At 67.5% G+C, this 53,517-nt stretch carries 61 protein-coding genes (2 of these 61 cut by a window edge); 36 read left to right on the top strand and 25 right to left on the bottom strand.

Annotation, left to right across the window (positions count from 1 at the left end; translation table 11 throughout):
* Together panC and panB are read right to left on the bottom strand one after the other, a co-directional pair.
* Positions 1-514: the 5' portion of a pantoate--beta-alanine ligase gene (gene panC / locus AC0GNO_RS09445; protein WP_472889208.1), read on the bottom strand. 353 nt of this gene lie to the left of the window's left edge; only the first 514 of its 867 coding nucleotides appear in the window; it begins with the start codon at positions 512-514; its stop codon lies off the left edge, out of view.
* Positions 515-624: 110 nt separating this feature from the next.
* Complete coding sequence (panB, locus tag AC0GNO_RS09440) at positions 625-1,515, bottom strand: 3-methyl-2-oxobutanoate hydroxymethyltransferase (RefSeq protein ID WP_472889209.1); 891 nt, start codon at positions 1,513-1,515, stop codon at positions 625-627.
* 66 nt (positions 1,516-1,581) lie between these two features.
* Here panB and nadC point away from each other — a divergent pair, with 66 nt between their 5' ends.
* Complete coding sequence (gene nadC, locus AC0GNO_RS09435; RefSeq protein ID WP_472903834.1) at positions 1,582-2,448, top strand: carboxylating nicotinate-nucleotide diphosphorylase; 867 nt, start codon at positions 1,582-1,584, stop codon at positions 2,446-2,448.
* Positions 2,445-3,548, top strand: coding sequence for a quinolinate synthase NadA (gene nadA, locus AC0GNO_RS09430; protein ID WP_472889211.1), 1,104 nt, complete (start codon positions 2,445-2,447; stop codon positions 3,546-3,548). The genes nadC and nadA overlap by 4 nt, the downstream gene beginning before the upstream one ends.
* A gap of 78 nt (positions 3,549-3,626) precedes the next feature.
* Here nadA and rpoZ read toward each other — a convergent pair whose 3' ends face one another.
* The 3 genes from rpoZ to AC0GNO_RS09415 are packed head-to-tail and all read right to left on the bottom strand — an operon-like array spanning position 3,627 to position 5,418.
* Positions 3,627-3,830, bottom strand: a complete 204-nt coding sequence (gene rpoZ, locus AC0GNO_RS09425; protein ID WP_177138906.1) for a DNA-directed RNA polymerase subunit omega — start codon at positions 3,828-3,830, stop codon at positions 3,627-3,629.
* Between the two features lie 27 nt (positions 3,831-3,857).
* A complete protein-coding gene (gmk, locus tag AC0GNO_RS09420; protein WP_177138905.1) occupies positions 3,858-4,478 on the bottom strand; it encodes a guanylate kinase in 621 nt (206 codons plus the stop codon).
* Between the two features lie 4 nt (positions 4,479-4,482).
* Positions 4,483-5,418 (bottom strand): YicC/YloC family endoribonuclease, encoded by a 936-nt coding sequence (locus AC0GNO_RS09415; RefSeq protein WP_472903833.1) that lies wholly within the window; start codon positions 5,416-5,418, stop codon positions 4,483-4,485.
* 61 nt (positions 5,419-5,479) lie between these two features.
* Between AC0GNO_RS09415 and AC0GNO_RS09410 the strand changes: the two genes are divergently transcribed.
* The 6 genes from AC0GNO_RS09410 (at position 5,480) to AC0GNO_RS09385 (ending at position 11,158) form a co-directional block, all read left to right on the top strand.
* On the top strand, positions 5,480-6,487 hold the full coding sequence (locus AC0GNO_RS09410; RefSeq protein WP_472887405.1) for a serine/threonine protein kinase: 1,008 nt from the start codon (positions 5,480-5,482) through the stop codon (positions 6,485-6,487).
* Positions 6,484-7,383, top strand: coding sequence for a PP2C family protein-serine/threonine phosphatase (locus tag AC0GNO_RS09405; RefSeq protein WP_472887406.1), 900 nt, complete (start codon positions 6,484-6,486; stop codon positions 7,381-7,383). The genes AC0GNO_RS09410 and AC0GNO_RS09405 overlap by 4 nt, the downstream gene beginning before the upstream one ends.
* Before the next feature lie 144 nt (positions 7,384-7,527).
* On the top strand, positions 7,528-8,259 hold the full coding sequence (gene rph / locus AC0GNO_RS09400; RefSeq protein WP_472887407.1) for a ribonuclease PH: 732 nt from the start codon (positions 7,528-7,530) through the stop codon (positions 8,257-8,259).
* Between the two features lie 9 nt (positions 8,260-8,268).
* On the top strand, positions 8,269-8,886 hold the full coding sequence (gene rdgB, locus AC0GNO_RS09395) for an RdgB/HAM1 family non-canonical purine NTP pyrophosphatase (RefSeq protein WP_472903832.1): 618 nt from the start codon (positions 8,269-8,271) through the stop codon (positions 8,884-8,886).
* Between the two features lie 89 nt (positions 8,887-8,975).
* Entirely contained in the window at positions 8,976-10,157 is a 1,182-nt protein-coding gene (gene hemW / locus AC0GNO_RS09390) for a radical SAM family heme chaperone HemW (RefSeq protein ID WP_472903928.1), read from the top strand.
* Positions 10,158-10,258: 101 nt separating this feature from the next.
* Positions 10,259-11,158 carry an NUDIX hydrolase gene (locus AC0GNO_RS09385; RefSeq protein ID WP_472903831.1) on the top strand — a complete coding sequence of 300 codons (900 nt, stop codon included), beginning with the start codon at positions 10,259-10,261 and terminating at the stop codon, positions 11,156-11,158.
* Between the two features lie 3 nt (positions 11,159-11,161).
* Here the strand turns inward: AC0GNO_RS09385 and AC0GNO_RS09380 are convergent, their stop codons facing one another.
* Entirely contained in the window at positions 11,162-11,401 is a 240-nt protein-coding gene (locus AC0GNO_RS09380; protein ID WP_472903927.1) for an aldose epimerase family protein, read from the bottom strand.
* Between AC0GNO_RS09380 and AC0GNO_RS09375 the strand changes: the two genes are divergently transcribed.
* From AC0GNO_RS09375 to AC0GNO_RS09335, 9 genes are all read left to right on the top strand, one after another.
* The gene (locus tag AC0GNO_RS09375; protein WP_472903933.1) at positions 11,303-11,545 is read left to right on the top strand and encodes a hypothetical protein; all 243 of its coding nucleotides are present in this window, start codon (positions 11,303-11,305) and stop codon (positions 11,543-11,545) included. The genes AC0GNO_RS09380 and AC0GNO_RS09375 overlap by 99 nt on opposite strands.
* 137 nt (positions 11,546-11,682) lie before the next feature.
* Positions 11,683-12,432: an SDR family NAD(P)-dependent oxidoreductase gene (locus tag AC0GNO_RS09370; RefSeq protein WP_472903830.1), complete on the top strand. Its 750-nt coding sequence runs from the start codon at positions 11,683-11,685 to the stop codon at positions 12,430-12,432.
* A 42-nt stretch (positions 12,433-12,474) separates the two neighbouring features.
* Positions 12,475-13,053 carry a BON domain-containing protein gene (locus tag AC0GNO_RS09365; protein ID WP_472903829.1) on the top strand — a complete coding sequence of 193 codons (579 nt, stop codon included), beginning with the start codon at positions 12,475-12,477 and terminating at the stop codon, positions 13,051-13,053.
* Entirely contained in the window at positions 13,050-13,589 is a 540-nt protein-coding gene (locus AC0GNO_RS09360) for a ferritin-like domain-containing protein (RefSeq protein WP_472903828.1), read from the top strand. The genes AC0GNO_RS09365 and AC0GNO_RS09360 overlap by 4 nt, the downstream gene beginning before the upstream one ends.
* A 249-nt stretch (positions 13,590-13,838) precedes the next feature.
* Complete coding sequence (locus tag AC0GNO_RS09355) at positions 13,839-14,435, top strand: NnrU family protein (RefSeq protein WP_472903827.1); 597 nt, start codon at positions 13,839-13,841, stop codon at positions 14,433-14,435.
* Between the two features lie 103 nt (positions 14,436-14,538).
* The gene (locus tag AC0GNO_RS09350) at positions 14,539-15,624 is read left to right on the top strand and encodes a PQQ-dependent sugar dehydrogenase (RefSeq protein WP_472887526.1); all 1,086 of its coding nucleotides are present in this window, start codon (positions 14,539-14,541) and stop codon (positions 15,622-15,624) included.
* Positions 15,625-15,733: 109 nt separating this feature from the next.
* Positions 15,734-17,143 (top strand): ATP-grasp domain-containing protein, encoded by a 1,410-nt coding sequence (locus AC0GNO_RS09345; protein WP_472903826.1) that lies wholly within the window; start codon positions 15,734-15,736, stop codon positions 17,141-17,143.
* A gap of 58 nt (positions 17,144-17,201) precedes the next feature.
* Positions 17,202-18,110 carry a patatin-like phospholipase family protein gene (locus AC0GNO_RS09340; protein ID WP_472903825.1) on the top strand — a complete coding sequence of 303 codons (909 nt, stop codon included), beginning with the start codon at positions 17,202-17,204 and terminating at the stop codon, positions 18,108-18,110.
* 166 nt (positions 18,111-18,276) lie between these two features.
* Positions 18,277-19,284 (top strand): DUF3616 domain-containing protein, encoded by a 1,008-nt coding sequence (locus tag AC0GNO_RS09335; protein ID WP_472903824.1) that lies wholly within the window; start codon positions 18,277-18,279, stop codon positions 19,282-19,284.
* Positions 19,285-19,302: 18 nt separating this feature from the next.
* On the opposite strand, the gene AC0GNO_RS09330 is transcribed toward AC0GNO_RS09335, so the two are convergent.
* From AC0GNO_RS09330 to AC0GNO_RS09300, 7 genes are read right to left on the bottom strand one after another with little or no spacing between them, the layout of a single operon-like run.
* The gene (locus tag AC0GNO_RS09330) at positions 19,303-19,953 is read right to left on the bottom strand and encodes a YHS domain-containing (seleno)protein (RefSeq protein WP_472903823.1); all 651 of its coding nucleotides are present in this window, start codon (positions 19,951-19,953) and stop codon (positions 19,303-19,305) included.
* Between the two features lie 29 nt (positions 19,954-19,982).
* Complete coding sequence (egtB, locus tag AC0GNO_RS09325) at positions 19,983-21,278, bottom strand: ergothioneine biosynthesis protein EgtB (protein WP_472903822.1); 1,296 nt, start codon at positions 21,276-21,278, stop codon at positions 19,983-19,985.
* Positions 21,275-21,907 carry a class I SAM-dependent methyltransferase gene (locus AC0GNO_RS09320; RefSeq protein WP_472903821.1) on the bottom strand — a complete coding sequence of 211 codons (633 nt, stop codon included), beginning with the start codon at positions 21,905-21,907 and terminating at the stop codon, positions 21,275-21,277. The genes egtB and AC0GNO_RS09320 overlap by 4 nt, the downstream gene beginning before the upstream one ends.
* A gap of 20 nt (positions 21,908-21,927) precedes the next feature.
* On the bottom strand, positions 21,928-22,755 hold the full coding sequence (phnE, locus tag AC0GNO_RS09315; protein ID WP_472903820.1) for a phosphonate ABC transporter, permease protein PhnE: 828 nt from the start codon (positions 22,753-22,755) through the stop codon (positions 21,928-21,930).
* Positions 22,752-23,585, bottom strand: a complete 834-nt coding sequence (locus tag AC0GNO_RS09310) for a PhnE/PtxC family ABC transporter permease (RefSeq protein WP_472903819.1) — start codon at positions 23,583-23,585, stop codon at positions 22,752-22,754. Before AC0GNO_RS09310 ends, phnE begins: the two co-directional genes overlap by 4 nt.
* A 10-nt stretch (positions 23,586-23,595) precedes the next feature.
* Complete coding sequence (locus AC0GNO_RS09305; protein WP_472887435.1) at positions 23,596-24,426, bottom strand: phosphonate ABC transporter ATP-binding protein; 831 nt, start codon at positions 24,424-24,426, stop codon at positions 23,596-23,598.
* A 15-nt stretch (positions 24,427-24,441) separates the two neighbouring features.
* Positions 24,442-25,305, bottom strand: coding sequence for a putative selenate ABC transporter substrate-binding protein (locus AC0GNO_RS09300; protein WP_472887436.1), 864 nt, complete (start codon positions 25,303-25,305; stop codon positions 24,442-24,444).
* Positions 25,306-25,470: 165 nt separating this feature from the next.
* Between AC0GNO_RS09300 and egtD the strand changes: the two genes are divergently transcribed.
* Positions 25,471-26,472, top strand: coding sequence for an L-histidine N(alpha)-methyltransferase (gene egtD / locus AC0GNO_RS09295; protein WP_472903818.1), 1,002 nt, complete (start codon positions 25,471-25,473; stop codon positions 26,470-26,472).
* Positions 26,473-26,542: 70 nt separating this feature from the next.
* Here egtD and senA read toward each other — a convergent pair whose 3' ends face one another.
* On the bottom strand, positions 26,543-27,781 hold the full coding sequence (gene senA, locus AC0GNO_RS09290; RefSeq protein ID WP_472903817.1) for a selenoneine synthase SenA: 1,239 nt from the start codon (positions 27,779-27,781) through the stop codon (positions 26,543-26,545).
* Between senA and senB the strand changes: the two genes are divergently transcribed.
* From senB to AC0GNO_RS09230, 12 genes are all read left to right on the top strand, one after another.
* Positions 27,780-28,775 (top strand): selenoneine biosynthesis selenosugar synthase SenB, encoded by a 996-nt coding sequence (senB, locus tag AC0GNO_RS09285; protein ID WP_472903816.1) that lies wholly within the window; start codon positions 27,780-27,782, stop codon positions 28,773-28,775. The two genes, senA and senB, sit on opposite strands and share 2 nt — an antisense overlap.
* Positions 28,776-28,840: 65 nt before the next feature.
* Positions 28,841-29,914 carry a selenide, water dikinase SelD gene (gene selD, locus AC0GNO_RS09280; RefSeq protein ID WP_472903815.1) on the top strand — a complete coding sequence of 358 codons (1,074 nt, stop codon included), beginning with the start codon at positions 28,841-28,843 and terminating at the stop codon, positions 29,912-29,914.
* A gap of 169 nt (positions 29,915-30,083) precedes the next feature.
* Positions 30,084-30,389 (top strand): hypothetical protein, encoded by a 306-nt coding sequence (locus AC0GNO_RS09275; protein WP_472903814.1) that lies wholly within the window; start codon positions 30,084-30,086, stop codon positions 30,387-30,389.
* A 10-nt stretch (positions 30,390-30,399) separates the two neighbouring features.
* Positions 30,400-30,861 (top strand): methyltransferase family protein, encoded by a 462-nt coding sequence (locus AC0GNO_RS09270; protein WP_472903813.1) that lies wholly within the window; start codon positions 30,400-30,402, stop codon positions 30,859-30,861.
* Positions 30,862-30,882: 21 nt separating this feature from the next.
* Positions 30,883-31,581: a haloacid dehalogenase type II gene (locus AC0GNO_RS09265; protein ID WP_472903812.1), complete on the top strand. Its 699-nt coding sequence runs from the start codon at positions 30,883-30,885 to the stop codon at positions 31,579-31,581.
* A gap of 122 nt (positions 31,582-31,703) precedes the next feature.
* Positions 31,704-32,372 (top strand): ArsR/SmtB family transcription factor, encoded by a 669-nt coding sequence (locus AC0GNO_RS09260; RefSeq protein WP_472903811.1) that lies wholly within the window; start codon positions 31,704-31,706, stop codon positions 32,370-32,372.
* Positions 32,373-32,394: 22 nt separating this feature from the next.
* A complete protein-coding gene (locus AC0GNO_RS09255; RefSeq protein ID WP_472887445.1) occupies positions 32,395-32,745 on the top strand; it encodes a DsrE/DsrF/TusD sulfur relay family protein in 351 nt (116 codons plus the stop codon).
* A 16-nt stretch (positions 32,746-32,761) separates the two neighbouring features.
* Positions 32,762-33,634, top strand: a complete 873-nt coding sequence (locus AC0GNO_RS09250) for a sterol desaturase family protein (protein ID WP_472903810.1) — start codon at positions 32,762-32,764, stop codon at positions 33,632-33,634.
* Positions 33,635-33,636: 2 nt separating this feature from the next.
* Positions 33,637-34,395: a DUF1499 domain-containing protein gene (locus AC0GNO_RS09245; RefSeq protein ID WP_472903809.1), complete on the top strand. Its 759-nt coding sequence runs from the start codon at positions 33,637-33,639 to the stop codon at positions 34,393-34,395.
* A gap of 99 nt (positions 34,396-34,494) precedes the next feature.
* Positions 34,495-34,959: a rhodanese-like domain-containing protein gene (locus AC0GNO_RS09240; RefSeq protein ID WP_472887448.1), complete on the top strand. Its 465-nt coding sequence runs from the start codon at positions 34,495-34,497 to the stop codon at positions 34,957-34,959.
* A 31-nt stretch (positions 34,960-34,990) separates the two neighbouring features.
* Entirely contained in the window at positions 34,991-35,977 is a 987-nt protein-coding gene (locus AC0GNO_RS09235) for an MBL fold metallo-hydrolase (protein ID WP_472903808.1), read from the top strand.
* 174 nt (positions 35,978-36,151) lie between these two features.
* Positions 36,152-36,532 carry a VOC family protein gene (locus AC0GNO_RS09230; protein WP_472887450.1) on the top strand — a complete coding sequence of 127 codons (381 nt, stop codon included), beginning with the start codon at positions 36,152-36,154 and terminating at the stop codon, positions 36,530-36,532.
* Positions 36,533-36,572: 40 nt separating this feature from the next.
* Here the strand turns inward: AC0GNO_RS09230 and AC0GNO_RS09225 are convergent, their stop codons facing one another.
* Together AC0GNO_RS09225 and AC0GNO_RS09220 are read right to left on the bottom strand one after the other, a co-directional pair.
* The gene (locus AC0GNO_RS09225) at positions 36,573-36,890 is read right to left on the bottom strand and encodes a hypothetical protein (RefSeq protein ID WP_472887451.1); all 318 of its coding nucleotides are present in this window, start codon (positions 36,888-36,890) and stop codon (positions 36,573-36,575) included.
* 79 nt (positions 36,891-36,969) lie between these two features.
* Positions 36,970-37,683 (bottom strand): hypothetical protein, encoded by a 714-nt coding sequence (locus AC0GNO_RS09220; protein ID WP_472903807.1) that lies wholly within the window; start codon positions 37,681-37,683, stop codon positions 36,970-36,972.
* A gap of 184 nt (positions 37,684-37,867) precedes the next feature.
* On the opposite strand from AC0GNO_RS09220, the gene AC0GNO_RS09215 reads away from it, so the two are divergent.
* The gene (locus AC0GNO_RS09215) at positions 37,868-38,248 is read left to right on the top strand and encodes a COG4315 family predicted lipoprotein (protein ID WP_472903806.1); all 381 of its coding nucleotides are present in this window, start codon (positions 37,868-37,870) and stop codon (positions 38,246-38,248) included.
* A gap of 139 nt (positions 38,249-38,387) precedes the next feature.
* Here the strand turns inward: AC0GNO_RS09215 and AC0GNO_RS09210 are convergent, their stop codons facing one another.
* From AC0GNO_RS09210 to AC0GNO_RS09185, 6 genes are all read right to left on the bottom strand, one after another.
* Positions 38,388-38,780: a VOC family protein gene (locus AC0GNO_RS09210; RefSeq protein WP_472903805.1), complete on the bottom strand. Its 393-nt coding sequence runs from the start codon at positions 38,778-38,780 to the stop codon at positions 38,388-38,390.
* A gap of 72 nt (positions 38,781-38,852) precedes the next feature.
* On the bottom strand, positions 38,853-39,077 hold the full coding sequence (locus AC0GNO_RS09205) for an addiction module protein (protein WP_472903804.1): 225 nt from the start codon (positions 39,075-39,077) through the stop codon (positions 38,853-38,855).
* A 204-nt stretch (positions 39,078-39,281) separates the two neighbouring features.
* Positions 39,282-40,052, bottom strand: coding sequence for a hypothetical protein (locus tag AC0GNO_RS09200; RefSeq protein WP_472903803.1), 771 nt, complete (start codon positions 40,050-40,052; stop codon positions 39,282-39,284).
* 234 nt (positions 40,053-40,286) lie between these two features.
* Positions 40,287-41,522, bottom strand: a complete 1,236-nt coding sequence (gene chrA / locus AC0GNO_RS09195; RefSeq protein WP_472903802.1) for a chromate efflux transporter — start codon at positions 41,520-41,522, stop codon at positions 40,287-40,289.
* Complete coding sequence (locus AC0GNO_RS09190) at positions 41,500-42,693, bottom strand: FAD-dependent oxidoreductase (protein WP_472903801.1); 1,194 nt, start codon at positions 42,691-42,693, stop codon at positions 41,500-41,502. Before AC0GNO_RS09190 ends, chrA begins: the two co-directional genes overlap by 23 nt.
* Positions 42,694-42,716: 23 nt before the next feature.
* Complete coding sequence (locus AC0GNO_RS09185; RefSeq protein WP_472903800.1) at positions 42,717-43,511, bottom strand: DUF3047 domain-containing protein; 795 nt, start codon at positions 43,509-43,511, stop codon at positions 42,717-42,719.
* A 46-nt stretch (positions 43,512-43,557) separates the two neighbouring features.
* On the opposite strand from AC0GNO_RS09185, the gene AC0GNO_RS09180 reads away from it, so the two are divergent.
* Positions 43,558-44,454, top strand: a complete 897-nt coding sequence (locus AC0GNO_RS09180) for a hypothetical protein (protein ID WP_472903799.1) — start codon at positions 43,558-43,560, stop codon at positions 44,452-44,454.
* 33 nt (positions 44,455-44,487) lie between these two features.
* On the opposite strand, the gene AC0GNO_RS09175 is transcribed toward AC0GNO_RS09180, so the two are convergent.
* Positions 44,488-45,300: a DUF547 domain-containing protein gene (locus AC0GNO_RS09175; RefSeq protein WP_472903798.1), complete on the bottom strand. Its 813-nt coding sequence runs from the start codon at positions 45,298-45,300 to the stop codon at positions 44,488-44,490.
* Positions 45,301-45,331: 31 nt separating this feature from the next.
* Entirely contained in the window at positions 45,332-47,500 is a 2,169-nt protein-coding gene (locus AC0GNO_RS09170; RefSeq protein WP_472903797.1) for an FAD-dependent oxidoreductase, read from the bottom strand.
* Positions 47,501-47,564: 64 nt separating this feature from the next.
* On the opposite strand from AC0GNO_RS09170, the gene AC0GNO_RS09165 reads away from it, so the two are divergent.
* Both AC0GNO_RS09165 and AC0GNO_RS09160 read left to right on the top strand, forming a co-directional pair.
* Positions 47,565-48,326, top strand: a complete 762-nt coding sequence (locus tag AC0GNO_RS09165) for a YiiX/YebB-like N1pC/P60 family cysteine hydrolase (RefSeq protein WP_472903796.1) — start codon at positions 47,565-47,567, stop codon at positions 48,324-48,326.
* A gap of 45 nt (positions 48,327-48,371) precedes the next feature.
* Entirely contained in the window at positions 48,372-51,092 is a 2,721-nt protein-coding gene (locus tag AC0GNO_RS09160) for a cation-translocating P-type ATPase (protein WP_472903795.1), read from the top strand.
* A 10-nt stretch (positions 51,093-51,102) separates the two neighbouring features.
* Here AC0GNO_RS09160 and AC0GNO_RS09155 read toward each other — a convergent pair whose 3' ends face one another.
* Entirely contained in the window at positions 51,103-52,023 is a 921-nt protein-coding gene (locus AC0GNO_RS09155; RefSeq protein WP_472903794.1) for a LysR family transcriptional regulator, read from the bottom strand.
* Between the two features lie 93 nt (positions 52,024-52,116).
* Here AC0GNO_RS09155 and AC0GNO_RS09150 point away from each other — a divergent pair, with 93 nt between their 5' ends.
* The gene (locus AC0GNO_RS09150) at positions 52,117-53,073 is read left to right on the top strand and encodes a hydroxymethylglutaryl-CoA lyase (RefSeq protein ID WP_472903793.1); all 957 of its coding nucleotides are present in this window, start codon (positions 52,117-52,119) and stop codon (positions 53,071-53,073) included.
* Between the two features lie 34 nt (positions 53,074-53,107).
* Positions 53,108-53,517, top strand: partial view of a CaiB/BaiF CoA transferase family protein gene (locus AC0GNO_RS09145; RefSeq protein ID WP_472903792.1) — the 5' portion only. It continues 754 nt past the right edge of the window; only the first 410 of its 1,164 coding nucleotides appear in the window; it begins with the start codon at positions 53,108-53,110; its stop codon lies beyond the right edge, outside the window.

Genomic DNA, 53,517 nt, shown 5'->3' with positions numbered 1-53,517 from the left:
TCTGAACCGGCAGGGCAAACTGCTGCACCATGCGACGGATCACCATCTGCTGCTGATAGTCCTTCTTGCCAAAGAGGGCATAACGAGGGCCCTTGGCTTCCGAGAACACGCACTGGAACAGCTTCATCACCACGGTGCAGACCCCGATGAAGAAGCCGGGTCGGAAATGCCCTTCCAGCATGTCGGCCAGCTCCGATGGCGGCTGGATCTTGAACCCCTGGGGGGCGGGATACAGCTCCTTTTCCGACGGCGCGAACACGATGTCGCAACCCGCCTGCTCGAGCCGGGCGCAATCGGCCTGCAGGGTGCGCGGGTAGGTGTCAAAGTCTTCGTGGGGGGCGAACTGCAGCCGGTTGACGAAGATGCTGGACACCGTGACATCACCCAGCGGTTGGGCCGTGCGCACCAGATCCAGATGCCCATCGTGCAGGTTGCCCATGGTGGGCACAAAAGCCGGGGAGTTGAAAGGCCGCAGCGCAGTGCGCAGGTCTTCGATGGTGTGAACGAGTTTCATGAGGAGCGCAATGTCTGTTCAAGGGGCGCCGCGGAACCGGCTTTGCCGGGCCGCCAGCGCCGCCCCCTGGAGGGGGGTAGCGCCGCAGGCGCTGCGGGGGTGGGACTAGTTCACCAGGCGTGCAGGCTGTCCTCCGGGAAACTGCCGTCCTTCACGGCCGCCACATAGGCGGCCATGGCATCGCGCACGCTGCTGGCGCCTTCCATGAAGTTGCGCACGAACTTGGGATTCTTGCCGAGGTTGATGCCCAGCATGTCGTGCATCACCAGCACTTGGCCTGCCGTGCCCTTGCCGGCGCCTATGCCGATGGTGTGGCAGGTCTTGAGTTCGGTGGTGATGTCGGTCGACAGGACCGCGGGCACCATCTCCAGCACCAGCATGGCGGCGCCGGCGTCCTGCAGTTCGATGGCGTGGCGGCGCAGTTGCAACGCAGCGGCGTCGCCACGGCCCTGCACGCGGTAGCCACCGAGCGCGTGCACGGTCTGCGGTGTCAGGCCCAGGTGGGCGCAGACCGGGATGCCGCGCTCCACCAGAAAGCGCACGGTGTCGGCGGTCCAGCCGCCGCCTTCGAGCTTGACCATGTGGGCCCCGGCGTGCATCAACACCGCGGCGCTGCGCAGGGCCTGCTCTTTGCTCTCGTGGTAGCTGCCAAAGGGCAGGTCGCCGATCACCCAGGCGGTGGCCTGCACGCGCTGCAGGCCACGCACCACGCTTTCGGTGTGGTAGCGCATGGTGTCCAGCGTCACGCCGGTGGTGCTGGACAGGCCCTGGCAGACCATGCCCAGCGAGTCGCCCACCAGGATGCACTCCACACCCGCGGCGTCGGCCACGGCGGCGAAGGTCGCGTCGTAGGCCGTGAGCATGGTGATCTTTTCACCGCGCTCACGCATCTCCTGCAACCGAGGCAGGCTGACCGGCTTGCGCTGCGGCATGGGCGATGCCGACGGCAGGGTGCCGTAGGGCGTTCCGCTGGTCGGAGCGGCAGATTTCTGTGGACTCATGGGGTTCCCCTTTGCGTGGGCTTTGGATGGGGGGCACTATATGCGATCCCGTTATGCTTGCAACCCATGAAACACCTCTCTGAATTCACGGACGCCGATCTGGCCGAACTGGCGGGCGCCGATGTGTCCCGCGCACTGGCCGAGGACGTGGCCGGCGGCGACCTCACCGGGGCCCTGGTAGACCCCTCGCGCAGCGCCCATGCACGCATCCTCGCGCGCGAACCGGCCGTGATCTGCGGCGTGCCGTGGGTGGAGGCGGCCGTGCTGGCCTGCGACCCCAAGGCCCGCCTGACCTGGCATGTGTCAGAGGGCCAGCGCTGTGTCGCCGATCAGGTGGTGCTGGAAATCGCGGGCAACGCCCAGGCCCTGCTGACCGCCGAACGCACCGCGCTCAACTTCCTGCAACTGCTCTCGGCCGTGGCAACCAAGACCGCGGTGTTCGTTGACGCTGTCAAAGGCACGCGCGCGGCCATCGTGGACACGCGCAAGACCATCCCGGGGCTGAGGCTGGCACAGAAATACGCGGTGAAAACCGGCGGTGGCGTGAACCATCGCATCGGTCTGTACGACGCGGTGCTGATCAAGGAAAACCACATCGCCGCCGCGGGTGGCGTGGCGGCCGTGTTGAAGCGCGTTCAGGAAACCGCGCCCCAGGCGCGTTTTGTCGAGATCGAGGTCGAGACCCTGGCGCAGCTCGACGAAGCGCTGGCCTGTGGCGCCAGGATGATCCTGCTCGACAACATGGACATTCCGACGCTGCAGGAGGCCGTGCGCCGCAATGCGGGCCGTGCCATCCTGGAAATTTCGGGTGGCGTGAACCTGCAGACGGTGCGGACCCTTGCAGAAACCGGGGTGGACCGCATTTCCATCGGAGCCTTGACCAAAGACGTGAAAGCCATCGATTTCTCGATGCGGATGGAGCAACTGACATGAGCAACACAGACATCATCGACGTCGAATACGAACAGCCGGCCTGTCCGACGAAGCACGCCTGGGCGCGTGTGCCGGTCGAGCCCGGCCCGAAGCAGCGCGCCGAGTTGAAGGAGCGCATCCGCAGCCTGCTCAAGGAACGCAACGCGGTCATGGTGTCGCACTACTACGTGCACCCCGATCTGCAGGACCTGGCGATCGAGACCGGCGGCATCGTGAGCGATTCTCTGGAAATGGCGCGATTTGGCCGCGACCACGCCGCGCAGACGCTGGTGGTCTCGGGCGTGCGTTTCATGGGCGAGACGGCCAAGATCCTGAGCCCGGAGAAAACGGTGCTCATGCCCGATCTGGACGCCAACTGCTCGCTCGACCTGGGCTGCCCGATCGACGACTTCAGCGCCTTCTGCGACGCCCACCCGGACCGCACCGTGGTGGTCTACGCCAACACCAGTGCCGCGGTGAAGGCGCGCTCCGACTGGCTGGTCACGTCCAGTTGCGCACTCGATATCGTGAAGGCGCTCAAGGACAAGGGTCACAAGATCCTGTGGGCACCCGACAAGCACCTGGGTGGCTACATCCAGCGCGAAACCGGCGCCGACATGCTGATGTGGAACGGCGCTTGCATCGTGCACGACGAGTTCAAGGCCTTTGAGCTGGAAGCCTTGAAAAAGGAGCACCCGGGTGCCAAGGTGCTGGTGCACCCGGAAAGCCCGGCCGATGTGGTGGCACTGGCCGACGCCGTGGGTTCCACCTCGGCGATCCTCAAGGCGGCGCGGGAGCTGGACGCGAACGAGTTCATCATCGCCACCGACAACGGCATGATGCACATGCTGCGCCAGCAGAATCCGGGCAAGGTGTTCATCGAGGCGCCGACCGCGGGCAACAGCGCCACCTGCAAGAGCTGCGCGCACTGCCCCTGGATGGCGATGAACGGCCTGGCCGGCGTGGCGCAGGTGCTGGAAAAGGGCCTGAACCAGATCCACGTGGATCCGGCGCTGATCCCGCGCGCCCGGTTGCCGATCGACCGCATGCTGGCGTTCACCGCCGCACTGCGCAGTGGTCAGAATGCCGGAGCGCTGGTGCCGAACATTGGCGCGGCCTGAAGGACCGATCCGGCCTCAAGAGCGACAGGCGAAAAAAAGCCCGCTTGCGAGCGGGCTCTTCATGGGCACCCTGAAGAATCAGAGTGGCACCTTCTTGAGCATTTCGATGCCGATCTTGCCTTCGGCAATTTCACGCAGCGCGGTCACGCCGGGCTTGTTCTTGCTCTCGATCTTGGGGGCATGGCCCTGGCTGAGCATGCGTGCACGGTAGGTAGCGGCCAGCACGAGCTGAAAGCGGTTGGGGATCTTTTCCAGACAGTCTTCGACGGTGATGCGTGCCATGTGCGGGCCTCGGTAGTGTGCGGTGAGTCAGTGGATGTTGAGCGCTTTGAAGGTATCGCTGCGGGCGATACGCTGGGCGGCGAACTTGAGCCGCTGGGCATGGACGATGGCCTTGAGGTCAAACAGGGCCCGCTCGAACAACTCGTTGATTATAACGAAGTCGAATTCCCGCGCGTGCATCATCTCCGACGCGGCATTCTGCAGCCGCAGCTCGATGACTTCGGCGCTGTCCTCGGCGCGCCGCTCCAGCCGAGATCGCAGTTCTTCCCAGCTCGGCGGCAGGATGAAGATCAGCACCGCGTTGGGAAAGATGCGTTTGACCTGGATCGCGCCCTGGAAATCGATCTCCAGCACCACGTCGGCCCCCTGGGCCATGCGCTGCTCGATCGCCTGTTTGGACGTGCCGTAGCGGTTGCCATGCACCATGGCCCATTCCAGGAAAGCCCCCTGGATGACCATCTGGTCAAAGGTTTCCCTGGCTACAAAGTAGTACTCGCGCCCATGCAGCTCCTGGCCACGCGGGGGGCGGGTGGTGTGCGAGACCGAGGGCACGACGCGGGAGTCCAGCTCCATCAGCGCCTTGACCAGACTGGATTTGCCAGCCCCGCTGGGGGCTGCGACGACGAACAGGTTGCCTGGGTATTCCATAGGGTCATTCAATGTTCTGGACCTGCTCGCGCATCTGTTCGATGAGCACCTTCATGTCCACGGAAATGCGGGTGAGTTCCAGGCTCGACGATTTGGAGCCCATGGTGTTGGCTTCGCGGTGCAGTTCCTGGATCAGGAAGTCCAGGCGTTTGCCCACATCGCTGCCTTTCTTGATCAGGCGCTCGATTTCCACCAGGTGCGAGTCCAGGCGGGTCAGTTCTTCGGCCACATCGATGCGGATCGCGAAGGCGGTGGCTTCGGTCAGCGCACGATCCTGGGCGGCCTCGCCGGTGAGGGTGTTGCTGGTGCCACCGGCAGCCGCGCTGGCACCGAGCGCTTCGTTCCAGCGGTCGATGAAGCGCTGCCGCTGTTGCGCGACCAGTTGGGGAATCAGGGGCTGGGCGTCTTTGGCGAGCTGGCGCAGCTGCTTGAGCCGGTCCAGCAGCATGGCTGCCAGGCGCTGGCCTTCGCGTTCGCGCGCGGTGAGCAGTTTGTCCAGGCCCGTCTGGGCCAGCGCGAGCAGGGTTTCGTGCAGTTCGCCTGGGTTGCCGGTCTGGCGCGTGGTCAGTTGCAGCACCTCGGCCACCGACAGGGGGGCGGCGGTGGGCAGCCAGGCGCGGACGTTGTCCTGCAGGCTCACCAACTTCTGCAGCTCCGGTGCGCTGGGTGCGCGTGGTCCGGCGTCGGTGCGGCCCTCGACCCAGGCCCGCACCTCCACCTTGCCACGCTTGAGCGAAGCGCCCAGCAGTTCGCGCAGGGCGGGTTCGGTGCCGCGCAGGTCGTCCGCGAGTTTGAAAGTCAGGTCGAGAAAGCGGCTGTTGACCGAGCGGATTTCGATGCCCAGGCCCGGTTTGGCTTCGCGCGGGGACTCGCTGGCAGGTGTGGCTGCGGCCCCGCCGGTCTGGGCCGTGGCGTAGCCGGTCATGCTGTAAACTGCCATTGAACTGTGTCCCATCAGGTTGAGTGGTCCAAAACGAGGCGTTCCGGAACCCATCCGAATTATGTCAAAGGTCAAACCCGCACCGCTGCCACCGGACACCGTGATCGGCGGCTATCGCATTGTGCGCAAGCTCGCAGCCGGTGGTTTTGGCGTGGTCTACCTGGCTGTGGATACCGAAGGGCAGCAGGTCGCGGTCAAGGAATACCTGCCGTCGTCGCTGGCCACACGCGGTCCGGGCGAATTGCTGCCGCAGGTGCAGCCCGAAAAACTCTCGTTGTACCGGCTGGGGCTCAAGAGCTTTTTCGAAGAGGGCCGCGCCCTGGCACAGATCTCTCACCAGTCGGTGGTGAGCGTGCTCAACTTCTTCCGCGAAAACGAGACCGTCTACATGGTCATGAACTATCTGGAGGGCGCGTCCCTGCAGGAGTTCATCATCACGGCACGCGAACTGAAGAAGCAGAAGGTGTTCCGCGAGTCCACCATCCGTTCGCTGTACGACGAGGTACTGCGCGGCCTGCGCATCGTGCACCAGCACAAGATGCTGCACCTCGACATCAAGCCGGCCAACATCTTCGTCACCGACGACAACCGTTCGGTGCTGATCGACTTCGGTGCGGCACGCGAGGTGCTGAGCAAAGAAGGCAACTTCATTCGCCCGATGTACACGCCCGGGTTCGCTGCGCCCGAGATGTACCGGCGCGATTCGAGCATGGGCCCGTGGACCGACATCTACGCCATCGGCGCCTGCATCTACGCCAGCATGCAGGGTTACCCGCCCAATGACGCCCCGCAGCGGCTGGAAAAAGACCGGCTGTCGCTGGCACTCTCTCGCCTGCGCGGCGTCTACTCCGACAACCTGATCGAGGTGGTGGAGTGGTGCATGTCGCTCGATCCGCTGTCGCGCCCGCAATCGGTGTTTGCGCTGCAGAAAGAGCTGAGCCGCGAGACCGAACGCAGCTACACCAAACTGACCGTGGCTGAAAAGATGCGTCTGCAGTTTGACAACATCGTTTCCGACAACAAGAAGTCGCCGCGCAAATCGACCGCCGCCGGGACCAAGTTCCGATGAAGTTTTCGGTTTACCAGATCAGCCGTCAGGGTGGCCGCGAGCGCAACGAAGACCGCATGGGCTACGCATACACGCGCGAGTCAGGCCTGTTCGTGCTGGCCGATGGCATGGGGGGGCACCCTGAAGGGGCGATGGCGGCCCAGCTCGCCCTGCAGACCTTCTCAGCCTACTTCCAGAAGGCCGCCAACCCCACCTTGCGTGAAGTGCCGGAGTTTCTCTCCAGCGCCCTGATGGCGGCGCACCACCAGATCATTCGCTACGCCGCCGAAAAAGGCATGCTCGACACGCCGCGCACCACGCTGGTGGCGGCCGTGATGGAGCGCGGCAACATGCACTGGGTGCACTGTGGCGACTCCCGCCTGTATCTCGTGCGCGATGGCGAGTTGCTGACGCGAACGCGGGACCATTCCTACATGGAGCAGCAGGCCCACCTGGGCAAGGCCACCCAGCACATCAACCGCAACATCCTCTTCACCTGTCTGGGTTCGCCCGCCAAGCCGGTGTTTGACCTGTCGGGACCGGTGCAGTTGTTGCAGGGCGACCGTGTGCTGCTGTGCTCGGATGGCCTCTGGGGCACGGTGAAGGACTTCGAGATCGCCGCCGAACTGGCCCGCAATCCGCTGGAGCAGGCGGTTCCCGAGCTGGTGGAGATGGCCCTCAAGCGTGGTGGACAGCGCTGCGACAACGTCACCGTGCTGGCCATGGAGTGGGAAACGGCCGACGAATTCCAGACCACGCGGGTGTCGACCGAAGACATCGAAGAAGGCGTGTTCGCCTCCACCATCCAGTCGGGCGTGGCCGACCCGACCATCGAAGACCTGGACGACGCGGCGATCGAAAAGTCGATTGCAGAAATCAACGAAGCGATCCGGCGCACCGCCGAAAAAAATTCCTGACACCCCCGCGCCGCCTTCGGCGTCACCCCCCAGGGGGCAACGCGTGCGGCCCGGCAAAGCCGGTTCCGCCGCGTTCCGGGCCTTGTTACCTGGCGAGCTGGGCGTTCCTCCCTTTGACTGATTCACGACTTGATTGAGGTATTCATGACTGTTTCCACACGACCTGGCCAACGGGCCACCGATGCCCTGCGCCCGGTGCGCATCACCCGGGGTTTCACCATCCACGCCGAGGGCTCGGTGCTGATCGAGTTCGGTGACACCAAGGTGCTGTGCACCGCGTCGGTGGAAGAGAAGGTGCCGCCGCACAAGCGTGGCAGCGGCGAAGGCTGGGTGACGGCCGAATACGGCATGTTGCCGCGTGCCACCCACACCCGCAGCGACCGCGAAGCGGCCAAGGGCAAACAGAGCGGGCGCACGCAGGAAATCCAGCGCCTGATCGGCCGTTCGCTGCGCGCCGTGTTCGATCTGAAGGCGCTGGGTGAACGTACCATTTCGCTGGACTGCGACGTGCTGCAGGCCGATGGCGGCACACGCACCGCGAGCATCACCGGCGCCTTCGTCGCGGCGCACGACGCGGTGAGCAAGCTGCTCGCCGAAGGCAAGGTCACCACCTCGCCGATCAAGGGCCATGTGGCCGCGATTTCGGTCGGCCTTCTGAAGGGCCTGCCGCTGCTCGATCTGGAGTACGTGGAAGACGCGGCCTGCGACACCGACATGAATGTCGTGATGACCGGTGCCGGCCATTTTGTGGAAGTGCAGGGCACGGCCGAAGGCGTGGCGTTCACGCGCCAGGAAATGGACGCGTTGCTGGTGCTGGCCGAAAAGGGCGTGGCCGAACTGGTGGCCTTGCAGAAGCAGAGCCTTGGCCTGGTCTGAGAGGCCCGGATGAGACTGGTCCTCGCGTCCAACAACAAAGGCAAGCTCGCCGAGCTGCAGGCCTTGTTTGCGCCGCTCGGCGTGGAACTGGTGCGCCAGTCCGAACTGGGCATTCCGGAAGCGCCCGAGCCGCACCGCACCTTCATCGAGAACGCGCTGGCGAAGGCGCGCCACGCGGCGCAGGTCAGTGGCCTGCCCGCGCTGGCCGACGACGCCGGCCTGTGCGTGGAGGCCTTCGGCGGTTTGCCGGGCGTGGACACCGCCTACTACGCGACGCAGTTCGGCTATGAAAAGGGCGACGCCAACAACGTGCGCGCCTTGCTGGAGCAGATGGCGCACGTGGATGACCGCCGCGCCGCGCTGGTCAGCACCCTGGTCGCGGTGCGCAGCGCCGATGATCCCGAGCCGCTGGTGGCCAGCGGGCGCGCACCGGGGCTGATCACGCGCGAGCCCGTCGGCGACAACGGTTTCGGTTTTGACCCGGTGATGTTCCTGCCGCAGTTCGGCTGCACCTTTGCCCAGCTGAGCGACGAAATGAAGAACGCCAACAGCCACCGCGGAAAAGCGGCGCAACAGATGCTGAACCTGATGCGTGAACGGTGGTTCGCGCCCCAGGCCGACGCATGAACACGCCCAGAGAGGTCCGGGTGGCGCTGCCCGGCGCGGCCGGCAGCCCACCGCCAGAAGGGCCACACTGGAGCGACATCCGCCACTGGATGAGACCCGGCACGCTGCAATTGCAGGGCCTGCCGCCGCTCGCGCTCTACATCCACCTGCCCTGGTGTCTGAAGAAGTGCCCTTATTGCGACTTCAACTCGCACGAGTGGAGCGCCACCAGCGCGCCCGGTCAGGCGCTGCCCGAACAGGTTTACCTGGACGCCTTGCGTGCCGATCTGGAAGCCGCCTTGCCGCTGATCTGGGGCCGCTCGGTGCACAGCATCTTCATCGGTGGCGGCACGCCCAGCCTGTTTTCGCCCGAGGCCATTGATCGCCTGCTGGGCGACGTGCGCGCGCTGGTGCGGCTGGACGCCGACACCGAGATCACGCTGGAAGCCAACCCGGGCACCTTTGAAAAGGACCGCTTCAGGGCTTTCCGCCAGGCCGGCGTCACGCGCCTGTCCATCGGGGTGCAGAGCTTCAACGATGACCATCTGAAGGCGCTGGGCCGGGTGCACGACCGGGCGCAGGCGATCGCCGCGGTGGAAGAGGCGGCGATGGCCTTCGACACCTTCAACCTGGACATCATGTACGCGCTGCCGGGGCAGACGCTGGCCGATTGCGAAACGGACATGCGCACCGCGCTGGCGTTCGCGCCACCGCACATCTCGATCTACCACCTGACCATCGAGCCCAACACGGTCTTTGCCAAGTTCCCGCCGCGGGTGCCCGAAGACGACGACGCCTACGCCATGCTCGACCGCATCACCGAGCTGACGGGCGAGCAGGGGCTGGCGCGCTACGAGGTCTCGGCCTACGCGCGCGAAGGCCACCGTTGCTGGCACAACCTGAACTACTGGCAGTTCGGCGACTACCTCGGCATCGGCGCCGGTGCCCACAGCAAGCTCAGTTTTGCCCACCGGGTGGTGCGCCAGGTGCGTGCGCGCGAACCGCGTCTCTACATGGACAAGGCGCGCGCGGGCGATGCGGTGGTGAGTGTGGAAGAGGTGGCGCGGCGCGATCTGCCTTTCGAGTACATGCTCAACGCGCTGCGCCTGCGCAACGGCTTCGAGCTGCAGGACTTTTCGGCCCGCACCGGGCTGCCGCTCTCCAGCGTGGCCACGGCGCTGGACGAAGGCGTGCGCCGCGGCTGGCTGGTGATGGCCGATGGCTGGGTCCGACCAACCGAACGCGGGTTCGATCTCCTCAGCGATCTGCAGTCACTGTTCCTGCCCGCCTGAGCGACACGCCATTTTTTCGGACCGCTGCGGGTGTCTGCTCGGACGCCGGACGGGGCGGCGTGAAGGGACGGGCATGGGCAAGTCTCGTGGACAATGCCCGCATGGCCATACCGATCAACTCCGATGTGATTCACACCCCGCCCCTGGCGTCCGCCACCGTGATGGTGGTGCGCGACGGTCCTGCCGGGCTGGAGGTGCTGCTGGTGCGCCGCCATGGCAACTCCGGCGTGCTGGGTGGCGTGCACGTGTTCCCGGGTGGCAAGCTCGATGCGGCCGACCGGCAGGTGGACCCCGCTGCGCTGGACCGCACGGCAGCCGAGCTGTTGAGCGCCCTGGCCGAACCCGGACTGGATCCGGACACCGCGGTGGGGCTGCACCTGGCCGCGCTGCGCGAGACCTTTGAAGAGTGCCGCCTGTTGCTGGGCCTGAACGGGTCACTCGCAGCCAGTTGCGATGGGGCGCGGTTGGCCGCCCAGGTGCGTGAGCACACGCTCACCGGTCTGGGCTTTGCCGCTGCCGTGCAGCGCCTGGGCCAGCCGCTGGCGGTGTCGAGCCTGTTGCCGTGGTCGCGCTGGGTCACGCCGCGCCAGCCTTCGGTGACCAACAAGCGCTTCGACACGCGTTTTTTCGTCGCCGCTGCCCCGGCGGGCCAGGACGCCCGCCATTGCACGTTCGAAGCCACCGAAGCGGTCTGGCTGTCACCGCGCGCCGGGCTGGAGCGTTACTGGGCGGGAGAGATCGATCTGGCGCCGCCGCAGATCATGAGCCTCTGTCAGCTCAGCCGGCTGGCCGATGTGGCCCAGGTGCAGGCCGCTGCGCGCAGCCGGCCGCCCGCGCTGATCGAGCCCGAACCCTTCGATCAAGACGGCTGCCGCGTGATCTGCTACCCCGGCGATCCGCGGCACAGCCGCCGGGAGCCGGTGTGGGACGGGCCGACCCGCCTGACCTACCGCAACCAGCGCTTCGAGGCCGAAGGCGGGTTGGCGGCATTGTTGGGCTGAGGGCTATCCGTTCAGCACACCGAACCGGTAACGCGTCTGCGCGCGGTAAGGCCGCTCGGCCGTGACGCGGTTGAACGGGAAACCCGGGCAGTTGGGGGCGTTGGGGAACTGCTGGGGTTCCAGGCAGAGCCCGCTGCGCGGCCCGTGGACCACACCCCGTTTGCCGATGTCGGCCGACCCACCTGTGCCGAGCTGGCCCGCGGTGTACACCTGCAGCACCGGTTCGGTGGTCCAGACCTCCAGCGTGCACTGGCTTCGCTGGCGCTGTTCCTGGGCGAGACGGTGCTCGAATGGCGCAACCTGATCGCGCTCGCGCTGGTGTGTCTGGGCATCTGGCTCGTCACCACCGAAACCGCTGCGGCGCCGGCGCCCGCGCGAGCGGGCTGACCCAGCGCTTGGTCTGGCAGCGCACAGACGCCCGGCGTTCCGACACCTAAGGTCCATCCACATCCCCGCTGTTGGCTCGCACCAGCGGCGGGGTCTGCAGCGTGCAGCCCCAGGCCGCACCCCTTTGGATGGAACCCATGCTGAAAAACAAAGTGGTGCTCGTCACCGGTGCCGCCTCGGGCATCGGCCGGGCCATTGCGCTCACGGCCGCGCGCGAAGGCGCGCTGCTGGTGCTGTCGGACATCGATGCCGACGCCGGCGTCGAAACCGGCGCGCTGGTGCGGTCCCAGGGCGGCGAGTCGCTGTTTGTCGCGGCCGACGTGGGCAGCGCCGACGAGTGCCAGGCCCTGGTGTCCCAGGCCATGGCACATTTCGGCCGTCTTGACGTGGCCTGCAACAACGCCGGCATCGGCGGTGCCGCCGCGCCACTGGCCGACTACCCGCTCGACGCCTGGGCGCAGGTGATCAACATCAACCTCAATGGCGTGTTCTACGGCATGCGGGCGCAGATAGCGGCCATGTTGCTCAACGGCGGCGGCGCCATCGTCAACGTGGCGTCGATTCTGGGCGCGGTCGGCTTCGCCACCGCGTCGGCCTACACCGCAGCCAAACACGGCGTGGTGGGCCTCACGCAGGCCGCCGCCCTCGAATACGGCGCCCAGGGCGTGCGCATCAACGCGGTCGGCCCCGGCTTCATCCACACGCCCATGATCAGCGGCCTCGAAGAGGACCCGGCGGCCAACGCCCTGCTGGTCGCCGCCCATCCGATCGGGCGCCTGGGTCGCGCTGAAGAAGTGGCCGAGCTGGTGGTCTGGCTCGCCTCGGAGCGGGCGTCGTTCGTGACCGGGTCGTACTACCCGGTGGACGGCGGCTACCTCGCCCGCTGAACCCGCTTCCCCCCTCCCATTTTCTTTTTTCTGGAGTACCCCATGACCCAACGCAAACCGACATCCCTGCTGGCCGGCAGCCTCATCGGCCTGGCCGCCCTGACGCTGGTGGCCTGCAACAAGCCGCCCGAGATGGTGCAGGAACCCGCGCCGAGCATCACGCTGGGCACCCAGGTGGACGATGCCGTCATCACCTCCGGCGTCAAGTCCGCCCTGCTGGCCGACGATCTTGTCAAGAGCTTTGACCTGCAGGTTGAAACCCGCAAAGGCACCGTGCAGCTCAGCGGCTTTGTCGACAGCCAGGCCCAGATCGACCAGGCGCTCGCGATCACGCGCAGCGTGGCCGGTGTGACCGAGGTTGAAAACGCCGTCACCCTCAAGGGCACGCCCAGCACCGTGGGCACCAAGATCGATGACGCGACCGTGACCGGCCGCGTCAAGACCGCCCTGCTGGCCGATCCCGACATCAAGAGCTTCGACATCAGCGTGGTCACGTTCAAGGGCGAGGTGCAGCTCACCGGCTTTGTGAACAGCCAGGCCCAGATCGACCTGGCGAGCCAGCTGGCGAGCGCCGCCGAAGGCGCCACCAGCGTCAAGAACGAACTGATGGTCAAACAATGAACGCCGTCCACCTGCTCACCGACATCGCCACCCTGCGCAGCCAGGCACGCCAGCACATCGAGGCGGGTGCCGTGACCGCCGGCTACGGCGCCGACCGCGACCAGGTGGTCAAGTTGCTCAACGAGGCGCTGGCCACCGAGATCGTCTGTGTGCTGCGCTACCGGCGTCACCACTTCATGGCGCGTGGCATCCACGGCCAGAGCGTGGGGGCCGAGTTCCTGATCCACTCCAACGAAGAGCAGGGCCACGCCGACCTGCTGGCCGCGCGCATCGTGCAGCTGGGCGGTGAGCCCGACTTTTCGCCCGACAGCCTGAGCCAGCGCAGCCACGCCGAATACGTGGCCGGCGACACGCTGACGCAGATGATCCAGGAGAACCTGGTGGCCGAGCGCATCGCCATCGACAGCTACCGCGACATGATCCTGTACCTCGGCGACCAGGACCCGACCACCTGCGGCCTGCTTAAGCAGATCCTGGCGGTGGAAGAGGAACACGCCGACGAACTGGCGGATCTGCTCGAAGGCATGAACGGCTGAAGTACCCCCCGCGCCGCCTGCGGCGTCACCCCCCCAAGGGGGCGGCACTGGCCGTCCGGCAAAGCCGGCCCGGCGGTGCCCTGGGCTTGGACCTTTGCATGCCCCCGGGTCCGCGCTCCGGAGCCATGCTTGCAGGCGGCACATCGATCAGCAAGACCCGGCACGCTGCGGACTTGAGCCCAAGCCGCTACAGTGGCCCCCAGCGGGACACGGTGCCCTGCGGCCCGGGTCAGGGCACAGGAGTTCAACATGGTGTGGCTGGTTCTGGGTCTGGTGCTGTTTCTGGGCGTGCACAGCATCGCCATCATCTCGCCCGACGGCCGCAACCGCCTGGCGGCCCAGCTGGGCGAGAACGCTTTCAAGGGCCTGTATTCGCTGGCCTCGTTCGCGGGGCTGGCGCTCATCGGCTGGGGCTACGGCCTCTCGCGCGAGACGCCGGTGCTGCTTTACGCCTTGCCGGGCGGCTTTCGCCACCTGGCCGCGCTGCTGATGCTGCCGGTGTTCGTGCTGCTGCTCGCGGCCTACCTGCCGGGTCGCATCAAGACCGCGGCGAAACACCCCATGCTGCTGGCCGTCAAGCTCTGGGCGCTGGCGCACCTGCTGGCCCAGTCGGTCACCGGGGGCACGCTGGCCGATGTGCTGCTGTTCGGCGGTTTCCTGGCCTGGGCCGTGGCCGACCGCATCTCCCTCAAGCGCCGCGCGTTGGCCGGTGCCTTGCGCCCGGTGCCCGCTTTGCCGGCCGGTGGCGCCAACGACGCCATCGCGCTGGTGGGCGGGCTGGCGTTGTACGCGCTGTTCGTGTTCTGGGGCCATGCCTGGCTGTTTGGCGTGCGCCCGTTCGGCTGAAGCGGGAACCTGAGCTCCCTGATCGGGCACCAACCGTTTCCATCTGGAGGGCCTTGTCATGCACCTGCCGATTCTGATCCCGATCCAGCGCCTCGCGCTGCTGATGTTCGCCCTGCTGGGCACCCTGGCCCACGGCCAGACACCTGCGCCGCGTGTTGAAGTGGTCGCCAGCGGTCTGCAGAACCCCTGGGGCGTCGCTTTCATCGATGGCGGGCGTTTTCTGGTGACCGAGCGCCCTGGGCGCCTGCGCGTGGTGGCGCCCGACGGCCGTCTGAGCGAGCCGCTGGCCGGCCTGCCGCCGGTGGACGCGGGCGGGCAGGGCGGTCTGCTGGACGTGATCACCGATCGCGACTTTGCACGCAACCGCACCGTGTACTTCTGTTACGCCGAGCCCGCAGCCCGCGGCAGCGGCAACTCCACCGCGCTGGCGTCGGCCCGGCTGTCTGCCGACGCCACGCGGCTGGAGGCCGTGAAGGTGGTCTTCAGCCAGCAACCCAAGTTCAGCAGCCGTGCGCACTTTGGCTGCCGCATCGTTGAAGCGGCCGACGGCACGCTGTTTCTCACTCTGGGCGACCGTTTCAGCCGCAAGGAAGACGCGCAGACGCTGGACAACCACCACGGCAAGGTGGTGCGCATCAACAAGGACGGCAGCGTGCCGCCCGACAACCCGTTCGTGGGCCGCAGCGGGGCACTGCCCGAGATCTGGAGCCTGGGCCACCGCAACCTGCAGGGCGCCGTGCTCGGGCCCGACGGGCGGCTCTGGACCAGCGAACACGGCCCCCAGGGCGGCGACGAGATCAACCGCCCCGAGGCCGGCAAGAACTACGGCTGGCCCGTCATCACCTACGGCGAAAACTACGGCGGCGGCGCCATCGGCGAGGGCATCACCGCCAAGGCCGGGCTGGAACAGCCGGTGTTCCAGTGGACACCCTCGATAGCGCCATCGGGCCTCGCCTTCGTGAAGGGCGAACGCTACGGCAAGGCCTGGCAGGGCAACCTGCTCGCGGGCTCGCTCAAGTTCCGCTACCTGGCGCGGCTGGACATCAGCGGTGGCCGTGTGGTGAAAGAAGAGCGCCTGTTGCCCGACCTCAACGCGCGCGTGCGCGATGTGCGCGAAGGACCCGATGGTTTCATCTACCTGCTGACCGACGAACGCAACGGGCGCCTGTTGCGACTGCATCCGGGCTGAACCTGTAAGAATTCCGGCTCCGGCGCGACGGTTGTTCCAGGCGCCGTCTCTTGGGCGATGTCCTGGAATTCGTTACTCTCCGGTGTATTTCAACAAGAACTGCTCTCCCATGCTGTTCGCCGACCGCACCCTGCTGCTCTTCAACCACGACTGGGACGCCGTGGCGCATCTGCGCCTGGCCCGCACGATGGGCCTTCGCTTCGACGAAGACGGCTTTGACCTGTTTTCCTTCCCCAGCAACGCGCGCCTGGCCTGGTTCGACATGGCCCGCTTCGTCGATGGCCTGGCCCGCCGTGCCCCGGCGCGGGGCTGGTCCGCCGTGGTGTCCAGCAACGAGCAGTTCGGCGCGCTGGCCGCGGCCCTGCTGGCCGAGCGCATGGACTGGCCCGGCACACCGGTGGCCGCCATCCTGGCCTGCCAGCACAAGTTCTACGCGCGCCAGGTGCTGCAGCGCGTGGCGCCCGAGGCCAACGTGCCTTTCCAGCTGCTCGACGCCGAATACGGAGCGCCCATTCCCGAGGGCCTGCCCTATCCCCTGTTCGTGAAGCCTGTCAAGGCTGCGTTTTCGGTGCTCGCGCGCCGCGTCGACAGCCACGCCGAGCTGTACCGCCACTCCCGCTTCGGCGCCTGGGAACTCTGGGTGATCCGCCGCCTGGTGGAACCCTTCGAGCGCATGGTGCGCGAGCGCCTCGGGCCCGGGGTGCCCAGCGCCCACCGCATGCTGCTGGAGGCACCGGTGAGGGCCGACCAGTTCAACCTCGACGGCGTGGTGTTCAACGGCGACGTGCGCGCCATCGGCGTGGTCGACGCCATCATGTTCCCCGGCACCCAGTCCTTCATGCGCCACCAGATCCCGACCTCGCTGCCGCCCTCCGTGCAGGCGCGCGCGCTCGACGTGGCGCGGCGCTTCCTGCTCGCAGTGGGCTTCACGCACGGCCTGTTCAACATGGAGTTCTTCTACGACGCGGCGAGCGACCGGCTCACCGTGATCGAGTTCAACCCGCGCATGGCCTCGCAGTATTCAGACCTCTACCAGCGCGTGCTCGGTGTGGATCTGCACGCCATCGAGATCGCCATCGCCCACGGGCTGGACCCCGACACCGTGCCGCGCAGCGCACCCACCGCCGGCGCCGCGGCCAGCTTCGTCTACCGCGCCTTCGATCCGGCCGACCGGGTCAAGCTGCCCGACACCGCCTTGCGCCAGGCCTTCGCCAGCGCCTTCCCCGACGGCCTGCTGTTCCAGTACCCCAAATCGCAGGGCTCCATCGAGCGCGATTTCAAATGGCTGGGCAGCTACCGCTACGGCATCACGCACCTGGGCGGCCGCGATGCCCACGAGCTGCGCCAGCGCTGCGAAGCCGCGAGCGCCCTGCTGGGCTGGCCCGCGCCCTACGCCGAACTTGCCGCGGCGCCGGTAGCTCACGGCGCCGGCGCCCCGGGGCACAGCGCCACACTGCCCGCTGCGCCGACCCCGGCGTCACCATCGGACCGGAACCATCCACTGGAGATGCCCTCATGACCGTTCCCGTTCGTCCGCCGGGTCATGGGCTGGCCGCGACCCTGCCCGGCGGCGGCGCGTGGGCCTGACGCGGCACAGCACCGTGATCCCCTCGGGCCTGACGCGTCGCCACCTGCTGCTTGCCGGCGCGGCCACGCTGGGCGGCTGCACCCTCCAGCCCGACCGCGACCACGATGGCCCCGACGCACCCCGCGCCGAACCGCTGCGCCGCCCGGTGCACACCGCCTGGGTGCTGAGTTCGGGTGGCCCGCGCGGCTTTGTGCACGTGGGCGTGGTCAAGGCGCTGGAAGAGCTCGGCCTGCGGCCCGACCTGATCGTCGGTGCCTCGGCCGGTGCGCTGGTGGGCAGCCTCTGCGCGGCCGGACTCGGTGCCCGCGCCATCGAAACCCTGGCGCTGGAGATGCAACCCTGGAGCCTGGCCCGGCTGGCGCTCGGGGCCGAAGAACGCCTGAGCGGCACCGCCATCGCCGAACTCGTGCGCAGCGCTTCACCCGTCCCGCTGCTGGAGCACATGCCCATCGCCATGGCCTGTGTGGCCGCGCGGCGCCGCGACGGCGTGGCCATGGCCTTCACCGCGGGTGACGTGGGCCTGGCGGTGCAGGCCTCGGCCGCCATCGAAGGGCGCTTTGCGCCGGTGCGCATCCGTGGTGAGCAATATGTGGATGCCGACTGGTCCACCCCGCTGCCGGTGCGCATGGCGCGCGCGCTGGGCGCGCAACGGGTGCTCGCGGTGGACGCCACCGCCCACCTGGACCGCGCGCCGCCCGGCGCACAGCGCTACCGCGAGGGTGATCTGCGCAAGCTGGCGCTGGTGGACGCCGACGCCAGGATGGCCGATCAGGTGCTCAAGCCCGACTTCGGCTACTGGGTCAGCCTCTCGCGCGAGTTCCGCGAGCGCGCCATGGACGCCGGTTACCGCGAGACGCTGGCGCAGGCCGATGCCTTGCGCGCGCTGCACGCGGTTTGAGATGCCTGGGCGAGGGCCTGAGCCGCGGCAACACCACGGCTGGAGGTCTGGTGCCCAGTGGCCGGATGACGCCGCCATGTTGCGGTCCGACCCTGCGCCGCCATACGGCCATGCGAACGAGCGACCAGAAACCCGACGGTCAGCAGCGCACCGACGGACCCGTTGAATGCAGAACGCGAGCCTGTTCGACATGCGCATCGGAACAGCACAAGGTCACAATGCCCGCATGACCAACAAACAGGCAACAGCCTTCCAGCCCTTGACCGGCATCTACGAGCCGTCGGCGATCGTTCAACTGCCGGACGGGCGTTTTCTCGTGGTGGAGGACGAGAGGAGCCACCCTTTGAGTCTGGTCACCCTGGATGCGGGTGGCGGTGTCGACAGCACGGCGCTCACAGCCGGGCTGTTTCAGATGTTCAGCGAATTCTGGAAACTCGACGACCTCGAAGGACTGGCCATCGACCGGGCAGGGTTTGTCTACGCCATCACCTCGCACTCGCGCGATGACGATGGTGGCAAGAAGAAGTCCCGTGAAAGGCTCGTCCGGTTCCGGGTTGAAGGTGCGCGGGTGGTCGACGCCAAGGTCGTCGACGGCTTGAAACAGGCCCTTGTGAAGCAACATGCTGTGCTCGCGGCAGCGGCCGAGGTGCGGGACGTCAAAGGCGGTGGTGGACTCAACATCGAAGCCCTTGAAATGAGCCCGGACCAGAAGCGACTGCTGATCGGATTCCGCAGCCCGTTGCGCGACGGCCGGGCGCTCATAGCCAGTGTCGTCAACCCCACCGCCATCTTTGAATCGGATGAAGCACCCCACATCGCGCCTGTGCTCGAAGAACTGGATCTTGGCGGCCAGGGCATCCGGGGTTTGTCTTACGTTCCCGCCCTGGGTGCGTATCTGGTCATTGGTGGCCCTGTTTCTCGCAAACGGACCAGCTTTGACCTGTGGCGCTGGAGCGGCGAGCCCGGTGCGCCGGCGCTCCGGGTCACGGTGCCCGGCTTGAGCGGCTTCGGGAAGGCCGAGGGCGTGAGTACTGCCGTCGTCGACGGACTGGAGCGGATCGTCGTTGTCAGCGACGACGGCAACAGGGACACCGGGCGCTTTGCAGGCTACCTGCTGCTTGACCCGACTCAACTGCGGACCGCACAGGGGTCGGCAAGCGCCACCCGCAGTTGACTGGAACCCCCGTCCGGTTCAAGGCGCCGCCGGCACCACCTGAGGCCCGCCCGGCATCACCGGCAGCGTGCCCGCCGCGCGTTTGGCTTCCCATTCGGCCTGCAGTGCGGCATCGCTCTTGTAGTGCGGCACGCGGAAGACCAGGCGCTTGTAGCGCACGAAGAGTGGGTTGGAGCCGGCGATTTCGCTGTCCCAGTACTGGTGGGCGCGTTGCAGGTTGAGCTCGGTTTCCATCTCGAACTGGTCGCGCGAAGACTGCCCACCAAACACATACAGCTTGCCGCGGTAGATGCGCCAGGTGTTGGGGCCACCACCCGCGCCCCAGGGCACGGCGTAGTTGATGCCGTTGCTGCAGAAGCCGCCGAACTGCGGCATGTATCTGGTGGGCTCGCGCAGGAACGCGGCCTTGTTCGCCTCGCTGGCAAAGCGCCAGGTCACGCCCAGGTGTTGTGCCTGGATCGCGGGGTTGCCGGCCACGGCGTCGTTCTGCGTGAAGTAGGCCACCGGGTCGTGGCCCAGCAGCATGAGCTTGTCGGCCGCTGCGTCGCTCATGGTGCGAAACGGGGGCCCCTGGTCGGCTGGTCCTGCGGCGGTGGCCCCATTGGCGCAACCCGTCAGCAGCCCGGCTGCGCTGGCGGTGAAGAAGCCCAGGGCTTGGCGTCGGTTCATGGGGTGTTCCTTGGTTGTTGAATGTGGGTTCAAAGGTCTTGTGCGAGGCGCACCCCGCTGAACTGCCAGCGCGCGTCGGTGGGGAAGAAGTTGCGGTAGCTGGCGCGGATGTGCGAGCGCGGCGTGGCACACGAACCACCGCGCAGCACCATCTGGTTGACCATGAACTTGCCGTTGTATTCGCCCACCGCGCCGGCCCAGGGGCGGTAGCCGGGGTAGGGTGTGTAGGGGCTGGCGGTCCATTCCCAGACGTCGCCGCCCATCTGGCGCGGGCCGGGTGTCCTGCGCGCCAGCGGCATCGGGTGCAGGGCACCGCTCTCCAGAAAGTTGCCCTGTTTTTGCCAGGTGTCGCCCAGAGCCTGCGCGGCAAACTCCCACTCGGTCTCGGTCGGCAGGCGCAGCGCCAGCCCGTCCTGCGCACCGCGCCAGCGCGCGTAGGCATCGGCCTCGAACCAGCTGATGTGCACCACCGGGGTGTGCGGGTCCAGCGGCACGCGGCCGTGCAGCGTGAAGTTGGTCCAGCCGCTGTCGGTGGCCTGCCAGTACAGCGGCGCTTCGACGCCTTGTGCCTGCACCCAGTCCCAGCCCGCCGCCATCCACCAGCGCGGGTCGCGGTAGCCACCGCCGTCCATGAAGGCCAGCCAGTCGCCGTGGGTCACCAGCCGGTTGGCCAGGGCGTAGGGCCGCAGCAGCACGGCGTGGCGCGGGGCCTCGTTGTCGAACCCGAAACCGGCGCCCGCGTGCCCCACCTGGGCGATGCCGCCGGCGTATTCCACCCAGTCCACCGGTGTGGCGACCACGCTGCTCAGCGGCCATTGCGGGTGGTAGACCGGGTGCAGCGGGTTCATCGCCAGCAGGTGCTTGATGTCGGTGAGCAGCAGCTCCTGGTGCTGCTGCTCGTGCTGCAGGCCCAGCTCCATCAGCTCGCGCAGCTCGGGGCGGTCCGTGCGCGACAGCAGGGCGGCGATGCGCGTGTCCACATTCGCGCGGTAGGCCCTGACCTCGGTCAGGCCGGGCCGCGTGACCAGGCCGCGCTGCGGGCGCGGGTGCTGCTCGCCCACGCCCTGGTAGTAGCTGTTGAACAGCACACGAAAACCGGGGTGGAAAGGCTGGAAGCCGGGTTCAAAACGTTCCAGCACGAAGGTCTCGAAGAACCACGTCACGTGGGCCAGGTGCCATTTGGTCGGGCTGGTGTCGGGCATGGACTGCACCTGGCAGTCGGCCTCGCTCAAGGGCTCGGCCAGCGCGAGCGTCTGGGCGCGCACGCTGGCGTAGCGCCGGGCCAGGTCGGTGGGTGCGGTCTGTGGGGCCGGGGTCGCGGTCATCGGGGTGGTCCTTTCAGCGTGGCGCTGGCGATGTAGCCCATGCCCCATTGCGTGCTGTTCCAGCGGAAGTCCTTGCATTGAGCGGCCACGAGGTTCCAGGGTTCCCACAGGTCGGCGGCCCGGGCGTTGTAGGGCCGGTTCTTCAGCCAGGCCAGCAGGTTGAGCGGGCCGGTCCACCAGGGGAAAAACTTGATGCCCGCCATGGCCACGCGCGCACCCGGCTTCACCTGGCGCAGGATGTTGGCCACCGCCGCCGGGCTGCGGCAGATGTCGTGCGTGTAGTTGAAGAGCACCGCGTCGGCCAGCGTCGGCAGCTGCACCGTTTCGGCCGCTGCGTTGACGTGCCACACGTTGGCCCAGCCTTCGCGCTGCACGCGTTGCTGCGCGAACGCGAACATGTCGGGGCTCTGCTCGAAGGCCAGCACGCGGCCGGTGTCGCCCACGCCCGCGCGCAGCAGAGGGTAGCTCAGGCCGGTGCCGGCGCCCACGTCGAGCACGGTCTGGCCGGGCTGCAGCTGCAGCAACGCGATGGTGCGCCGGCGCAGCGGCATGGTGAACTCGGCCGAGGCGTCGTAGCCCGCGGCCTTGCTGCGGTAGAGCGCGATGGAGATGTCGTTGTCGGTCGTCATGTCCACCTTGTTCGTTGTCTTCAGCGCGTGAGCAGGCGCCGCGAGCCGTGGCTGGCGGCGTCCACGAAGGCCACGAGCAGCAGCATCGCGGCCAGGATGGTGGCGGTCTTGCCCATGTGGAACAGACCCATGTGAAAGGCCAGCAGCTGGCCCAGGCCGCCCGCGCCCACCACGCCCAGCACGGCGGCGGCGCGGATGTTGTTTTCCCAGCGGTAGAGCGTGTAGCTCATGAGCTGCGGCAGCACCTGTGGCAGCGTGGCGTAGAGGAACACGCGGCCGTTGCCCACGCCCTGCGCGCGCAGCGCATCGCCGGGGCCGGGCGGCGCGTTTTCGATCGCTTCGGCGAACAGCCGGCCGAGCACCCCGCTGGTGTGCAGCGCCAGCGCCAGCGTGCCGGCAAACGGGCCCAGCCCGGCGGAGATCAGCAGCAGCGCGGCCCACACCAGCTCGGGGATGCTGCGCAGCGCGTTGAGCAGCAGTCGCGTGGGCGTGCGACCGTGCGCGGCATCACCCTCGTGCAATCGGCTGGCGGGCAGCGCCAGCGCCAGCCCGGCCAGCGCCGCCAGCAGCGTGCCGAGCGCCGACATGGCCAGCGTTTCCCAGGTGCCGAGCGCGACTTTTTTCAGGAACGCGGGCGAGGTGTCGGGCGGCACGAACTCGGCCAGGAAGCGGCCCATGCTCTGCGCCGCTTCGAGCGACAGGAACTGGGCCCACTGCAGGTCGAGCGACCAGAAGCTCGCCACCACCAGCAGCACCAGAGCGGCGCTGAACCAGCAGGCCTTGCAGCGCGCGTTGAACAGCGGCGGCGGCAACCGGTAGGTCTGATTCGCGGCCTGGGGCTTGTTCATCCCAGCGACCTCCGCAGCCCCGCGCTCACGCGGTCGGCGAGCGCGACCAGCGCCATGAACACCACCAGCATGGTGGCGACCTCGCCGCCGTTGAACATCTTCATCGAGTTGTCCATCTGCTGGCCCAGGCCACCCGCCCCCACGAAACCCAGCACCACCGACGAGCGGATCGCGCACTCCCAGCGGTAGACCGTGTAGCTGGTGAGCTCGGCCGCGCTGGCCGGCAGCAGACCGTAGAAAAAGGCCTGCAGGCGCCCGGCGCCGTTGCGCAGCAGGTTCTGCGTGGCATCGGTTTCGCCGCTTTCCAGGATCTCGCCGTACACCTTGCCCAGCATGCCGCCGTAGGTGAGCGCGATCGCCAGCACACCGGCCGTGGGGCCGAGGCCGACCACGCGCACAAACACCAGCGCCCACACCAGCTCGGGGATGCTGCGCAACACCACCAGCAGCCAGCGAACACTCTGGCGCAGCCAGAAAGGGCCGCGGGCCATCGGACCGGCCAGCGCCGAAATCGACAGCACGCGCGTGGACATCAGGGTCAGCGGCAGCGCCACGATGAGCGCCAGCGTCATGCCGGCGGTGGCCATGGCCACCGTGCGCCAGGTTTCGCGCGCCACCATGGCCAGGAACTCGCCGCCGTGGGCCAGCGGCCAGAAGCTGCCGATGAAATGTCCGCTGACCTGGAGGCTCTCAGGCGCCAGCAGCACCCAGGGTTTGAACTCGGTCGCCACCAGCAGCGGCCACAGCAGCACCAGCGCGGCCAGGCTCCAGAACACGCGGCCGAGCCAGGCCGGGTCGCGGGTCGGTGGGCGCACAGATGAGGTGTTCATGCTCACACGCTCACCGGCAGTGCATGACGACCGGTTGCGGTGTGGTTGGCGGGGCCGCATCGAGCGGGGCAGGGCCGTGCAGCTCGTCTTCGTGCTGCTCGTACAGGCGGGCCAGGTGCTCGCGTGTGACCTGTGCCGCCGGCAGATCAAAAGCCAGCGCGCCGTCGCGCAGGCCGACGATGCGGGGGAAATGTTCGAGGGCGACTTCCACCTGGTGCAGCGTGGTCACCAGCGTGGCGCCGTGCTCGCGCGCGCCGTTGAGCAGCGTGGCCATGGCCTGGCGCGCACGCGCCGGGTCGAGCGCCGACAAGGGCTCATCGATCAGCCAGAGCGAAGCGGGTGCCAGCAGCGCCCGCGCCAGACCGACACGCTGGCGTTCACCCCCCGAGAGGCGGTCGACGCGCTCGAAGAGTTTGTCCGCGAGATCGAAACGGTCCAGCGCTTCAAAAGCCGCCGGAATGTCGACCGGGTAGAACAGCGAACGCAGGCTCTGCCACAGGCCCATGGCCGGCAGGCGACCGGCGAGCACGGCCGTCACCACACGCTGGCGCGGCGGCAGCGGCGGCACCTGCGGCGCCAGAAAGAGGCGCCCGCGCAGGCGCTGCAGGTCACGGCGCGGCAATTGCCAGGGCGACTGGCCTTCCAGCTGCAGCGTGCCGGCCTGGGGCTGCATGGCGCAGGCGACCACCTGCAGCAGCGTCGTCTTGCCCGCGCCCGAGGGGCCGATCACGGCCACCTGCTCACCGTGGGCCACGCGCAGCGTCAGCCCCTTGAGCGCGGGCGCTGCGCCCGGTCGGGCGGCGGGGTGGCGGGCGCTGACGCCCTGCAGGTCGATGTTCAAGCGCGGCGCTCCGGTTCAGAGCAGGCTGCCGCTGCGCGCGGCGGCCTCGATACCTTTGTAGTTCTCGGCCTTGGTCGGCACGAACTTGCTGGCGCGCTGCAGGTCGAGGATCTGCTTGCCGTTGGGGGTGGCCGGGCTCAGCGCGAGGAAGGCGTCGGACAGCTTCTGGCGCGTGGCGGCGGGCATGTCGGCGTGCACCGACCAGTTGTAATCAAAGTAGGGTGGGGTGGTGTAGATCACGCGCACCTTGGTGGTGTCGACCTTCTTGTCGGCGACGAACTTTTCCCACACCGAGATGTTGAGCGCGCCGCCCTGCACCTTGCCCGAGGCCACGGCCGCGATGGTCGCGTCGTGTGCGCCGCTGTAGGCCACGCGCCTGAAGTCCTTGTCGGGGTTGAGGCCGGCTTCCATCAGGTAGGCGCGCGGCATCAGGTGGCCGCTGGTGGAGCTTTGTGAACCGAAGGACACGTCCTTGCCCTTGAGGTCGGCCAGGGTCTTGACGGCCGGGTCGCTGGTGATGAAGACCGACTTGAACTTCTCGTCTTCCGCGCGCTGCACCAGCGGGATGATCTTGCCGCCCGAGCGCACGTTGGCCTGCACGAAGGTGAAGCCGCCGAACCAGGCCATGTCCACCTTCTTGTTGACCAGGGCTTCCACCGAAGCCGCGTAGTCGGTCACGGGGATGTATTCGACCTTCATGCCCAGCTGGGTTTCGAGGTATTGCATCAGCGGGCCGGCCTTGCGCGCCAGCTCGGTGGGCGACTCGTCGGGGATGGCGGTGACGCGGAACACCTGCTGCGCTTGCGCGAGGGTGCAGAGGCCCAGCACGGCGCAGGTCAAGAGTGCGCGAACGGTGCGTGAATAAGACAGTGGTTTCATGGTGGTATCCGGTTAAGGGGGATGGGGAGGGCGTATTAAACCGCGATACGGCGCCGGTGCGCCGGGTGGGGCCATGCGGGGATTCCCCTGCAAGAAAAGCCGGACGCAGCCGACCGCAGAGACGGTCCACCCGGTATAACCCGGTCTGAACGGAAACCACCACGCATGCCCATCGACACACCCACCGCCCATTTTGTACAGATCCACCGCGAAGACCTGGCGGCCGTGCAGGCCGAGCTGGCCGCGGGGCTGAATCAGACGCCGCCGCGCGTCGCGCCCAAGTTCTTCTACGACGCGCTGGGCTCGCGCCTGTTCGACGCCATCACCGAGCTGGCCGAGTACTACCCCACGCGCACCGAGGCCGCCATCTTCCGCGAGCACGGTGCCGCCATGGCGCAGCAGGTGCCGGCGGGCGCGGTGCTGGTCGACCTGGGCGCGGGCAGCTGCGCCAAGGCCGCGGGGCTGTTCCCCGTCCTGCGGCCGGGCGCCTATGTGGCGGTGGACATTTCGGTGGACTACCTGCGCGAGACCATGAGCGAGCTGCGGCAGCGCCACCGCGGGATACCCATGCTGGGGCTGGGCATGGACTTCTCGGCCGAGCTGGCCCTGCCGCCCGCCGCCACCGACTGGCTGGCGCGGCACGACCTCAGCACCGCGCCGGTCTGCGTGTTCTACCCCGGCTCCAGCATCGGCAACTTCAACCCCGCCGAGGCGCTGGCCCTGCTGCGCCAGGCGCACGCCGTGTGCGCCGCGGGCGGGCCGGGCGGCGGCATCCTGATCGGCGTCGACCGGGTGAAAGACAAGGCCATCCTGGAGCCCGCCTACGACGACCCGCTGGGCGTGACGGCGGCCTTCAACCGCAACCTGCTGCTGCACACCAACGCCCTGCTGGGCACCGACTTCGCGCCCGCGCGCTGGCAGCACGTGGCCTTTTTCAACGAGGCCGATTCGCGCATCGAGATGCACCTGCAGTCCGACGGCGCGCAGACGGTGCGCTGGCCCGGCGGCGAGCGCCACTTTGCCGATGGCGAGCGGGTGCACACCGAGAACTCCTGCAAGTGGCAACCGGCCGATTTCGACGCGCTGCTGCGCGAAGCGGGCTTCGGCCCGTCAACCCACTGGAGCGATGCGCGCGGCTGGTTCAGCGTGTTCTTTGCCCCGGCCTGAACGGATCGACCCCTGCCCCCTCTGGGGGAAGCCAGAGATGGGGACCGGCGTGGAATCGCGAGGGAGGGTGTCAGGCAGCGCCCACAGAGCGGAACCCCGCCACGACGTCGTTGCGCTCGGGCGTGAAGTAGTTGCGGTACTGCGGGTGGCGCATGCGCGGCGCGGTGGCCAAGCTCGCGCCCTTGAGCACCGGGCGGCCGTCAAACCACGGGCGCGAATAGTCCACGTAAGGATGGGCCACAAAGCCGGGGAAGGGCGCAAAGGCGCTGGCCGTCCATTCCCAGACGGCGCCCCATTCGAAGGCCGGGTCTTGCGCCGCCACTTCCCACTCCGCCTCGGTCGGCAGGCGCCGCCCGGCCCAGGCGCACCAGGCCTGCGCTTCGAAGGCCGTGAGGTGGCTGGCCGGTGCGACCGGGTCCAGCGGCTGCCAGCGGCCAAACACCTGCTGCTCCCAGCCTTGCGGGGTTTGCCGCAGGTAACGCGGGGCCTGCCGCTCCTGCGAGAGCCGCCAGATCGAGCCCGCGGTGCTCCAGAACTGGCGTTGCACATAAGAGCCACCTTCGACGAAGGGCAGGAACTGCGCCCAGGTGACGGGCCGTGCGTCGATCTCGAAGGCGCCGACCGACACCGCGTGCGCGCCGAGTTCGTTGTCGAAGGCAAAGCCGGGGCCGCTGCGGCCCAGCGTCCAGTCCGTCGCCGCCATGTGCAGCGCTTGGGGCTTGCGAGCCGTGGCCGGTGCGGCTGGACGTTGGGCCAGCGGATCGAAGCCCAGCGTCTGCGCCATGTAGACCGCGGCCTCGGCGTGCATGTCTTCGTGGAACAGCGCGAGGCGGAAGAAATACAGGCCGGTGTCGTCTTCGGGCGCGTCGGCCAGCAGGGCCAGCGTGTCGTTCAGGCTGGCCGCGAGGTCGGCACGCACAGCGTTGGCATCGGGCAGGTCCAGCCGCCAGCGCGCGCCGTGCGCCACCAGGCTGGAGTTGTAGAGCGCGTCGGCGTCCACGCCGCGCGCGGCCTGGCGCGCGGGGCTGCGCGTGGCCAACGGGTCGGCGAGCACGCCCAGATGGCGCTGCGGGTTTCGCGCCAGCCACCAGTCGGCGAACCAGCCGATGTGGCCCAGCTCCCAGAGCGGCAGGTTCAGCTCGGGCGTGCAGGGCACGCGCAGGCCCGGGCCGAGCGCGGCCTCGTAGGTATCAAACAGCGCCAGGCTGCGCGCGCGCGTTTCGCGCAGCGCAACAGCCAGCCACGCCTTGCCACCACAGCGCGCGGATTCGGCATCGGACACAATCGCTGAGATCAGCTTCACACCCATGAAAAAACCTTCTCTGTGCATCGTCACCCCGGCCCTGGCCGATGCCAACAACGGCAACTGGCAGACCGCGCGCCGCTGGGCCCACATGCTTCGCGGGCATTATGCGGTCCGCCTGGTGAAGGCATGGCCCGAATCAAAAACCACCGACGACGGCACGGACATCCTGCTCGCGCTGCACGCGCGCCGCTCGGCCGCCAGCGTGGCCGCCTGGGCGCAGGCCAACCCGCACAAACCGCTGGTGCTCGCGCTCACCGGCACCGACCTCTACCGCGACATCCAGAGCGACGCCAGCGCTCAGCGCTCGCTGGTGCTGGCGCAGCGCCTCATCGTGCTGCAGGAGCAGGGGCCGCTGGAACTGCCCGAGGCGCTGCGGACGAAGTGCCGCGTGGTGTTCCAGTCGAGCACGCGGCGCGCCACGCTGCCCAAGACCCGCGCCCACCTGCGGGCCGTCATGGTGGGCCATCTGCGCGACGAAAAATCGCCGCAGACCCTGTTTGAAGCGGCACGGCTGATCGCCCCCGACGAAGGCATCTTCATCGACCACACCGGCGGCGCGCTGGACCCGGCGCTGGGCGAAGCCGCCCGCCAGACCGCGCTCGCCTGCCCCCATTACCGCTGGCTCGGTACCCAGCCGCACGCCGCGACCCGCGCGCGCATCCAGCGCGCCCATGTGCTGGTGCATACCAGCCGCATGGAGGGCGGTGCCCACGTGATCATGGAGGCTGCGCTGTGCGGCACGCCGGTGCTGGCTTCGCGCATCGCGGGCAACGTGGGCATGCTGGGCGCCGGCTACGGCGGCTACTTCCCGCCGGGCGATGCCGCCGCGCTGGCGGCTCTGTTGCGAGAGGCCCGTGCGGACATCGGCTCGGATGCCGGCCTGCTGTGCCAACTGCAAGCACAATGTTCGGCCAGAGCGCCGCTGTTCGAACCGCGCGCCGAGCAGGCCGCCCTGCTGGCGTTGCTGGCCGACGTGCGCCAGCCTGAACAACCGTAAGAGAAATGCCACCCTGGCCGACCCAGCCAGAGTGCCCCACTGCACGCACCGGAGATCCCCCGCACATGAACGCCCCCACCACCCACCAGCAGACCGAACCCCGCCTCACCAGCCTCTCGCACGGCGGCGGCTGCGGCTGCAAGATCGCGCCCGGTGTGCTGAGCGATATCCTGAAGGGCACGGCCGCGATGCCCATGCCCAAGGAGCTGCTGGTCGGCATCGAGACGGCCGACGACGCGGCGGTGTACCAGCTCAACGATCAGCAGGCGCTGATCGCCACCACCGACTTCTTCATGCCCATCGTGGACGACCCCTACGAGTTCGGCCGCATCGCCGCCACCAACGCCATCAGCGACGTCTACGCCATGGGCGGCACGCCCATCATGGCGCTGGCCCTGGTGGGCATGCCGATCAGCGTGCTCAGCACCGAGACCATCGGCCAGATCCTGCAAGGCGGGCAGGACGTGTGCCGGGCCGCCGGCATCCCCATCGCGGGTGGCCACACCATCGACTCGGTCGAACCCATCTACGGCCTGGTCGCCATGGGCCTGGTGCACCCCAAGCGTGTCAAGCGCAACGCCGACGCCAAAGCCGGCGACCGCCTGATCCTCGGCAAACCGATTGGCGTGGGTGTGCTCTCGGCCGCGCTGAAGAAGGACGCGCTGCCCGCTGAAGGCTACGCGCAGATGATCGCCAACACCACCCAGCTCAACACGCCCGGCCCCGATCTGGCCAAGCTCGACGGCGTGCACGCGCTGACCGACATCACCGGTTTCGGCCTCGCCGGCCACGTGCTGGAAATGGCGCGCGGCTCCAACACCACGGTGAAAATTGACATGGCGCGTGTTCCGCTGATCACCGGCGTGCGCGGGCTCGCGGCGCAAGGCATGGTCACCGGCGCCAGCGGCCGCAACTGGGCCGCCTACGGCCACGAGGTGCGCCTGGGCGCCGGCCTGCAGCCGGTGGACCAGGCCCTGCTGAGCGACCCGCAGACCAGCGGCGGCCTGCTCGTGGCCTGCGCGCCCGAGGCGGTGGCCGAGGTGCTGGCGATCTTTGAGCGGCACGGCTTTGCGGCGGCGGCCGAGGTGGGCGAGATCATCGCCGCCGAGGCTGACGGCGTGCGCCTGCGCGTGGTCTGAGGCCACGGGGTGAGGGTGTGCGGCTGTCGTGCGCCGAAGGACGCGTCTTTCAACTTTCGCGAGGTGTGCATGTCAGGCGCCTGCTGGCTTTCATGCGCGGTGGCAACCGGGGCAACATCGGCGATCCCCGTCTTCGCTCCGAACAGTCGTGGTCAAAGAGGAGGGCCGCATGAAGCCGCGCCGCACCTGGAAGGTGTTCGTCTGGATCGTCGGTCTGTACGGTGCGGTGCTGTTGCCCGGGGCCTGGTTTCCGGGCTATCTGGACAGCCCCATCGGCGTGCTGGCCGCCATCCCGTACCTGTCGGTTTACCTGTTCCATACGCTGGGCGTGCCCTGGCTGCTGCAGAACGACGGCGCCTGCGGCTGGGGCTGGTGCATGCCGACGCCGTTCGGCTGGGCCTTCCTGCTCTGTTTTTGGCTGGGGCTGGCCTGGGGGCTGGCGCGCCTGTTGTCGCGGCCCGTTTCGTCGCCATGAAGGATTCGCCTTGAAAGCGCTCGAACTCAAAATCCCGCCGCCGGTGGTGGCACTCCTGCTGGCGCTGGCCATGTGGGCGCTTGCCGCGCTCGGGCCCGCATTGCCGTGGCCCGAAGGCATCCGCCGCGTGGTGGCGCTGGTGCTCGCGCTGCTGGGCGCCAGCTTCGATTTCATGGGTCTGGTCGCCTTCCTGCGGCGCCACACCACCATCAACCCGCTCGCCCCGCGCAAGACCACGACGCTGGTCACCACCGGCGTCTACCGTTTCACACGCAACCCCATGTACGTGGGGCTGGTGATGTTCCTGACCGCCTGGGCGGTCTGGCTCGGCGCCGCCTGGCCGCTGCTGGGGCCGGTGGTGTTTGTGCTCTACATCACCCGTTTCCAGATCCAGCCCGAAGAGCGCGTGCTCACCACGCTGTTCGGCGAGGCCTACACGGCCTACACCCGGCGCGTGCGCCGCTGGCTCTGAGCGACTGAAAGGCGACCGCCCATGAACCCCGTGCCCCGCATCCTCGCTTTCGACATCTTCGGCACCGTGGTCGACTGGCACGGCAGCATCGTGCGCGAAATGAGCGAACGCCACCCGCAGATCGACGCCAACGCCTTCGCGCTCGCCTGGCGCGCGGGCTACCAGCCGGCCATGGCGCGCGTGCGTTCGGGCGAACTCGGCTGGACACGCATCGACGAATTGCACCGGCTGATCCTCGATGAGCTGCTGCCGCGCTTCGGCCTGGACCACCTGGGCGACGCCGAGCGCGCCGATCTCAACCGCGTCTGGCACCGGCTCGATGCCTGGCCCGACAGCGTGGCCGGGCTGACCCGCCTGAAATCGAAACACCTGATCTGCACGCTCTCCAACGGCAACATCGGCCTGCTCACCGACATGGCCAAGCGCGCCGGCCTGCCCTGGGACTGCGTGCTCTCGGCCGAGGTGTTCCGCGCCTACAAGCCCGACCCGCGCGCCTACCTGGGCGTGGCGCAGACCTTCGACGCCGCGCCGGCCGAGGTGATGCTGGTCGCGGCCCACCAGGACGACCTCGCCGCCGCCCGCGCCTGCGGCCTGATGACCGCGTACATCGAACGCCCGCTGGAGTTCGGCGCCGGGCAGCCGAAAGACGTGTCGCCCGACCCGGCCAACACGCTGCACGCGCGCGACCTGCTGCACCTCGCCGACCAGCTCGGCTGCTGACCGGCCGCCAGGGCCGAAGCCCTGAGCGCCACCGGCCGTTCCGCATCCGGCAGCCGTGCGCCCATGTCCCCACAACCGCATCGGGTTTTGGTCATCAATCTAATGATCGTTAGAATGACGGCATGAATAACCGCCAACTCAAGGACCTGCTGTACGAACAGGTCGCCCGCATCGGCAAAGCACTGGCCAGTCCCAAGCGGCTGGAGCTGCTGGAAATGCTCGCGCAGGGTGAAAAGTCGGTCGACGCGCTCGCGGCCGAGCTGTCGATCGACATCAAGCTCGCCAGCGCCCACCTGAAAGCGCTGCGCGATGCGCGGCTGGTGACCAGCCGTCGCGAAGGCAAGTTCATCCACTACCGGCTCACGGGTGCCGACGTGGCGGGCCTGGGCGTGAAGCTGCGCGAGGTGGCCGAAGAGCACCTGCTGGAACTGCGTCTGGCGCTCGACCAGATGGCCGCCCACCCCGCCCAGCTGGCACCGGTGGACCGCCAGGCGCTGATGGAGCAGGCCCGGCGCGGCGAGGTGGTGGTGATCGACGTGCGCCCGAGCGACGAATACGCCGTGGCCCACCTGCCGTACGCACGCTCCATGCCACTGGCCGAGGTGGAAAAACACCTCGCTTCGCTGCCGCGCGACAAAGACATCGTTGCTTACTGCCGCGGCCCGTTCTGCCTGCTGTCCGACGAAGCCGTGGCGCTGCTGCAGGCGCGTGGCTACCGGGCACGCAAGGTGTCCGACGGCGTGAGCGAATGGCAGGCCGCTGGCTTGCCGCTGGCGTCCCAGGCCGATTGATTTCAAACATCAGGAGTTCGCCATGGGTTCTGTGCTGTTCATCCTCAACGATGCCCCTTATGGGAACGAGCGCGCCTACAACGGCCTGCGACTGGCAGGCGCAATGACCGCCAAGGACGGCGTGCAGGTGCGCGTGTTCCTCATGGCCGATGCCGTGGGTTGCGCCAAGGCAGGTCAGAAAGTGCCCGAGGGCTACTACAACGTGCAGCTCATGCTGGGCAAGGTCTTGCGCAAGGGCGAGGTGGCGCTGTGCGGCACCTGCATGGACGCGCGGGGCCTGGACGAGGGCGACGTGGTGGCTGGCGCGACGCGCTCCACGCTGGCGCAGCTGGCCGACTGGACGGCCGAGGCCGACAAAGTGCTGGTGTTCTGAACCAGCTGCCGCCACCATGAACTTTGAACAATTTGTCCTTGCCAACGAGCCGCTGATCCGGATGGGCTTCTTCTTTGGCGTGTTTGCCCTCGTCGCCCTCTGGGAGCTGGCGTCGCCGCGACGCGCGCTCCAGCTCACCCGCCAGCAACGCTGGACCGCCAACCTGGGCATCGTGCTTCTCAACACGGTGATCGTGCGCCTGGTGTTCCCGGCCGCCGCGGTCGGCATGGCCGCGCTGGGTGTGGAGAAGGGCTGGGGGCTGCTTAACAACTTCAACGTGCCGTTCTGGCTCGCGGTGCCGCTGGCCGTGGTGGCGATGGACTTCGTCATCTGGCTGCAGCACGTGATGGTGCACGCCGTGCCCGCGCTCTGGCGCCTGCACCGGGTGCACCATGCCGACCTGGACTACGACCTCACCACCGGCACTCGCTTCCACCCGCTGGAAATCGTGCTCTCCATGGGCATCAAGTTCGCCACCATCACGCTGCTGGGCGCGCCGGTGCTGGCGGTGGTGATTTTTGAAATCTTGCTCAGCGCCTGCGCCATGTTCAACCACGGCAACATCCGCCTGCCGGCCGCGCTGGACCGCGCCTTGCGCTGGTTCATCGTCACGCCCGACATGCACCGCGTGCACCACTCGGTGGAAGACGACGAAAGCAACTCCAACTTCGGGTTCAACCTCACCTGGTGGGACCGCCTGTTCGGCACCTACCGCGAGCAACCGCGCGCCGGCCAACTCGGCATGACCATCGGCATCCACGACCACACCGACCCGCACGAGGTGGCTCGCCTGCCCGGCATGTTGGCTCTGCCGTTCAAGGGAAAGATCACCGACTACGCCATCAACCGCCGCAACTGGTCGGCGCCTTCAACAGACGCCCAAGTATGAACATGAGCACCACAACTTCCTCGCACTCGATGAACCGTGAAAGCACAAAGCGGCGATCCAGCCTGCCGTTGGCCGGTCTGCTGCTCGGGCTGGCCTCGATCGGCACCGTGCTGGTGGCCGGCATCGGCTATCGGCAAGGCTGGTGGCATTTTCTGAAAGGTCTCCAGATTGCAGAGTGGGCGGTCTACGCCGCCGCGCTGGGCCTCGTGTTGTCGCTGGCGGGCCTGTTCCGCTCGCGTCGTCAGCGACGGGCAGTTGTGACCGGCCTCCTTGGCGTGCTGCTGGCGCTGCCGGTGCTGGGTATGGCGCTGCAATGGGAGTACGCGACGCGCGCCTACCCGCCCATCAACGACATCAGCACCGACACCGACAACCCGCCCGAGTTCTGGGACATGCCCAACCCCATGGCCTACCCGGGCGCGGCGGTGGCCCAGCTGCAGCGCGCGGGCTACCCGGACCTGGCGCCGCTGACCCTGCCGCAGGCGCCCGCAGCGGTGTTCGAGCAGGCCCTGCAACTGGTGCAGGCGCGTGGCTGGACCGTGGTCGCCAGCGACGCCGAAGAAGGGCGCATCGAAGCCGTGGCCACCAGCCGCCTGTTCGGTTTTGCCGACGAAGTGACCATCCGTATTGCCCCGGAGGGCAACGGTTCGCGCGTCGACATGCGCTCGCGCTCACGCCTGGGAAAGATCGATCGCGGCACCAATGCGCGGCGCATCCGCAGCTGGCTGGCCGATTTGAAGCAATCGACCACGACCCGTTGAACGCGCCTGGAGCAGTAGAAACCCTCGACCGTTTGCTGCTGTGGTCCAGCGACAATATCCGTTGTTGCTGATATTTATATTTGTGAAACTGGAGACCCCGTGAAAATCCGCACCCTGGCCCTGGCCGCCCTCACCGCCAGCACCCTGCTGCTGGCCCCCACCGCCCACGCCGACAACAAGGCCATCGCCGTCGACGAAATGGAGGCGTATCTTGAATTCGTGGACTATGGCGGTGGCGTGATCTTTGCCGAGCAGATCCCGGCCGACGAGTGGAAAAAGATGCTGGTCATCGACGCGCGCGACGCCGGACAGTTCGCCAAGGGCCACATCCCCGGCGCCATCAACATGGACTGGCGCCAGGTGCTGGCCAAGCGCAACACCATCCCCAAAGACAAACCCGTTCTGATCTACTGCAACACCGGTTCGCTCTCGGCCCAGGCCGGTTTTGCCATGCGCGTGGCGGGCTGGGACAACCTGCGCATCCTGCAGGGCGGCATGGAAGAATGGAAGGCCAAGGGCGGCTTCGACGCCGCCGCCAAAGCCACCGCGCCGGCCAAGCACTGAGCGCGTTTTTTCAACGCTGAAGGAGCCGATCATGTTGAATCCGTTGTTTGCCGCGGTGCGGCGGCTCCCACGCGCCTTGGCCCACGGCGCTTCGGCGCTGCTGCTGTTGACGGCTTCCGCGGTGGGCGCACAGCCCGCACCCGACATGACGCTCCAGAAGGTCGGCCCCAACACCTACTACGTGCAAGGACTGGCCGCGCTGGGCTCGCCGAAGAACCAGAACTTCATCAGCAACGCCGGTGTCGTGGTGGCGCCGCAGGGCGTGGTGGTGATCGACGCGCTGGGTTCGCCCGCGCTGGCGCAGCGCCTGCTGAGCAAGATCGCCGAGATCACTCCCAAGCCCGTCACGCACGTGCTGGTGACCCACTACCACGCCGACCACATCTACGGCCTGCAGGCCTTCAAGACCCAGGGCGCGCAGATCATTGCCCACAGCGCCGCACGGGAATACCTGCATTCGGAGACGGCCCAGCAGCGGCTGGAGGCCTCGCGCACCGAACTGGCACCCTGGGTGAATGACCAGACCCGGCTGGTGCCTGCCGACCGCTGGCTGGATGGCGCCACCACGCTGGAGCTGGCCGGCGCGCGTTTTGTGGTCGAGCAGGTGGGGCCGTCGCACACGCCCGAAGACCTGGCGGTCTACGTGCCGGGTGAGCGCGTGCTGTTTGCCGGCGATCTCATCTTCAGCGGGCGCCTGCCCTTTGTGGGCCAGGCCAACAGCGACCAGTGGATCAGCGCGCTCAGCCGCCTGCTCACCTTCGACGCCCAGTCCGTGGTGCCCGGTCACGGGGCAGCGTCCACCGACCCGCGCAAGGACATCGGCGTCATCCGCGACTACCTCGGCTACCTGCGCAGCACCATGGGCAAGGCATCGGAAGAGATGGTGCCGTTTGAAGAGGCCTACGCCGGCACCGACTGGAGCGCCTGGGAAAACATGCCCATGTTCCAGTTTGCGAACCGCATGAACGCCTACAACACCTACCTGCTCATGGAGCAGGAGGGCCTGCGCGGCAAATGAAGCCGTTCTCCCGCTGAGCGACCGCTCCGGCGAAACGCAGCAGTGCTGGCCACAAGAGCCGCATGGCGGGACTGGCGCGCGACCGCATTTGTGCCTATGCTGATGGCCCGCCCTCGGTACACAGGCGCGGTAGCTCTTGTGCGAGACCGGCGGGATCGAGCGAAAGGACTGCATATGCTGGCCAATGCCTCCGTCACCACCATGCTCCCCGTGATCGACATGGACCGGGCGAGAACCTTCTACGAACGCTGCCTCGGCTTGACGCCCGGCGGCTTCCGTCCCGACGGCAAGTTCACCTACCAGATGGGCGGCACCACCCTCGCGCTCTTCCCCAAGCCAGAGGGCACCAAAGCCGAGCACACCGCGATCAGCTTCCAGGTCCCGGACATCGCTGCCAGCGTCGCCAAACTGAAGCAGGCGGGTGTGGTGTTCGAGAGCTACGACCTGCCGGGATTCAAGACCGTGGAACACGTTTGCGTGTTGGGTGCCGAGAAGGCCGCCTGGTTCAAGGACACCGAAGGCAACTACCTCTGCCTCCACGAGGATCTCGGGTAGGGCGGTTCGGCGCCATGGCGGCCCGAAGCACGGACCCGGCCTACGCCGCCGGCTGCGACGACTTGATCTGCCGGATCGCCGAGACGTCACCCAGGAACACCTGCAGCACGTCCTTCTCGTCCTGCGTGAGTTCATGGCTCTCCAGCAGCTTCGTCTTTTTCACGATCAGTTCCAGCGCCTCGGCCAGGTGCCCGATCTGTCGGCCGTAGCTGCCCACCTTCACCAGCGCGGCCTGTTCCACCGCCGGGTTCGACGACGAGCCGAGGTTCACGTTGAACAGATGGAACGACCAGTTCGGCAAGATGGGCTGGGTCAGGCTGGTCGGCGCGAGCTGCAATGGCATGGTGACGGTTTGCACGGTGTCCTCCTGGTGCGTTTCGATGGGATTGGTGAGCAGAATGCCCGCGGCAATGATCGGCCAAACCGGCGCCAATGTCTCAGCCCGCGACCGCGCGGCGCTCCCGGTGAAGCCGCAGCGCCAGCATCGCAGCCGCGACCGGGAAACACAGCGCATAACCGACAACACCGATCAGGCGCACCTGCATGTCGCCCAGCACCACGCCCGCCAGGCCCGCCAGCGCCAGCACGGCGCTGATCACCAGCAGCGCGCGCACGCCTCTGGCCAGCCCCGCGCCCTGCACGGCGGGCGCGAGGAAGAGGGCGCCCAGGGGAAAGAAGACATCCCAGGCGAGGATGTCGAGCGCGTAGGCCAACGACGGCCAGCGGAACGAAAAAACCAGGGTGGACCAGGGCTCGCCAGCGAACGCCGCGTGCCCGCCCAGCACAAGGATGCAAAAGTGCACCGCGCTGGTGGTGAGCGCACACATGGCGAAGAACACCAGTCCGAGCAGCGCCAGCGGCAAACGCCCGGGCGACGCTGAGCAACCGATGGCCACCGCGAGCGCCACCATCGCGGGCGCGATGAACAGGATCAGCAGCTCCAGCAGGGCAAACCAGGGCTGCTGTACCGGGTGATCGGGCGAGGGCAGCGTGGCCAGGCCAATGACCAGCACCACCAGATAGGCGAAGCACAGGGCGGCAATGGCCGCTCCCGAGATCACGCCCAGACGCCAGGCCTCGACCGGTCGCCGGGGCGTGTGCTGCGGCGCCGGTGCGTCAGAGACACAGACGGAGGTGTTGCCGGATTTCATGAGGGAATTTTGCAGCGCAAGGCAGGCGGATCGGGTGGGCCTGATGGGGACCCTCTGCAGGGTGCGCCTGCCAAGCGCCACACGGCGCCAGAGAACAGGAACGGCCGTTTCTTGATTCTGCTCAATGGCGCCCGGCCTGCCACTCCTACAGTGCAAGTGGTCATTTGACCCAGGAGACACAGACATGCGCACTTTCCCTTCTTCTCTGAAAGCCCTCTCCGCCTTGGCCCTGGTGGTGTGGATGTCGGTCGCCGGGGCCCAGCCCCAGACCACCGAGGGTGTCATCACCGACGAAAAAGGCATGAGCCTCTACTGGTGGGACAACGACCTGACCACACCGGGCAAGAGCGTTTGCACAGGGGTGTGCACCATGAGCTGGCCACCCATGCTGGCCAGGGAAGGCGCCAAGGCGGCCGGTGACTATTCGCTGATCGTGCGCGAAGACGGTCAGCAGCAGTGGGCGTACAAAGGCCGGCCTCTGTACCGGTGGGCAAACGACAAGAAGCCAGGGGACCGTTCGGGTGACGGCTTTCGCGGCGGGGTCTGGCACCTGGCCAAACCTTGAGGCGGCTACCGCGAACGATTGAAATGCCAGCCCGTTGCCGGGCGCGTATTCAAGCGTAATGCACGCGCTTCCCGGTCAGGGTGCTCGGCACGGCCTCGCTGGCGGCGAGCGGGTAATCGGCCGGCAAACGGTCCACGGTTCAGGCAGCTATCGGCGTGCACAGCTCCACCAAAGTGCCGTCCGGGCAACGCACATACGACACCACCTGCCCCCAGGGCTTCTGCGAAGGCGCCGCCATCTCGTGGGCTCCGGCGGCGATGGCCTGGGCGTGCGCGGCCGGCACATCGTCCGTGACCAGCGCGATCTCGAAACCCAGTGGCTGAGCGGACGTGTCCGCATGCACATGCCCGCCGGCAAAGTTCATTTCACCCAGCTCGTGGGCCGCGAACGACAGCGTGGTCTCACCCGTGTCGAACTCGCCGTAGGTACCGCTTTCGTGCAGGAACTTGCGTTGCAAGCCGAAGGCCTGTTCGAAAAAGGCCAGCGACGCCGCGACGTCGGGGACGTAGATGATGGTGTAGCCGAGTTTCATGGGGTTGCCTGCCTCACTGCTTGTGTCTCTTCGGTGGATGGGATCGTGATGCAAAGTTCAAGTGACAGCTGTTCACGCGATGCGGGCGCGAACTCGAGCGATCGCATCCTGCAACGGAACCATGGCCACCTTGCCTGCGCGCACGTCAGCCCGTCTGCGCACGGCCAGTGTCAGCCAGGCCGCTTCTGAAGGTGAGAGGGTCTCAAAGCTCGCGATCGGGCGGTCGACGAGCTTTGTCCGGTCCTTCTCGGGCTGGACGAGGGCTTGGGCAGCTAGGTCTTCAACGGAAATTGTCATGACTGGCCTCCAGCAAGTGAGAGAAAGGATGGGCGACAAGCTTGGGTCAGGCGCGATCTCGAAACCCATAGGCTGTGCTGATATGTCCACGTGCGCTTGCCCGCCGGCAAGACTCATGTCACCCAGCTCGTGCGCGACGTTGGGGAAATAGTCGAGTCTCATTGGGGGACTTTTTGTGATGAGCGATCAACAAATAGTTGGGCATCACAGCTTTCCGTTGGATTGGTGCTGAAAAAACTTTAATGTCATCATTCCTTGATACGCGGAGTTAACTTTTTCTGCAACAACTTCGATTTCATTATTCTCTGCTGAATAGGCGACGCCGGAAATATTAAATAGCTTTGTTTGATCGTATTTCCACTTCGCTCCGAGGTTTCTTTTACACTGGTTCTGAATATCATGCAGAATATACTGCAAACAGTAGACAATCCCCGCAAGATATTTCCTTCGATGATCGTCACTGTCTAGCTTTTCTGGAGGATACAGTAAGATGTCGTTCGGGTTGGTCTCTGTACTTGCTGGAAAAAACATCGCCGCAGCATTTGCATGACTCTTGATCGAAAGTAGCTTATACAGGTTTGTGCGCTGCTCCAACTCTTCAGTCGAAGCAGATACTTGCTCTCTAATCCATGGGATCTGAGCAAATGTCTTCTTGTACGCTTTCTCTACATCTGGAGAAGAAGGTTCTTGTGGAGCAGATGTTAGCCACTCTCGGGCTAACTTGTCGTCTCTGCGTAAAACGAGTGCGAGCCATCCTGCTTCTAATCCGACACGTGCAGCGTTGTACGAGTCGATGAATAGGCCTTCTGAACAGAGGATTCCGGCAGATCTGAATGCATTACAAGAGCGAGAGAAAAGCATGAACTGGGCAGTATCTGTAAAGTTGTGATACAGCTTGAATTCCCGCGCAAAGGATGCGTATGAGTCCAGTAGGTCTCTTAACAGTGCTGTGTCTTGTGTTTGCGTGCTGGTCATGGTGAAAGCGGATGTTTTGTGATGCCTAACTTTGGGCTAAACAACTAGTCGTCGGATATCCACAGTCAAAATCGAACAACACAGGGGTAGGAAATTCAAAAAACTGTTTGTGTAGAGCCTGTTTGGCTGTCCTGGCTAATTGGATGCGCAAGTACAACAGATTCGAGAAATCTGACGGCATTTTTCTGCCAGATATTACAGGGTTGCCGATTGGTTGTGGGGTCCATCAGAAGTTCAGACCCCGACAACCCCCATCACCCACCCCACCCCCGCACACCCCGCCACCACCACCCAAGGTGGCCATTTCCATTTCATCAGCGCCACCAGCGCCACCCCCGCCAGCAGCCCATCGCCCACCCCCCGAATCCCGCTGACGATGACCGGGTTCCACAGCGCGGCCAGCAGCAGGCCGACGACGGCGGCGTTGATGCCCATGAGGGCGGCGCGCACGCGGGGCTGGGCGCGCAGGCTTTCCCAGAACGGCAGGGCGCCGACGATGAGCAGGAAGGCGGGCGCGAAGATGGCCACCAGCGCGAGCGCGCCGCCGGTCCAGCCGGTGGGGGCGGTCTGCATGGCCGCGCCGAGGAAGGCGGCGAAGGTGAACAGCGGGCCGGGCATGGCCTGCGCGGCGCCGTAGCCGGCGAGGAAGGCTTCGTTGTTCACCCAGCCGGTGGGCACCACGCTGGCTTGCAGCAGCGGCAGCACGACATGGCCACCGCCGAACACGAGCGCACCCGCGCGGTAGAAGGCGTCGACCAGCGCGAGCGCCTGCGAGGGCATGGCCTGCAGCAGCAGGGGCAGGCACAGCAGCAGCGCGAAGAACAGCGCGAGCCAGGCCGCGCCCGCTGTGCGGCTCACGGGCACGCTCATGGGTTCGTGCGGCGCGTCGGCCGCGGGGCGCACGAGCAGCAGGCCCAGCATCCCGGCGAGCGCGATGGCGAGCAGTTGCGTGCCGGTGCCTGGCCAAGCCAGCAGCAGGGCGGCGGTGGCGAGCATCAGCGCGCGGCGGGGCGCGTCGGGGCAAAGGCTGCGCGCCATGCCCCAGACCGCTTGTGCGACCACGGCCACGGCCACCACTTTCAGACCGTGCAGCAGGCCCGCGCCGGCGCCACTCTGCAAGGCGTCGCCGGCCTGGGTGAGGCCCAGGGCGAGCGCGATGAGCGCAACGGCCGAGGGCAGGGTGAAGCCGGCCCAGGCGGCGAAGGCGCCCGCGTAGCCCGCGCGCCCGAGGCCCAGCGCCAGGCCGACCTGGCTGCTGGCCGGGCCGGGCAGGAACTGGCACAGGGCCACGAGGTCGGCGTACGCGGCTTCGCTCAGCCAGCGGCGGCGTTCGACGAATTCGCTGCGGAAGTAGCCGAGGTGGGCGACCGGGCCGCCGAAGGATGTGAGGCCCAGGCGCAGGAAGATCAGGAAGACCGCCCAGGCGCTGCGGTCCGCCCGGGTGGTCTCAGCGGGGCTGGGGCTGGGCATGGTCGGCGCGCGGGGCCGTGGGGGGCGGGGCGTACCTCGCCATGAAGGCGCGGTCGATGCGGTCTTTCCAGCGCCAGGCCCAGGCGCCTTCGGCGTGCAACGGACCCCAGGTGGCGATGGCGTGGCCCGCGCCGCAGGAGATCAGGTTGAGCGTGTTGGCCGGCGGGCGGTGGGCTTTCAGCGACTGGCCCTCGTGGGCGGCGAGCAGGTTGGCCGCCAGCGGCTGTCCGGCGCGCACGGCGTAGATGCCGCTCTGGGCATGCGGCCGGTCGGCGCGGGCGCACACGTCGCCGGCGGCGAACACGTTGGCGTGGCTGGGGCTCTGCTGGAAGGCGTTGACCAGCACCTGCCCGGTGTCGGACAGGGCCAGCCCGCTGCCTTGCAGCCAGGCGGGTGCGTGTGCACCGATGGCGAGCAGGGGCACGTCGCACAGCAGCGTGGCGCCGCTGCCGAGTTGCAGGCCTTGCGGGCCGATGCCGGTGCAGGTTTCGCGCAGCACGGTGATGCCGCGCTGCTTGAGCCGCCGCAGCACCCGGCGGCGCACGCCCGCGGGGTAGTGGGCCGCGATGTCGGCGTCACCGGTCAGCAGCGTGAACTGCGTGGCCTGAAAACCCGCTTCGCGCAGGCGCTGCTCGGCGGCGAACAGCAGCTCCAGGCCGGCGGCCCCGGCGCCGATCACGGCGATGGACAGGGGCTTTTCTCGGGCCATGTCGAGCACACGCGGCCACAGGCTGGCAAAGACTTCGGTCGGGCGCACGATGAGCGCGCGTTCGCTGGCACCGGGCATCTCGGCCTCCAGCCGGCTGCGGTGAATCACGGCGCCGGTGTCGATGGACAGCAGGTCGTAGCGCAGCTCGGGCGGCAGCGCCTTGTTTTTGCCGGTGGACGCGGCCATCACGGTCTGCGCGGCGGCGTCGAGGCCGGTGCAGCGGCCCTGCAGCCATTTCGCGCCCGCGGCCCTGATCAGCGGTTCGAGCGGGATCTGGCAGTCGGCCTCGCTGTAGCGGCCGGCGACGAGGCCGGGCACCATGGCGCTGCAGGTCTGGTAGGGGTAGGGCGTGAGCACGGTCACGTCCAGGTCGGCGGGGCGTTGCCGGGCCAGTTGGGCCAGCACCTGCACGTGGGCATGACCGGCGCCGAGCAGCAGGAGTTTTTTGATGCCGTGGTGCATGGGCCCCGATGGTACGGGGTGTTTCAGGGCGGGTCGTCGGCCCAGCGCAGATCGGTTACCCAGCCCACGCTGCGGCTGGCGGTGTTGTCGCTGTCGGCACCGATGAGCACGCTGCTCACGCTCGGGATGTCCGCGCCAGCGGGCAGTTCGTCGCCGAAGAGCGCGGCGAAGTCCTGCGCCAGGTCGCGGCTTTCGCCCGCCCACTGGCCCAGCGGCGCGTCCTGGCCTTGCAGGCTGATGAAGCGCACGCGCCGGGTGTAGGGGTTGGCGCCCTGCAGCGGCGCCGGGTGGCCGCTGTCCCACACGTAGCACAGCGTGGCCGCGGGCAGCCGCTCGCCACTGATGCCCCGCGCGATGCGCAGCACCGTGCGTTCCACGAAGGGAACGCGACCCAGCGGGTGGTGAAACATCACGCAGACCTTGAGCGCGGCGTCGTCGCCGGCCTTGGTGAGCAGGTTCGGCGGCGCCTGGCCGCCGGAGAGCGGCTGGTCGAGTCGCCAGCGCCATTGCAGGCGCGCGGGTTGGGCCGCGTCTTTCAGTTCGTGCACCAGCGTGCCGTAGGACGACGCGGTGACCACCTGGAGTGCGGCCTGGCCGTCCACGCGGGCGGCCTCGAAGCGGGTGGCGGGCAGATCGCTGTGTCTTTTGGGAAAACCCACGAAGCGCCAGGCCGGGTGGAGTGCGCCGTCGGCCTGCAGCAGCGGGGGCAGGGGCGACGCGGCCTGCGCCATGCCGGCCGCCGCCAGCGTCAGGGCGACAAGCCCGCGCACAGCCCGAATACCCCAACCGGCATGGGAATAGCCCTGATGCGGGATCACCGCGGCAGCGCTAAGGTTCGTTCCAACCTTAAAGGAGACCTGCAAGATGAAAAAACTGCTGCTGGCTGGATGGCTGTTCATGGTGGTCTCGACCTGTCAGGCCCTGTCACCTTACACGAGCGGCACGCCGCTGCCGGCGGGCGAGCTGCAGGCGCAGATGGGGACTGTGGAGAAAAAGTTGCAGGCCGAGGGTTTCACCCTGCTGGGGCGCCACGTGCCCAAGGGGCTGGAGGCGGGCGGTGTGGTGCTGGTAAGCGACAACGCCATGTTGCAGGCCATCCGGGCAGCGGGCGGCAGCGCCGTCGTGGCGGCAGCGATCCGGGTCGGCGTGCAGCGCGATGGCCGCGTGTCGTACACGACGCCGGAGTACTGGTACCGGGCCTACCTGCGACAGGCGTATCCGCAGGCCGAAGCAGCGGCCCGCTCGGTGCAGGCGCGGCTGGCCAGGGCGCTGGGGCCGGGCAACGGTTTCGGTGGTGACGTGCCGGCCGATCGGCTGGCGAACTACCAGTACATGACGTCCATGGAGCGCTTCGATTCCTTCCGTGCCGAACTGCGCAGTTTCGGCAGTTTTGACGAGGCCTTGCAGACGGTGCGCAAGCGGCTGGCCAACGGCGTGGGCGCCACCGCCAAGGTGTACGAGGTGGTCATGGCCGACCGCAAGCTGGCGGTGTTCGGTGTGGCGCTGAACGATACGGGGCGCGGCGAAGGCTGGTGGGTCGGCAGCCTCGGTGCGACAGGGCTGGAGCACATGGCCGCTTTGCCTTACGAGATGTTCATCGTCGACAACAAGGTCTATGCGCTGGCGGGGCGCTACCGCATCGCGCTGGCCTGGCCTGCCCTGAGCATGAGCGAGTTCATGAACATCCGCTACGCGCCTGACGTGATCCTGAAGACCATGAACCAGCTGGCCGATGTTCAGGAGCAGCGTCCTGGCGACTGACGGATCACGGCCTGCGGGCGCCCGGTCCATCGCTCAGCGCCCCGCGTCGTTGAGGGACCAGTCGTAGTCGAGGTGGCTCACGCCCAGCGTTCTGGCCTTCAGCGCCGCCTGCTCGACGGGCTGGTCGCTCAGCTGTTCGGCGTATCTGGCCAACAGGTCTTCCACCTGTTTGAAGCCGCCGTGGCCTTTTTCGAAGTCTTCGCGGAACCACTTGAAGATGCTGCTGACTTCGACCTGGTTGCCCCGGACCCGGTTGCGCGTGCGGTCGCCCATGAAGCGGCGCATGCCGTCTTCGAGCTGGGCTTCGAGCTTCACAGCGGTGAAGGCTTCGTCGCGCAGCGCGGGGCAGCCGATGCTGGCGCAGTTGACGGCGGCGTGCACACGTGGCTCGTTGTAGCGCGGGCGCAGCTGTTCGTGTTCGATCCAGTCGAGATGGCGCTGTTCGCCGAGCAGTGTGAAGAACTTCTTCTTCCAGGGCGACTGCACGAAGGAGCCCAGCTCCTTGATGGATTTCAGGTCCGGGTATTTCGTGAGGATGAGTTCGACCGTGAAGGCGTTGTAGGCGTTGATCAGGAAGGCCATCTGCTGCGGCTGGCTCCAGCCGTCGAAGGTGGCCTGGGGCACGGCGCTCATGCCATCGAGCACGGTTTTCAGCGCGGCGCGGTCGGCCGCAAAGCCTTTGTAGCTGGCGCGCGACTGCTTGCCGTCGGGCAGCCAGCGCACGTGTTTTTTCAGCAGCGCGTCCCAGGCGGCGTAGGTGTGGTCGAAGGTGGTCTGGGCGAGGGCTGGCCAGGGCAGCAGGGCGCTGGCGGCGAACAGGGCGAGGGTCTGGCGGCGGGAGGTCATGTGGTGTGGACTCCTGGGACGCAACAACAGTTCAACCCCGGCGCCAGGTGTGAAACTTTTCTACCCAGGCCAGCAGCTTCTGCGGCGCGTGGGCGCGCTTCCACTCGCCCGCCGCGTATTTGTTGGCCTCGGCCAGCGTGGGGTAGGTGTGGATGGTGCCGAGGATCTTGTTCAGGCCCAGGCCGTGTTTCATGGCCAGCACGTACTCGGCCAGCAGGTCGCCCGCGTGCGTGCCGACGATGGTCACGCCCAGGATCTTGTCTTTGTCGGGCACGGTGAGCACCTTCACGAAACCGTGGGCCTCGCTGTCGGCGATGGCGCGGTCGAGGTCGTGAATGCCGTATTTGATGACTTCGTAGGGGATGTTCCTTTCCCTGGCTTCCTGCTCGTTCAGGCCGACGCGCGCCACCTCGGGGGCGATGAAGGTGGCCCACGGAATCACCGAGTAGTCGGCCTTGAACTTCCTGAAATCACCGAACAGCGCGTTCACCGCCGCGTACCAGGCCTGGTGCGCCGCCACGTGGGTGAACTGGTAGGGCCCTGCCACGTCGCCGGCGGCGTAGATGTTGGGGTAAATCGTCTGCAGGTACTGATTGGTCTCGACCGTCTTGTTGGTCGGGATGCCCAGCTCTTCCAGCCCGTAGCCCTGCTGACGCGCCACGCGGCCGACGGCGCAGATGAGCTGGTCGAAGGGAATGGATTTTTCAGCACCCGCGTGTTCCACCACCAGCATCCTCTCGCCGTCCACCACCTCGCAGCGCAGCGCCTTGTGGCCCGTCAGCACCGCCACGCCATCGGTCTCCAGCGCGGCTTTGGCGAGCGCGCTCACTTCGTCGTCTTCGCGCAGCATGATGCGCGGCGCCATCTCCACCTGCGTCACCTGCGATCCCAGGCGCGCAAAGGCCTGCGCCAGTTCGCAGCCGATGGGGCCGCCGCCCAGCACCACCAGGCGCTTCGGCACTTCTTCGAGCTTCGCGAACGCGTCCCACATCGTGTCGCTGGTCACGTAGCCGACGTCGTCAAGCCCCGGCAGCGGCGGCACAAAAGGCCGGGCACCCGCCGCAATGACGATGCTGCGAGCGGTCAGGCGCTGGGTGCCACCGCCATTCAGCGCCACCTCCACCGTCCACGGGTTCACCAGCTTCGCATAGCCCTGCAGCACCTCCACGCCCAGGCCGGTGTAGCGCTCCACGCTGTCGTGTGGTTCGATGGCGGCGATCACGTCGTGGATGCGCTGCATCACGGTCTTGAAACTGAACGTGGGCGTGGTGTCCGAGAGGCCATAGTTCGCGCCGTGGCGCATCTGGTGCGCGAGCGTCGCGCTTTTGATCAGCGCCTTGCTCGGCACGCAGCCGTAGTTCAGGCAGTCGCCGCCCATCTTGTGCGCTTCGACCAGCGTCACCTTGGCCTTGACGGCGGCGGCGATGTAGGCCGACACCAGGCCGCCCGCACCGGCGCCGATCACGATCAGGTTGCGGTCGAACTTCGCGGGGCGGACGCTGGCCCACCTGGCGTACACCTTGCGCTTCTGCACCGTTTCCACGATGCGCCGCGCGATCAGCGGGAACAGGCCGAGCAGCACGAAGCTGCCGAGCAGGCCGGGGCTCAGGATGCCCTGCAGCGATTCCAGCTGGCCGAGCTGGGTGCCCGCGTTCACGTACACGGCGGTGCCGGCCAGCATGCCGATCTGGCTGACCCAGTAAAACGTCCAGGCCTTCATCTGGGTCAGGCCCATCAACAGGTTGATCACGAAGAACGGCACCACCGGGATCAGGCGCAGGGTGAACAGGTAGAACGCGCCGTCCTTCTGGATGCCCTGGTCCATCTCGGCCAGGCGCTGGCCGAAGCGCGCCTGCACGCTGTCGCGCAGCAGGAAGCGCGCGGTCAGAAAGGCCAGGGTGGCGCCGATGCTGGACGCAAACGACACGATCAGCAGGCCCCAGCCGAGGCCGAAGATCGCGCCGCCGGCCAGCGTGACGATGGTGGCGCCGGGCAGCGAAAGCGCGGTGACCGCGACGTAGACCAGAAAATAGCCCAGGGCCAGCTGCAGCGGCTGTTGTTCCCGCAGCGCCGCGAGACTGGCCTGGCTCTCTTTGAGGAACGCGAGGCTGAAGTAGCGGTCCAGACCGAAGGCGAAGAAGGCCACAATGCCCAGAAGCACCACCAGCAGCAGCAAGATTTTCCGGATGTTCACGACCATTCCTTGTTGGCATTGTTCGGATTGAGTCGCCGAAACTGCGACATTCTTACACCGGGAGGCGCAGATGATCAGACAAGCCATCGGGCGTGCGCTGGCACGCTACCTGACCAAGCCGGGCCGGTCGGCGTCCATCGGCTTTCCGACCGACCAGCGCCTGCTGGCCGCGGCGCTGCGCCCGGCCGATGTGGTGCTGGTGGAAGGCACCACGCGCGTGAGCACGGCGATCAAGTACCTCACGCAGTCCACCTGGTCGCACGCGGCGCTCTGTGTCGGGCCGTTGCAGCCGGGCGGCCCGCTGATGGTGGTGGAGGCCGACATCCGCGAGGGCGTGCGCGCCGTGCCGCTGGGCACCTACGCGGGGCTGCACTGCCGCATCTGCCGCCCCGCCAGCCTGCGCATCGACGAGGTCCAGGCCGTCTGCCGTTTCGCGGTGCAGCGCATCGGCCACCGTTACGACCTCAAGAACATCCTGGACCTCGCGCGCTACCTGCTGCCCACGCCACCGGTGCCGGTGCGCTGGCGCCGGCGCCTGCTGGCCGTGGGCAGCGGCGACCCCACGCGCGCCATCTGTTCCACCCTGATCGCGCAGGCTTTCGAGACCGTGCTCTACCCCATCCTGCCCATCGTCGAAGAGACCGCGATCGACGACCCACGGCACCCCGACTGCGTGCGCCAGGTGCTGCACGTGCGCCACCACAGCCTGTTCACCCCGCGCGATTTTGACGTCTCGCCGTATTTTGAGGTCGTCAAGCCCACGCTGGTCGCGGGCTTTGACCACCGCGCGCTGGAATGGTCGCCCTCGGCGATGGCTTCGCTGGAAACCTGATCGCGCCGGTGGCCGGTGTCATGGCGTTCGGGTTATGGTTGTTCCATGCGCCCCGACACCCACCCCCTGCCTCATCCCGCCCATGATGACCCTCAGACACCCTGGCACGCCCAGGCACCAGACCAGGTGCTGCAGGCCCTGGACAGCAGCGCCACGGGGCTGACGCCCGCCGAAGCGGCCGCGCGGCTGCTCACGCACGGTCCCAACCGCCTGGCCGCGGCAGCGCGCCCCAGCTGGCTGTGGCGCCTGGCGGGGCAGTTCCACAACATGCTGATCTACACCCTGCTGGCGGCGGCGCTGGTCACGTTCCTGCTGGACGATCTGGTCGACGCCGCCGTGATCTTCGGCGTGGTCATCATCAACGCCCTGATCGGCTTCATCCAGGAGGGCAAGGCCGAACGCGCGCTCGAAGCCGTGCACGCCATGCTGGCGAGCCACGCCATGGTGCTGCGCGATGGCGACCGCCACGAGATCGACGCGGGCGAGCTCGTGCCCGGCGACGTGGTGCTGCTCGAATCGGGCAGCCGCGTACCGGCCGATCTGCGGCTGCTCTCGGTCAAGAACCTGCGCATCGACGAGGCCGCGCTCACCGGTGAATCGGTGCCCACCGAAAAAGACCCGGCCGCGGTGGTGGGCGCCGCCCCGCTGGGCGACCGACTGTGCATGGCCTATGCCGGCACGGTGGTCGGCGTGGGGCAGGGCAGCGGCGTGGTGGTGGCCACGGCGGCGCGGACCGAGATGGGCCGCATCGGCAGCATGGTGGGCGGCGTGCCCACGCTGGTGACACCCCTCACCCGGCGGCTCGATCAGTTTGCGCGCCAGATCACCGCGGTGATCGTGGTGGTGAGCGTGATCACCTTCCTGTACGGCTACTACGTGCGCGAGATGCCCGCGCTCGACATCTTTCTGGTCGTGGTTGGACTGGCCGTGTCGGCCATTCCAGAAGGCCTGCCCGCCATCGTCACCATCACGCTGGCCATCGGCACGGCGGCCATGGCCCAGCACCGCGCGGTGGTGCGGCGCCTGCCCGCGGTGGAGACGCTGGGTTCGGTGAGCGTGGTCTGCACCGACAAGACCGGCACGCTGACCAGGAACGAGATGACCGCGGTGCAGGTGATGCTGGGCGAACACACGCTGAGCGTGAGCGGCACGGGGTATGCGCCCGAAGGCGGTTTTCACCGGGGCGATCAGCCGCTGGACGTGGCCACCCACACCGGCCTGCAAGGCCTGGCGCGCTGCGCCCTGCTGTGCAACGACGCGCAACTGCACCGCGATGAAGCGGGCGGCTGGACCCTGGCCGGCGACCCCACTGAGGGCGCGCTGCTCACACTTGCGCTCAAGGCCGGGCTGAACCTGGCCGAAGCGGGCGAGCGCACGCCGCGCATCGACGTCATTCCCTTCGAGTCCGAACACCGCTACATGGCCACGCTGCACCACGACCACGCGGGCCACTTGTTCGCCCTGATCAAGGGTGCACCAGAGCGCGTGCTCGGCTTGTGCGTGAAGGACAGCAACGGCCCGCTGGACGATGCGGCCTGGCAGGCTCGCATGGATGGGGCGGCGGCCCAGGGCCAGCGCGTGCTGGCGCTGGCCGAATGCGAGTGGCCCGCCGGCACGCGCGAGCTGGACGTGGCCGACATCACGCCGCGCTTCACCCTGCTCGGGCTGGTGGGGCTGATGGACCCGCCGCGCGACGAGGCGGTGGCGGCGGTGGCCGAATGCCAGCAGGCCGGCATCCGGGTGCTGATGATCACCGGCGACCACGCCGTGACGGCGGCGGCCATCGGCGAGCAGATCGGCCTGAAAGCGGGCCAGCCGCTCAACGGCGTGCAGATCGATCAGCTCGATGACACCGCGCTTGGCGAACGCCTGGCCCGGACCGACGTGGTGGCCCGCGCCAGCCCCGAACACAAGCTGCGCCTGGTGGCCACGCTGCAGGCCCAGGGCCGCCAGGTGGCCATGACCGGCGACGGCGTGAACGACGCGCCTGCGCTCAAGGCCGCCGACATCGGTGTGGCCATGGGCCAGCGCGGCACCGACGCGGCGCGCGAGGCGGCCGACCTCGTGCTGACCGACGACAACTTCGCCACCATCGCCCACGCGGTGCGCGAGGGGCGCACGGTGTTCGACAACATCAAGAAGGCGCTGCTGTTCATCCTGCCCACCAACGGCGGTGAGGCCGGTGTGATCCTGCTGGCCGTGTTTGCGGGCCTGGCCATGCCGGTCACGGCGGGGCAGATCCTGTGGATCAACATGGTCACCAGCGTCACGCTGGCGCTGGCGCTGTCTTTCGAACCCGCCGAGCTGGGCATCATGGAGCGCCCGCCGCGCCCCACGGGCGAACCCCTGATCACCCGGCTGCTCTTCACGCGCATCGTCTTCGTGAGCCTGCTGATGGTGGCGGCATCGTTCAGCGTCTTCAACTGGGAGCTCGCGCGCGGCAACAGCATCGAGGTGGCCCGCACCGCGGTGGTCAACATGCTGGTGTTCGGCGAACTGGTCTACCTGTTCAACGCCCGGCATTTTGTGGCGTCCGCGCTGAGCCGCGACACGCTCACGGGCAATCCGATGGCACTGTGGGCCAGCGTGATCCTGATCGTGTTGCAGCTGCTGATCACCTACGCTCCACCGATGCAGGCGCTGTTCGGCACGGCCGCGCTGGACGGGCCTTCCTGGCTGCTCATCACCGCGCTGGCGGCGGCGGTGTTCCTGGCGGTGGAGGTCGAAAAATGGGCGCTTCGGCGCAAGGGCGTGCAGCGCATGTGAGTCCGGCGGCTCAGGCGGCCAGCGCGTCCGCCTGCGTGGCCTGATCCACCAGGAATTCCAGCAGCCGCCCGGCCGCCGGCGTGAGGTCGCCGTGGCGGCGGTAGCAGATCGCGAACTCGCGGTGGGCCCAGTCGTTCAGCAGCGGGATGATGCGCACCTGCCCGGCCGAGACGTAGATCTCGCTCACCTGGCGCGGCACCACGCTGATGCCCAGGCCCGCAGCCACCACCCGGAACGCGGCGTCGAAGTTGGACACCACCACGCGGTAGCTCATGTGGCGCCCGGCCCTGGCGGCCGCGCGGCCCAGCATGGTGTGGACCGCGGTGGAGGGCGGCAGGCCCACGTGTTCGTGGGCCAGCGTGTCCTCGAAGTGCAGCGCCTCGTGCTGCGCCAGCGGGTGGTCCCGCGGTACCGCCAGGGTCAGCTCGTCGCGGCGGTAGGGCCGGTGCTCCAGCCCGCCGAAATCGATGTTGCTCCAGCACACACCGAGCGACACCACACCCTCGCGCACCATGCTCACGATGTCCCTGGAGAAACGCTCCTCGATGTCCACCTTGATGTCCTGGTGCTCGGGCGCGCGCATGAAGGCCGTGAGGTCGTCGAGCAGCGATTCGGCGATCGCCGAGGCGCTGGCCACCACGCGCACCTGGCCCTTGATGCCGCCCTTGAAGGCGGCCATGTCGGCCTCGATGCGGTCCATGGTGAAGAGCACATTGCGCGCGTGCTCCAGCAGGGCGCGGCCGGCCGGCGTGGGCTCGGCGCCGCGCCGCCCGCGCACCAGCACCTGGGTGCCGATCGCATCTTCCAGCTGCGCGATGCGCTTGCTGATGGCCGAAGGCTCGATGTGTTCCTGTGCCGCGGCGTCTTTCATGTTGCCGTGGTCGCACACGGCCACCAGCAGCCGCAGGGATTTGAGGTCGAGGTCGCGCATGGGGGAAACCCTGTGTTTAAGTTCCAAAATGGAATTTATAGCCTTCCATATGGTCACTTGATGTTGTTTGTGGAAATCATAAACTCCGCTTCCATGAGCAACAAGTCCGATTTTTCCACCTTGCCCGCCCGGGCCGTGATCCGCGAAGTCGGCCTTCGCGACGGTCTTCAAAGCATCCCCACCCGGGTGTCCACCGCGCACAAATGCGAGTGGATCGCCGACGCCTTCGCGGCCGGTCAGCAAGAGATCGAGGTCGGCTCTTTCGTGCCGCCCCGGCTGCTGCCGCAGATGGCCGACACCGCCGAGGTGCTGGCCTTCGCCAGGACCTTGCCGGGCCTGAAGGCCAGCGTGCTGGTGCCCAACCTCAAAGGGGCCGAGCGCGCCATCGAGGGCGGCGCCCACCTGATGATCCTGCCGCTCTCGGCCAGCCACGCGCACAGCCTGGCCAACCTGCGCAAGACGCCCAACGAAGTGGTGAACGAGATGAAGCGCATCCGCGCCGCGCGCGACGCGGCCGGCAGTCCGACCCTGATCGAAGGCGGCGTGGGCACGGCCTTCGGCTGCACGATCCAGGGTGAGGTGAAGACCAGCGAAGTGCTGCGCCTGATGCAGGCCCTGCTCGACGCCGGCGCCGACCGCGTGAGCCTGGCCGACACCGTGGGCTACGCCGACCCGCACTCGGTGCGCGACCTGTTCGAGCAGGCCTTGAAGATCGCTGGGGACCGTTTCTGCTGCGGCCACTTCCACGACACGCGCGGCCTGGCCCTGGCCAACGTGTACGCGGCGCTGGAGGTTGGCGTGAGCCGTTTCGACGCCTCGCTCGCCGGCATCGGCGGCTGCCCGCACGCGCCCGGCGCCAGTGGCAACGCCGCCAGCGAAGACCTGGCTTTCATGCTGCAGGCATGCGGCGTGAAGACCGGCATCGATATAGAGAAGCTGCTGGCGCTGCGCGCCAAGGTGGTGGGCTGGTTGCCGGGCGAACCCACCCACGGCGCGCTCTGGCGCGCCGGCCTGCCGAAGACGGCGCTGGCCGCCACCGCGGCCCACTGAAGACCTTTTCCTTTCACCGACCTGATCACAAGCCATGCCAACCGAATCCACCGGACTCCCTCTCGAAGGCGTGCGCGTCATCGAGTTCACCCACATGGTCATGGGCCCGACCTGCGGCATGATCCTGGCCGACCTCGGCGCCGAGGTCATCAAGGTCGAGCCGCCCGGCGGCGACAAGACGCGCACCCTGCCGGGCCTGGGCATCGGTTTCTTCCGCAGCTTCAACCGCAACAAGAAGAGCGTGGTGCTCGACATCCAGACCGAAGAGGGTCTGACCACGGCGAAGGAATTGATCGGCCAGTGCGACGTGCTGCTGGAGAACTTCCGCCCCGGCCTGATGGACAAGCTGGGCTTGGGGCACGAAGCGCTGCGCGAGTTGTTCCCCCAACTCATCTACGTCTCGCACAAGGGCTTTCTGCCCGGCCCCTACGAGAGCCGCCTGGC

It is taken from the genome of Hydrogenophaga sp. L310, from assembly GCF_055703065.1.
This window is presented reverse-complemented; position numbering and strand designations above follow the sequence as displayed.

Excerpts from the sequence above, each read along its gene's own strand:
- panB (WP_472889209.1), bottom strand. The coding sequence starts at position 1,515 with ATGAGTCCACAGAAATCTGCCGCTCCGACCAGCGGAACGCCCTACGGC.
- nadC (WP_472903834.1), top strand. The coding sequence starts at position 1,582 with ATGAAACACCTCTCTGAATTCACGGACGCCGATCTGGCCGAACTGGCG.
- nadA (WP_472889211.1), top strand. The coding sequence starts at position 2,445 with ATGAGCAACACAGACATCATCGACGTCGAATACGAACAGCCGGCCTGT.
- rpoZ (WP_177138906.1), bottom strand. The coding sequence starts at position 3,830 with ATGGCACGCATCACCGTCGAAGACTGTCTGGAAAAGATCCCCAACCGC.
- gmk (WP_177138905.1), bottom strand. The coding sequence starts at position 4,478 with ATGGAATACCCAGGCAACCTGTTCGTCGTCGCAGCCCCCAGCGGGGCT.
- AC0GNO_RS09415 (WP_472903833.1), bottom strand. The coding sequence starts at position 5,418 with ATGGCAGTTTACAGCATGACCGGCTACGCCACGGCCCAGACCGGCGGG.
- AC0GNO_RS09410 (WP_472887405.1), top strand. The coding sequence starts at position 5,480 with ATGTCAAAGGTCAAACCCGCACCGCTGCCACCGGACACCGTGATCGGC.
- AC0GNO_RS09405 (WP_472887406.1), top strand. The coding sequence starts at position 6,484 with ATGAAGTTTTCGGTTTACCAGATCAGCCGTCAGGGTGGCCGCGAGCGC.
- rph (WP_472887407.1), top strand. The coding sequence starts at position 7,528 with ATGACTGTTTCCACACGACCTGGCCAACGGGCCACCGATGCCCTGCGC.
- rdgB (WP_472903832.1), top strand. The coding sequence starts at position 8,269 with ATGAGACTGGTCCTCGCGTCCAACAACAAAGGCAAGCTCGCCGAGCTG.
- hemW (WP_472903928.1), top strand. The coding sequence starts at position 8,976 with ATGAGACCCGGCACGCTGCAATTGCAGGGCCTGCCGCCGCTCGCGCTC.
- AC0GNO_RS09385 (WP_472903831.1), top strand. The coding sequence starts at position 10,259 with ATGGCCATACCGATCAACTCCGATGTGATTCACACCCCGCCCCTGGCG.
- AC0GNO_RS09370 (WP_472903830.1), top strand. The coding sequence starts at position 11,683 with ATGCTGAAAAACAAAGTGGTGCTCGTCACCGGTGCCGCCTCGGGCATC.
- AC0GNO_RS09365 (WP_472903829.1), top strand. The coding sequence starts at position 12,475 with ATGACCCAACGCAAACCGACATCCCTGCTGGCCGGCAGCCTCATCGGC.
- AC0GNO_RS09360 (WP_472903828.1), top strand. The coding sequence starts at position 13,050 with ATGAACGCCGTCCACCTGCTCACCGACATCGCCACCCTGCGCAGCCAG.
- AC0GNO_RS09355 (WP_472903827.1), top strand. The coding sequence starts at position 13,839 with ATGGTGTGGCTGGTTCTGGGTCTGGTGCTGTTTCTGGGCGTGCACAGC.
- AC0GNO_RS09350 (WP_472887526.1), top strand. The coding sequence starts at position 14,539 with ATGTTCGCCCTGCTGGGCACCCTGGCCCACGGCCAGACACCTGCGCCG.
- AC0GNO_RS09345 (WP_472903826.1), top strand. The coding sequence starts at position 15,734 with ATGCTGTTCGCCGACCGCACCCTGCTGCTCTTCAACCACGACTGGGAC.
- AC0GNO_RS09335 (WP_472903824.1), top strand. The coding sequence starts at position 18,277 with ATGCAGAACGCGAGCCTGTTCGACATGCGCATCGGAACAGCACAAGGT.
- AC0GNO_RS09330 (WP_472903823.1), bottom strand. The coding sequence starts at position 19,953 with ATGAACCGACGCCAAGCCCTGGGCTTCTTCACCGCCAGCGCAGCCGGG.
- egtB (WP_472903822.1), bottom strand. The coding sequence starts at position 21,278 with ATGACCGCGACCCCGGCCCCACAGACCGCACCCACCGACCTGGCCCGG.
- AC0GNO_RS09320 (WP_472903821.1), bottom strand. The coding sequence starts at position 21,907 with ATGACGACCGACAACGACATCTCCATCGCGCTCTACCGCAGCAAGGCC.
- phnE (WP_472903820.1), bottom strand. The coding sequence starts at position 22,755 with ATGAACAAGCCCCAGGCCGCGAATCAGACCTACCGGTTGCCGCCGCCG.
- AC0GNO_RS09310 (WP_472903819.1), bottom strand. The coding sequence starts at position 23,585 with ATGAACACCTCATCTGTGCGCCCACCGACCCGCGACCCGGCCTGGCTC.
- AC0GNO_RS09300 (WP_472887436.1), bottom strand. The coding sequence starts at position 25,305 with ATGAAACCACTGTCTTATTCACGCACCGTTCGCGCACTCTTGACCTGC.
- egtD (WP_472903818.1), top strand. The coding sequence starts at position 25,471 with ATGCCCATCGACACACCCACCGCCCATTTTGTACAGATCCACCGCGAA.
- senB (WP_472903816.1), top strand. The coding sequence starts at position 27,780 with ATGAAAAAACCTTCTCTGTGCATCGTCACCCCGGCCCTGGCCGATGCC.
- senA (WP_472903817.1), bottom strand. The coding sequence starts at position 27,781 with ATGGGTGTGAAGCTGATCTCAGCGATTGTGTCCGATGCCGAATCCGCG.
- selD (WP_472903815.1), top strand. The coding sequence starts at position 28,841 with ATGAACGCCCCCACCACCCACCAGCAGACCGAACCCCGCCTCACCAGC.
- AC0GNO_RS09275 (WP_472903814.1), top strand. The coding sequence starts at position 30,084 with ATGAAGCCGCGCCGCACCTGGAAGGTGTTCGTCTGGATCGTCGGTCTG.
- AC0GNO_RS09265 (WP_472903812.1), top strand. The coding sequence starts at position 30,883 with ATGAACCCCGTGCCCCGCATCCTCGCTTTCGACATCTTCGGCACCGTG.
- AC0GNO_RS09260 (WP_472903811.1), top strand. The coding sequence starts at position 31,704 with ATGAATAACCGCCAACTCAAGGACCTGCTGTACGAACAGGTCGCCCGC.
- AC0GNO_RS09255 (WP_472887445.1), top strand. The coding sequence starts at position 32,395 with ATGGGTTCTGTGCTGTTCATCCTCAACGATGCCCCTTATGGGAACGAG.
- AC0GNO_RS09250 (WP_472903810.1), top strand. The coding sequence starts at position 32,762 with ATGAACTTTGAACAATTTGTCCTTGCCAACGAGCCGCTGATCCGGATG.
- AC0GNO_RS09245 (WP_472903809.1), top strand. The coding sequence starts at position 33,637 with ATGAGCACCACAACTTCCTCGCACTCGATGAACCGTGAAAGCACAAAG.
- AC0GNO_RS09235 (WP_472903808.1), top strand. The coding sequence starts at position 34,991 with ATGTTGAATCCGTTGTTTGCCGCGGTGCGGCGGCTCCCACGCGCCTTG.
- AC0GNO_RS09230 (WP_472887450.1), top strand. The coding sequence starts at position 36,152 with ATGCTGGCCAATGCCTCCGTCACCACCATGCTCCCCGTGATCGACATG.
- AC0GNO_RS09220 (WP_472903807.1), bottom strand. The coding sequence starts at position 37,683 with ATGAAATCCGGCAACACCTCCGTCTGTGTCTCTGACGCACCGGCGCCG.
- AC0GNO_RS09215 (WP_472903806.1), top strand. The coding sequence starts at position 37,868 with ATGCGCACTTTCCCTTCTTCTCTGAAAGCCCTCTCCGCCTTGGCCCTG.
- AC0GNO_RS09210 (WP_472903805.1), bottom strand. The coding sequence starts at position 38,780 with ATGAAACTCGGCTACACCATCATCTACGTCCCCGACGTCGCGGCGTCG.
- AC0GNO_RS09205 (WP_472903804.1), bottom strand. The coding sequence starts at position 39,077 with ATGACAATTTCCGTTGAAGACCTAGCTGCCCAAGCCCTCGTCCAGCCC.
- AC0GNO_RS09200 (WP_472903803.1), bottom strand. The coding sequence starts at position 40,052 with ATGACCAGCACGCAAACACAAGACACAGCACTGTTAAGAGACCTACTG.
- chrA (WP_472903802.1), bottom strand. The coding sequence starts at position 41,522 with ATGCCCAGCCCCAGCCCCGCTGAGACCACCCGGGCGGACCGCAGCGCC.
- AC0GNO_RS09190 (WP_472903801.1), bottom strand. The coding sequence starts at position 42,693 with ATGCACCACGGCATCAAAAAACTCCTGCTGCTCGGCGCCGGTCATGCC.
- AC0GNO_RS09180 (WP_472903799.1), top strand. The coding sequence starts at position 43,558 with ATGAAAAAACTGCTGCTGGCTGGATGGCTGTTCATGGTGGTCTCGACC.
- AC0GNO_RS09175 (WP_472903798.1), bottom strand. The coding sequence starts at position 45,300 with ATGACCTCCCGCCGCCAGACCCTCGCCCTGTTCGCCGCCAGCGCCCTG.
- AC0GNO_RS09170 (WP_472903797.1), bottom strand. The coding sequence starts at position 47,500 with ATGGTCGTGAACATCCGGAAAATCTTGCTGCTGCTGGTGGTGCTTCTG.
- AC0GNO_RS09165 (WP_472903796.1), top strand. The coding sequence starts at position 47,565 with ATGATCAGACAAGCCATCGGGCGTGCGCTGGCACGCTACCTGACCAAG.
- AC0GNO_RS09160 (WP_472903795.1), top strand. The coding sequence starts at position 48,372 with ATGCGCCCCGACACCCACCCCCTGCCTCATCCCGCCCATGATGACCCT.
- AC0GNO_RS09155 (WP_472903794.1), bottom strand. The coding sequence starts at position 52,023 with ATGCGCGACCTCGACCTCAAATCCCTGCGGCTGCTGGTGGCCGTGTGC.
- AC0GNO_RS09150 (WP_472903793.1), top strand. The coding sequence starts at position 52,117 with ATGAGCAACAAGTCCGATTTTTCCACCTTGCCCGCCCGGGCCGTGATC.